At 35.4% G+C, this 57,671-nt stretch carries 50 protein-coding genes, 1 other RNA gene and 2 pseudogenes (2 of these 53 running past the window's edge); 34 read left to right on the top strand and 19 right to left on the bottom strand.

Annotated elements, in window-relative coordinates; all coding sequences use genetic code 11:
* Nucleotides 1-172, bottom strand: the 5' end (the start) of a protein-coding gene (locus K1I41_RS12075; RefSeq protein WP_220640590.1) for an FAD/NAD(P)-binding protein. The gene continues 1,607 nt to the left of window position 1, outside the view; only the first 172 of its 1,779 coding nucleotides appear in the window; the start codon lies at nucleotides 170-172; its stop codon lies off the left edge, out of view.
* 759 nt (nucleotides 173-931) lie between these two features.
* Between K1I41_RS12075 and K1I41_RS12070 the strand changes: the two genes are divergently transcribed.
* From K1I41_RS12070 to K1I41_RS12000, 16 genes and pseudogenes are all read left to right on the top strand, one after another.
* Complete coding sequence (locus tag K1I41_RS12070) at nucleotides 932-3,286, top strand: T9SS type A sorting domain-containing protein (protein ID WP_220640589.1); 2,355 nt, start codon at nucleotides 932-934, stop codon at nucleotides 3,284-3,286.
* A gap of 2 nt (nucleotides 3,287-3,288) precedes the next feature.
* On the top strand, nucleotides 3,289-13,935 hold the full coding sequence (locus K1I41_RS12065; protein WP_220640588.1) for a toxin TcdB middle/N-terminal domain-containing protein: 10,647 nt from the start codon (nucleotides 3,289-3,291) through the stop codon (nucleotides 13,933-13,935).
* Nucleotides 13,936-13,940: 5 nt separating this feature from the next.
* Entirely contained in the window at nucleotides 13,941-14,510 is a 570-nt protein-coding gene (locus tag K1I41_RS12060; protein WP_220640587.1) for a hypothetical protein, read from the top strand.
* A 308-nt stretch (nucleotides 14,511-14,818) separates the two neighbouring features.
* Nucleotides 14,819-15,742: an RHS repeat domain-containing protein gene (locus K1I41_RS12055; RefSeq protein ID WP_220640586.1), complete on the top strand. Its 924-nt coding sequence runs from the start codon at nucleotides 14,819-14,821 to the stop codon at nucleotides 15,740-15,742.
* Between the two features lie 13 nt (nucleotides 15,743-15,755).
* Nucleotides 15,756-16,262, top strand: a complete 507-nt coding sequence (locus K1I41_RS12050) for a hypothetical protein (RefSeq protein ID WP_220640585.1) — start codon at nucleotides 15,756-15,758, stop codon at nucleotides 16,260-16,262.
* A gap of 145 nt (nucleotides 16,263-16,407) precedes the next feature.
* Complete coding sequence (locus K1I41_RS12045) at nucleotides 16,408-17,352, top strand: RHS repeat-associated core domain-containing protein (RefSeq protein ID WP_220640584.1); 945 nt, start codon at nucleotides 16,408-16,410, stop codon at nucleotides 17,350-17,352.
* 11 nt (nucleotides 17,353-17,363) lie between these two features.
* Nucleotides 17,364-17,840: a hypothetical protein gene (locus tag K1I41_RS12040; RefSeq protein ID WP_220640583.1), complete on the top strand. Its 477-nt coding sequence runs from the start codon at nucleotides 17,364-17,366 to the stop codon at nucleotides 17,838-17,840.
* 479 nt (nucleotides 17,841-18,319) lie between these two features.
* A pseudogene (locus tag K1I41_RS12525) lies at nucleotides 18,320-18,486 on the top strand (IS1/IS1595 family N-terminal zinc-binding domain-containing protein); the annotation flags it as partial.
* Complete coding sequence (locus tag K1I41_RS12035; protein WP_508349116.1) at nucleotides 18,475-19,509, top strand: RHS repeat domain-containing protein; 1,035 nt, start codon at nucleotides 18,475-18,477, stop codon at nucleotides 19,507-19,509. The pseudogene K1I41_RS12525 and the gene K1I41_RS12035, both read left to right, overlap by 12 nt.
* 2 nt (nucleotides 19,510-19,511) lie before the next feature.
* Nucleotides 19,512-20,066, top strand: coding sequence for a hypothetical protein (locus K1I41_RS12030; RefSeq protein ID WP_220640581.1), 555 nt, complete (start codon nucleotides 19,512-19,514; stop codon nucleotides 20,064-20,066).
* Nucleotides 20,067-20,257: 191 nt separating this feature from the next.
* Nucleotides 20,258-21,211 carry an RHS repeat domain-containing protein gene (locus tag K1I41_RS12025; protein ID WP_508349115.1) on the top strand — a complete coding sequence of 318 codons (954 nt, stop codon included), beginning with the start codon at nucleotides 20,258-20,260 and terminating at the stop codon, nucleotides 21,209-21,211.
* A 1-nt stretch (nucleotide 21,212) separates the two neighbouring features.
* A complete protein-coding gene (locus K1I41_RS12020) occupies nucleotides 21,213-21,743 on the top strand; it encodes a hypothetical protein (RefSeq protein WP_220640579.1) in 531 nt (176 codons plus the stop codon).
* A gap of 173 nt (nucleotides 21,744-21,916) precedes the next feature.
* Nucleotides 21,917-22,834 carry an RHS repeat domain-containing protein gene (locus K1I41_RS12015; protein WP_220640578.1) on the top strand — a complete coding sequence of 306 codons (918 nt, stop codon included), beginning with the start codon at nucleotides 21,917-21,919 and terminating at the stop codon, nucleotides 22,832-22,834.
* A 12-nt stretch (nucleotides 22,835-22,846) separates the two neighbouring features.
* Nucleotides 22,847-23,296, top strand: coding sequence for a hypothetical protein (locus K1I41_RS12010; RefSeq protein WP_220640577.1), 450 nt, complete (start codon nucleotides 22,847-22,849; stop codon nucleotides 23,294-23,296).
* A gap of 183 nt (nucleotides 23,297-23,479) precedes the next feature.
* Nucleotides 23,480-23,647, top strand: a pseudogene (locus K1I41_RS12520) (IS1 family transposase); the annotation flags it as partial.
* 132 nt (nucleotides 23,648-23,779) lie between these two features.
* On the top strand, nucleotides 23,780-24,013 hold the full coding sequence (locus tag K1I41_RS12000) for an RHS repeat domain-containing protein (protein ID WP_220640575.1): 234 nt from the start codon (nucleotides 23,780-23,782) through the stop codon (nucleotides 24,011-24,013).
* Nucleotides 24,014-24,129: 116 nt separating this feature from the next.
* Here the strand turns inward: K1I41_RS12000 and K1I41_RS11995 are convergent, their stop codons facing one another.
* The 3 genes from K1I41_RS11995 to K1I41_RS11985 form a co-directional block, all read right to left on the bottom strand.
* The gene (locus tag K1I41_RS11995) at nucleotides 24,130-24,684 is read right to left on the bottom strand and encodes a thioredoxin family protein (protein WP_220640574.1); all 555 of its coding nucleotides are present in this window, start codon (nucleotides 24,682-24,684) and stop codon (nucleotides 24,130-24,132) included.
* A 15-nt stretch (nucleotides 24,685-24,699) separates the two neighbouring features.
* The gene (locus K1I41_RS11990) at nucleotides 24,700-25,209 is read right to left on the bottom strand and encodes a ClbS/DfsB family four-helix bundle protein (protein ID WP_220640573.1); all 510 of its coding nucleotides are present in this window, start codon (nucleotides 25,207-25,209) and stop codon (nucleotides 24,700-24,702) included.
* Between the two features lie 93 nt (nucleotides 25,210-25,302).
* Nucleotides 25,303-25,872, bottom strand: a complete 570-nt coding sequence (locus K1I41_RS11985) for a porin family protein (protein ID WP_220640572.1) — start codon at nucleotides 25,870-25,872, stop codon at nucleotides 25,303-25,305.
* Between the two features lie 245 nt (nucleotides 25,873-26,117).
* Between K1I41_RS11985 and K1I41_RS11980 the strand changes: the two genes are divergently transcribed.
* The 7 genes from K1I41_RS11980 to K1I41_RS11950 all read left to right on the top strand — a co-directional run bounded on the left by K1I41_RS11980 (nucleotide 26,118) and on the right by K1I41_RS11950 (nucleotide 31,757).
* Nucleotides 26,118-26,645, top strand: coding sequence for a porin family protein (locus tag K1I41_RS11980; RefSeq protein WP_220640571.1), 528 nt, complete (start codon nucleotides 26,118-26,120; stop codon nucleotides 26,643-26,645).
* A gap of 21 nt (nucleotides 26,646-26,666) precedes the next feature.
* Nucleotides 26,667-27,200 carry a porin family protein gene (locus K1I41_RS11975; RefSeq protein ID WP_220640570.1) on the top strand — a complete coding sequence of 178 codons (534 nt, stop codon included), beginning with the start codon at nucleotides 26,667-26,669 and terminating at the stop codon, nucleotides 27,198-27,200.
* Between the two features lie 126 nt (nucleotides 27,201-27,326).
* Entirely contained in the window at nucleotides 27,327-27,743 is a 417-nt protein-coding gene (gene aroQ / locus K1I41_RS11970) for a type II 3-dehydroquinate dehydratase (protein ID WP_220640569.1), read from the top strand.
* A 178-nt stretch (nucleotides 27,744-27,921) separates the two neighbouring features.
* A complete protein-coding gene (locus tag K1I41_RS11965; protein ID WP_220640568.1) occupies nucleotides 27,922-28,854 on the top strand; it encodes a 1-phosphofructokinase family hexose kinase in 933 nt (310 codons plus the stop codon).
* A gap of 11 nt (nucleotides 28,855-28,865) precedes the next feature.
* Nucleotides 28,866-29,771, top strand: coding sequence for a site-specific tyrosine recombinase/integron integrase (xerA, locus tag K1I41_RS11960; RefSeq protein ID WP_220640567.1), 906 nt, complete (start codon nucleotides 28,866-28,868; stop codon nucleotides 29,769-29,771).
* Between the two features lie 80 nt (nucleotides 29,772-29,851).
* On the top strand, nucleotides 29,852-31,366 hold the full coding sequence (locus tag K1I41_RS11955) for a sensor histidine kinase (RefSeq protein WP_220640566.1): 1,515 nt from the start codon (nucleotides 29,852-29,854) through the stop codon (nucleotides 31,364-31,366).
* A complete protein-coding gene (locus K1I41_RS11950) occupies nucleotides 31,353-31,757 on the top strand; it encodes a response regulator (RefSeq protein ID WP_220640565.1) in 405 nt (134 codons plus the stop codon). Before K1I41_RS11955 ends, K1I41_RS11950 begins: the two co-directional genes overlap by 14 nt.
* Before the next feature lie 50 nt (nucleotides 31,758-31,807).
* On the opposite strand, the gene rny is transcribed toward K1I41_RS11950, so the two are convergent.
* The 4 genes from rny to K1I41_RS11930 form a co-directional block, all read right to left on the bottom strand.
* On the bottom strand, nucleotides 31,808-33,373 hold the full coding sequence (rny, locus tag K1I41_RS11945) for a ribonuclease Y (protein WP_220640564.1): 1,566 nt from the start codon (nucleotides 33,371-33,373) through the stop codon (nucleotides 31,808-31,810).
* A 62-nt stretch (nucleotides 33,374-33,435) separates the two neighbouring features.
* Nucleotides 33,436-33,543: non-coding RNA, 6S RNA (gene ssrS, locus K1I41_RS11940), on the bottom strand.
* 66 nt (nucleotides 33,544-33,609) lie between these two features.
* The gene (locus tag K1I41_RS11935) at nucleotides 33,610-33,903 is read right to left on the bottom strand and encodes a cell division protein ZapA (protein WP_220640563.1); all 294 of its coding nucleotides are present in this window, start codon (nucleotides 33,901-33,903) and stop codon (nucleotides 33,610-33,612) included.
* A 6-nt stretch (nucleotides 33,904-33,909) separates the two neighbouring features.
* Nucleotides 33,910-34,200, bottom strand: a complete 291-nt coding sequence (locus tag K1I41_RS11930; protein ID WP_220640562.1) for a hypothetical protein — start codon at nucleotides 34,198-34,200, stop codon at nucleotides 33,910-33,912.
* 179 nt (nucleotides 34,201-34,379) lie between these two features.
* Between K1I41_RS11930 and K1I41_RS11925 the strand changes: the two genes are divergently transcribed.
* The 3 genes from K1I41_RS11925 to K1I41_RS11915 are packed head-to-tail and all read left to right on the top strand — an operon-like array spanning nucleotide 34,380 to nucleotide 39,387.
* Entirely contained in the window at nucleotides 34,380-36,101 is a 1,722-nt protein-coding gene (locus K1I41_RS11925; RefSeq protein WP_220640561.1) for a M23 family metallopeptidase, read from the top strand.
* Nucleotides 36,094-38,574: a TonB-dependent receptor plug domain-containing protein gene (locus tag K1I41_RS11920; protein WP_374106919.1), complete on the top strand. Its 2,481-nt coding sequence runs from the start codon at nucleotides 36,094-36,096 to the stop codon at nucleotides 38,572-38,574. The genes K1I41_RS11925 and K1I41_RS11920 overlap by 8 nt, the downstream gene beginning before the upstream one ends.
* Nucleotides 38,575-38,619: 45 nt before the next feature.
* Nucleotides 38,620-39,387, top strand: a complete 768-nt coding sequence (locus K1I41_RS11915; RefSeq protein ID WP_220640559.1) for a hypothetical protein — start codon at nucleotides 38,620-38,622, stop codon at nucleotides 39,385-39,387.
* 4 nt (nucleotides 39,388-39,391) lie between these two features.
* Here K1I41_RS11915 and K1I41_RS11910 read toward each other — a convergent pair whose 3' ends face one another.
* From K1I41_RS11910 to K1I41_RS11890, 5 genes are all read right to left on the bottom strand, one after another.
* Nucleotides 39,392-40,090 carry a hypothetical protein gene (locus K1I41_RS11910; protein WP_220640558.1) on the bottom strand — a complete coding sequence of 233 codons (699 nt, stop codon included), beginning with the start codon at nucleotides 40,088-40,090 and terminating at the stop codon, nucleotides 39,392-39,394.
* 145 nt (nucleotides 40,091-40,235) lie between these two features.
* The gene (locus tag K1I41_RS11905) at nucleotides 40,236-42,062 is read right to left on the bottom strand and encodes an ABC transporter ATP-binding protein (protein WP_220640557.1); all 1,827 of its coding nucleotides are present in this window, start codon (nucleotides 42,060-42,062) and stop codon (nucleotides 40,236-40,238) included.
* A complete protein-coding gene (locus K1I41_RS11900; protein ID WP_220640556.1) occupies nucleotides 42,062-43,786 on the bottom strand; it encodes a phospho-sugar mutase in 1,725 nt (574 codons plus the stop codon). The genes K1I41_RS11905 and K1I41_RS11900 overlap by 1 nt, the downstream gene beginning before the upstream one ends.
* A 64-nt stretch (nucleotides 43,787-43,850) precedes the next feature.
* Complete coding sequence (locus K1I41_RS11895) at nucleotides 43,851-44,801, bottom strand: glycosyltransferase family 2 protein (protein ID WP_220640555.1); 951 nt, start codon at nucleotides 44,799-44,801, stop codon at nucleotides 43,851-43,853.
* Nucleotides 44,802-45,335, bottom strand: a complete 534-nt coding sequence (locus tag K1I41_RS11890) for a DUF4199 domain-containing protein (RefSeq protein ID WP_220640554.1) — start codon at nucleotides 45,333-45,335, stop codon at nucleotides 44,802-44,804. It lies immediately after the preceding gene.
* Between the two features lie 244 nt (nucleotides 45,336-45,579).
* On the opposite strand from K1I41_RS11890, the gene K1I41_RS11885 reads away from it, so the two are divergent.
* The 3 genes from K1I41_RS11885 to K1I41_RS11875 all read left to right on the top strand — a co-directional run bounded on the left by K1I41_RS11885 (nucleotide 45,580) and on the right by K1I41_RS11875 (nucleotide 47,773).
* On the top strand, nucleotides 45,580-45,831 hold the full coding sequence (locus tag K1I41_RS11885; RefSeq protein WP_220640553.1) for a type B 50S ribosomal protein L31: 252 nt from the start codon (nucleotides 45,580-45,582) through the stop codon (nucleotides 45,829-45,831).
* A 147-nt stretch (nucleotides 45,832-45,978) separates the two neighbouring features.
* The gene (locus tag K1I41_RS11880; RefSeq protein WP_220640552.1) at nucleotides 45,979-47,154 is read left to right on the top strand and encodes a GlmU family protein; all 1,176 of its coding nucleotides are present in this window, start codon (nucleotides 45,979-45,981) and stop codon (nucleotides 47,152-47,154) included.
* A gap of 13 nt (nucleotides 47,155-47,167) precedes the next feature.
* A complete protein-coding gene (locus K1I41_RS11875; RefSeq protein WP_220640551.1) occupies nucleotides 47,168-47,773 on the top strand; it encodes a thermonuclease family protein in 606 nt (201 codons plus the stop codon).
* A gap of 3 nt (nucleotides 47,774-47,776) precedes the next feature.
* Here K1I41_RS11875 and K1I41_RS11870 read toward each other — a convergent pair whose 3' ends face one another.
* The 3 genes from K1I41_RS11870 to K1I41_RS11860 are packed head-to-tail and all read right to left on the bottom strand — an operon-like array spanning nucleotide 47,777 to nucleotide 49,926.
* A complete protein-coding gene (locus K1I41_RS11870) occupies nucleotides 47,777-49,378 on the bottom strand; it encodes an ABC transporter substrate-binding protein (RefSeq protein WP_220641884.1) in 1,602 nt (533 codons plus the stop codon).
* Nucleotides 49,379-49,382: 4 nt separating this feature from the next.
* Nucleotides 49,383-49,679, bottom strand: a complete 297-nt coding sequence (locus tag K1I41_RS11865; RefSeq protein ID WP_220640550.1) for a type II toxin-antitoxin system RelE/ParE family toxin — start codon at nucleotides 49,677-49,679, stop codon at nucleotides 49,383-49,385.
* Nucleotides 49,663-49,926 carry a hypothetical protein gene (locus tag K1I41_RS11860; protein ID WP_220640549.1) on the bottom strand — a complete coding sequence of 88 codons (264 nt, stop codon included), beginning with the start codon at nucleotides 49,924-49,926 and terminating at the stop codon, nucleotides 49,663-49,665. The genes K1I41_RS11865 and K1I41_RS11860 overlap by 17 nt, the downstream gene beginning before the upstream one ends.
* Nucleotides 49,927-50,032: 106 nt before the next feature.
* Between K1I41_RS11860 and mtaB the strand changes: the two genes are divergently transcribed.
* Complete coding sequence (gene mtaB, locus K1I41_RS11855; protein WP_220640548.1) at nucleotides 50,033-51,370, top strand: tRNA (N(6)-L-threonylcarbamoyladenosine(37)-C(2))-methylthiotransferase MtaB; 1,338 nt, start codon at nucleotides 50,033-50,035, stop codon at nucleotides 51,368-51,370.
* A 130-nt stretch (nucleotides 51,371-51,500) separates the two neighbouring features.
* Here the strand turns inward: mtaB and K1I41_RS11850 are convergent, their stop codons facing one another.
* A complete protein-coding gene (locus K1I41_RS11850; RefSeq protein WP_220640547.1) occupies nucleotides 51,501-51,788 on the bottom strand; it encodes a GNAT family N-acetyltransferase in 288 nt (95 codons plus the stop codon).
* Between the two features lie 154 nt (nucleotides 51,789-51,942).
* Between K1I41_RS11850 and K1I41_RS11845 the strand changes: the two genes are divergently transcribed.
* Together K1I41_RS11845 and K1I41_RS11840 are read left to right on the top strand one after the other, a co-directional pair.
* The gene (locus tag K1I41_RS11845) at nucleotides 51,943-52,611 is read left to right on the top strand and encodes an alpha/beta hydrolase (RefSeq protein WP_220640546.1); all 669 of its coding nucleotides are present in this window, start codon (nucleotides 51,943-51,945) and stop codon (nucleotides 52,609-52,611) included.
* 96 nt (nucleotides 52,612-52,707) lie between these two features.
* Nucleotides 52,708-53,616, top strand: a complete 909-nt coding sequence (locus K1I41_RS11840) for a lytic transglycosylase domain-containing protein (RefSeq protein WP_220640545.1) — start codon at nucleotides 52,708-52,710, stop codon at nucleotides 53,614-53,616.
* A 34-nt stretch (nucleotides 53,617-53,650) separates the two neighbouring features.
* Here K1I41_RS11840 and K1I41_RS11835 read toward each other — a convergent pair whose 3' ends face one another.
* Both K1I41_RS11835 and K1I41_RS11830 read right to left on the bottom strand, forming a co-directional pair.
* Nucleotides 53,651-54,730 (bottom strand): hypothetical protein, encoded by a 1,080-nt coding sequence (locus K1I41_RS11835; protein WP_220640544.1) that lies wholly within the window; start codon nucleotides 54,728-54,730, stop codon nucleotides 53,651-53,653.
* Between the two features lie 84 nt (nucleotides 54,731-54,814).
* Nucleotides 54,815-55,354 (bottom strand): tetratricopeptide repeat protein, encoded by a 540-nt coding sequence (locus tag K1I41_RS11830; protein ID WP_220640543.1) that lies wholly within the window; start codon nucleotides 55,352-55,354, stop codon nucleotides 54,815-54,817.
* Between the two features lie 172 nt (nucleotides 55,355-55,526).
* Between K1I41_RS11830 and rpmH the strand changes: the two genes are divergently transcribed.
* Together rpmH and carB are read left to right on the top strand one after the other, a co-directional pair.
* Nucleotides 55,527-55,688, top strand: coding sequence for a 50S ribosomal protein L34 (gene rpmH, locus K1I41_RS11825; RefSeq protein WP_091315350.1), 162 nt, complete (start codon nucleotides 55,527-55,529; stop codon nucleotides 55,686-55,688).
* Between the two features lie 164 nt (nucleotides 55,689-55,852).
* Nucleotides 55,853-57,671 carry the 5' portion of a carbamoyl-phosphate synthase large subunit gene (gene carB / locus K1I41_RS11820; RefSeq protein WP_220640542.1) on the top strand. The gene runs 1,034 nt beyond the window's last position, so 1,819 of the gene's 2,853 nt are visible here — the first part of the coding sequence; it begins with the start codon at nucleotides 55,853-55,855; its stop codon lies off the right edge, out of view.

The following is a 57,671-nucleotide window of genomic DNA, read 5'->3' as shown; positions in this document are numbered from 1 at the left end:
TTTGGTCGTAAACCTGACCATTCCCAAAGTTACCTGTCCTTTCAAAAACTATGATTTTTAGTTTGTAATTGGTACCGTTACTCACATAAAATTTATATAAACTTTCTAGAGCAGAGAGCCCTCTTGGACCACATCCAATAATGGCTACTTTTTTGACTAGCGTACGATTCAAGGTTTTGTTTTTTGGTTTAATACTTCAATAATAACAAATTCTGTTTGGCTTAGCTACAAATTGTGAATTTAATATATACAATTTTTGTACTTTTTCCTTAACAAGGTGTAATTATATTTACTTAGATAAATTCAGGTATATATCTAAATCCCATAATTAAATAGTATTTTACAAAAATGTCATTCATCGATTAGTTTTATTATTATATCGTTAAATATTGATATTTTGAATTTTGCAAGAAATATCTTTATAGTTTTGTAGCTATTCATTAACAAGATAATTTATCATAAATATATGTTAATTTGCAATACCATGAGACCAAAAATATACGCTACTATTTTACTTCTTTTTTTTATTTCATTTAATGCTAACGCACAAACCCCTCCTAAATTTCCTGGAGGAGTATCGGGAGCTGAAGTTTGGTATATTGCAGATCATGCAGATCTTGATTTGGAACAGTTTAAAAATGATGGAACTGAACCCATCGAGATTAGTGCTTGCAATACTAGTAATTTAAATAATGGATTGTTTAATTTTAATCATTCTATTGATGTAGGTGGTTCAGATGCAGGTAATCAACTTTGTTTAAAATATAATGCTACCTTAGAGAACACGACATCACGTAATGTGTTTTTTGTCGCAGAGCTTTATAAAAAACAAGATATACATTACTCATACCTTACAACAGATTGGAATCAGATTTTATCAGGTTTACCTCAAGTAACCTCTGAAACGATACACAATCGTTTTGATATTTCTATGAATACACTTTATGTAGATGAACATTTAGGAGTATATATATCTGATAATAATGCTAGTGTTAATTTTTACCATTGGAATATTTACAATACTGACAGAAAATATAAAAGTTATGGTTACGAAGGAGAAACTACCTTTTATATAGGTAAAGACTTTGTTAATACAACAGAAAGTATAGATGCACAGGGTTTTGAAGGGAACTTTCCCGAGTTTGTTTCTTACCCATTTGAATTGTCTGCTAACCAACGTAATAGAGTGGAATCTTATTTAGCACTTAAGTATGGTCTTACGTTAGTAGATGAAGTTTATAAAAGTGCAGAAAATATTGTTTTTTGGAATACTACTACTGATGATGGGCAATTGAGTAATCAAAATTTTAGGACTAATATTTTTGGTATAGGTCGTGATGATATTTCAGGACTTAACCAATTACAGAGCGAGAGCTACCACAATCAAGATTATTTGATAGCATCAGTAAAAAAGCTGGTAAATACAAACCCTGAAAAACAACAACTAGTTAGTATAGACAATGAAAATTTTGTTGTTTTCGGGGATAATAACCAAGCGGATGGGTTACAACCAGAGAATGATTTTAATGTTCGTGCCTTAAACAGAAAATGGCTTTCTCAAAATACTGGAGATGATTCATCTACTATTCCCATTTTCTTTAAGCTTAATATAAATGGTGCAATAGCACAAGAGTTGGCGAATGATCCTGAATTGAAACTTTGGATGTTGCATGATAAGGATGTCACAGATCAGGCAGAATCAAATTTCAATAGTCAATACGTTGATTATTACGAACCAGTGAATATGGACGGACTGCAATATGGCTTTTTTGAGAATGTGTTTTTTGATACTGATGATAATATTTACGACCAATTTACTTTTGGTGTAGGACCTGAGATGATTGTGCAAGTGCGCCTGCGTGATGAATGTGAGCAGCAAACACTACGACCTGAAGTAGTAATAACGGGAGGTACTCCACCTTATAATATTAACATCACAAGTACATCGGGTGCTAATGATGATTATCCTGATCAAGGAAATATCATGGAGTTTGTTGCTACAAACGGTGAAACTTACACTATAACAGTAACTGATTCAGACTCACCGGTTGCTAATCAGGAGCAAACAGAGATAACTATAAACATATTACCTATTTCGGTGGATTTAGGAAATGATATAGTGTTGGATGAATCGCTACAAGAAGTGACACTAGACGCTGGAGCACCAGGGGGTGTAACTGTTACAGACCCTAACGCTACATATAATTGGTTGTTTAAAGGCGAACCTTTACAACATTATGATTATACATTACTTGCTGGCGAACCAGGAGAGTATACTGTGGTAATAACTAGTGCTGATGGTTCTTGTGAAATTGAAGACTCTGTTGTGCTTAGTTATAATTTTGGAGGTAACATAGTAGAGGACATTAGTTGCGACGATACTGCCGCTGCATTCATTTTAAATACTAGTGGAGGCGTACCACCATTCACTACAACTCTTGTTAATACGTCAAGTTCAGATCCATCAGAATTTATAACAATTTATCATAACACACCTACATTTCATACTGATAACCAAGATATTAATAGCGCCACTATTCCTTTTGGAGAATACAATATAACTACTATAGACGCAAACTTAGGCGTTGTATTTACCCAAAATAACTTAGAATTTAAAGACCCTCTTGAAGGGATGGACTTAGATGTAATATCGCAGTTAGAACAAAATTGTATTGATACTGGTACCAGTCTACTTTATCCGGTTTTTAGTAGTTGCAATGTTCCGTCAAATGTTTATGCATTATCAGCGTTGGTCAATAACCCTAATGTTTATTACGAATGGGAGGTTAATCATAATGGTACGACTCAATACATATATGATCCAGTAGTTGAATTATATTTGGATACTCCAGACAATAACGTATCTGAAATTATAATTACAGTTACTAACTCGTTAAGTGGATGCCAAGTAATAGAAAATTTTGGTCTAGAAAGAGGATGGAGAATACGCGAGATTCCTAGCCAAACTACATCTTTAAGACCAGGCAACAATACATCAGTTCCAGAAGAGGTTTCTGATATCCAACCAACAGCAAGCCTAAAAACAACTTTATACCCTAATCCTAGCGAATCGGGTACAACATTTCATTATGAAATTTCTTCAACAGAAATACTAGAGGGAACTGTAGAGATATATAGCCCTACGGGGGCGCTAGTACACCAAGTTACTATAACAGGAAAAACAAATTACAATTTACCATTTGACCTTGCTTTATCTTCAGGAGTTTATTTAATAGCTACTAAAGTAAACGGAAAAGTACTAACTGAAAAACTAATTATTGACTAGTCATGGCAGTAAACAATTTTAACAAAATCAGAAAGTCGTACGCAGTAAAAGTATTGTTTACTTCTATTTTAAGCAACTTAGTTTTATTTGGTCAACCAATACAACAAATAATCTCAAACCATTATATCAACGATGCCAAACGAAGTAGTATAATAAATTACAGTTCTTCTAGTGGCACTGAGGAGGTTAGTAATTCAGAGCGTTCCAATAAAGGTGGGAGTGATACTTTAAAAGTTCCTGCAACACCTAAAAAGACTACACTTGCTCAGCCGAATGCTACTTTCAAATCATACAATGTATTTTATGCCCAACAACCACAAGGCGTTATAGGTAAATTATCAAGCTCTGAAGGTGAAAACCCTAGAGATAACTTTTTTACAATTAACTTGCCAGACAATATCCACTCAAACAATTATAAAGCTACTCTAGTTTATGATGTTTACGGTGTAGCAAGTGCAGCACATACTACAAAAAGTATAAACAGTAACCCATCATACGGAGGTAAAGTTATCTTAAAAAGTCAGCAGTGGAATGCAGTTAGCGAAGACGTATCATTAACGCAACTAAAGTCAGGAATAAATGAAATTTTCTTTAACCGTAGAGTAGAGGAGAATTATCAATATGAGATTAAAAATCTCAGAATCAAATTAGAGAATGGAGATAACAATACGATCTCAACAAAACAGCAGCAGCTTATAAATTTTAACGGAAATGTTTACCTATTGGGCAGCGTTATAGCTACTGATATTAAACACGTTGAAGCCTTTGGGCAAACCATTCCTGTTCAAAATGGTGTTTTTGAACATGTATTGCAAAATGTACCAGAAACTACAACCAAAATAGATGTTATTTACAATGGTAACAATGAAAGTAAAAGAATTGTTAGCTATCCTTTAACCTATCAAAATAGCGATAGTGATTATCAATTTTCAGATTCAAAATTAAGCACTAACGAAATTGGGTACAATTTAACCGATTGCGCCATTTACGATGCATTAACTATTACTGTTGAAGAAGAAGCAATAGTTAGTAGCCCTAAAAGAAGCGTTAGTGTTAAAGGGCTACAATTTAAAGATGTAAAAACACTAAGTAACGACATGAAAAATGTAACTGCAGGTAAATTTCTGGGTTATAAAGTAAAAAAATACAATGTAACAGACAGTACAGCAATACAACTTAGATTAAAATACGATTTTGATAAAATACCAGATGGCTACACCCCGAAAGACGTAAAAACTTTTTATTTTGATAAAAAGCAGCGTAACTGGAAAATGCTACCGGTTGATAGTCTAGATTATGGTAATGAAGAAATTGTAACAACTATTGCAGGAGGTGAAGGCGAAACAGATTACATAAACGGTGTAATTCAAGTACCCCAGTCTCCAGAAGTAGGAAGTTTTGCGCCCACTACTATTACGGATATGAAGTATGCCGACCCTAGTGCAGGTATAGTAGGTATACAACCACCCAGCCCAAATAGTACAGGGGTAGCTACCACTAGCTTTCCTATAAAACTACCACCTGGCAGAAACGGTTTACAGCCATCATTACAAGTTACTTATAATAGCGAAGGCGGTAATGGCTGGATGGGTTTAGGTTGGAATTTAGCTACGCAAGCCATTACCCTAAATACTAAATGGGGTGCACCCTTGTTTGATGGTGATAACGAAACAGAGTTATATTCATTAAGTGGCTCAGATTTGGTTTTAAATGCAGCAGGTACTGAGCAAACACCCAACTATACAAACCCGCATAGGGAAACAAATGCTATCGCTAGAGTTGATGACAGACAATTTTATACCCGTAAAGAAGGAGGTTACCAAGAAATTATTCGTCATGGTACCAATCCGACAGATTATTGGTGGGAAGTAACAGATAAACAGGGTAATAAATCGTTTTATGGGGGAACCCCAGATGACAATGCTGCTGATAACTCTATTGTGTTAAGAACTCCAGATATTAACGGTGTAGCCAATAGTGGTAATATTGGTTACTGGCCATTAAAACGTATCCAAGACCCTTTTGGTAATTATATAGAGTATAACTACGATAAAACTAATTCTAATGTAAGTATAGGAGAATCATCCATAGAAGCTCAAGAACTTTATATTTCGAGTATTACCTATACAATGCATGCCAATATACCAAACTACTACAAAATTGATTTTATAAGAAACGAATACTCTTTACCGTTAGGTAACCCTTCAACTTTTACACCCAGAAATGACGTAACTTTTAATGCACGTAACGGGTACTTTCAGGTATTTGACGACTTACTTACTGAAATTCACGTATCGTTTCATCAGCAAGGACAGCCAAATACACGTATTCGATCTTACAAGTTTGACTATGAAGAAAAAAGCTTTCTAAAGCAACAGCTTATAAAAATATCTGAATTTGATGCTGGTAATGAGCTATTTTATTCTAATACGTTAGAGTATTATGATGATGATTTTAATCCTGATAGCGATGTCATTATCTCAACATCTACTCCTGATTCGTGGGAGAATATTGCATCTAATGATGGTGTATCTGGAAAATTAGACGATATACAAGGAGGGTTGAATATAGTTCCTAATGGCTCTCCATTAGGAACTTCTACAGCTTCAGGCTTTTCGTTTGGGCTTCGTGGTGGTGTTGGTATAGGGTTTGTACCAATAAACATTGGAGGTACGTTGGGTGTATCTTATAATAGCAGTAAAAATAATCAAAAAACAAAAATTAGTTTTCTGGATGTTAATGGTGATGGATTGCCTGATAAAGTGTATCAGGCTCCTTCAGGGCTGTTTTACAGACCGAATATTTTAAATGAAGAAGGTACTAAGTATAGTTTTGGAGATTTTGTTCCTATATCTGGAGTAAATAAATTAAGTACTACAACCTCAAGAACCTCTGGTTTTGGAATTGATGGCGGTGTTGGCTTTGCAGGTTTTGGAGTAAGTGCTGGTAAGAGTTGGAGTACAACCAGATCAAGAACGGATAATTATTTTACTGATTTTAATGGTGATGGTTTACCCGATATGGTAGCTAGTGGTAGAGTTAATTTTAATACTACCATTACTGGCAGTGTAAATAATACACTTACTAGACATTTTGACCAAAATGTTAATAATTCCGAAAACCCAATAGTTTCTGGAATCATAAATGCAGAGCTTTTAAATGATCTCGAATTGGAATCGTTAGATGAATTGAGAGCCGAATATCCCCAATTTGACCATGTTAAAGTATGGAGTGCACCTTATACTGGTAAAGTAAGTGTAAGTGCCGATGAATTTATCGAACTTAAAAATATAAACTATTACACTAATCATCCTTTAGATGGATCCAACCAGATAAAACTTTCAATAGAACACTTCAAATCTGGGTCTGCAAACAGCGATGCAGAAATAATTGAGAGTTTAACCCATAATTTACCTAATAATAGCACTCAAGTGTCCAGTGTTGGTCTTGGTTCTCATCCTATTGATGTTGAAAAAGGCGATCTAATATTTTTCAGGGCGCACAATGTAGGTTATGGATATGGTGCTGAGGTAAAGTGGAATCCTAGAGTAGATTACCAAGGATTTGATACTGCTGGTAATCAGTTCCAATTCAACATCGATGACGAAACAGGTAAGTTTGGAAATGAGTATCGTTCTACAAATGACTATATTAATAATAATGCAGGCTTACTAGAACTTGATAATAATAATACGTACCAGATCAATTTCAATCTAGATACTAACCCGTACACTCAAGATCAATTTTCTGATGCGATAAGCTTCGTTATTAAAAAAACGAAGATAAGTTTACAAGATGGGAGTGAAGTTGTTGAAAATATTTGGAGAAAAACCTATAATCCAGTAACAGGGGGCATTACATCATCTAGTAATGCAAGTACAGACCAAGTATCTATTCCTTCTAATAGTAACACCAATTACTATTATATTTTACAATTTTACGTAGAGAGTGACTCTAATGTAAATTGGGAATCGATAAATTGGGAACCATATTATATTGTAAATAACGTTACAGATGATCCGTTAAATGCACCTGTAAAATATAAAATTTATAACGATAATATAAACGAAAGCATTTATTGGATTTTAGGTGGAGAATTACCTGACCCCAATATACAATCTGCTGCAGATGAGGATGACCCATTCCTTAGAATTAGTCATAATTTTACACTCCCAAGTAATGAAGCTTTAGGTTATATTGATGATGCGCTATATCCTTTAAAAGTAAACTGGGTTGTCAAACAAAAAGTTGGAACACAATCGTTAAATGCTGTTAATGTTGTTGTTAAGAAAACGTTTTATATCTTAAATACACAATCACAAGGTTATGTTTTAAGTAAAACAACAAGTACTGTTGGCGAAATAGATCCTTTACTTGATGAATATTATTTCGAACATACTTTCTCCAAGGAAGACATAAATCAGATAAAAAGTGGTAATGCAGGTAAAATATATGCTGCATTTTATATAGACAATCCTAACCTTATAAATAATAACGCCGATATTAATTTTGTATTAAGCCCTGATGTACCTAACTTAAATGATTATAGTTTTAGTGAGGTAACATTACAAAGTCCATTTATAGCAAAAACAGAAGACTTTTATGGGATACCTTATCGGGGTTGGGGGCAGTTTTTATATAACGGTGGTCTCGATGTTTCTTTTATTGAAGAAGGAGAGAATGCAGGAGAATTACAAATAGGTCCTGCATCAGTAGCCTATGGAATAAACCCAATTGATGTTAGTGCTCTGTATGAGGGTGATGTTGAGCCTACAGACCCTAACGATGAAAACTCAACCAATACCTTCTCATTGCGTTATGTAAACTACACACAGGCTAATAGTGGAGCTAGGATGTATAGTAACGATGCTATACCAAGCGCAGAACATGGTATTAATAATAATATATTGGTTACAAAATTAGGTCGTTTTGCTGAAAATGATATTTTTGATATATATATTGATCCTGATACAGTATTGCAGCTACAAAATACTCCTAATCAAAATAGTGTTTTTATTGGTTTAACACAACGTTCAAAATCAAAAGGTAGCGCAGAGTCTGGAGGTGTCGGATTCACTAATGGCACTAAAAGTGAAGCGAATTCACAAGTATTGAATCAATATATTGATATTAATGGCGATCGTTACCCCGATATTGTTTCCAGAAGTAAAATTCAATATACCAATATGCTTGGTGCATTAACCGATTTCACTGTATCCAATGCAGATGATCCCAATACTGATTTAGGTACACCTTTTGTTTCTGGAGATCAGAGCGATGACGAAACAATTGGAATTAATGTACCTGCTATGTTTCCAAATTCTTCAGAGTCGTCCAACGCGCAATCTACAGGTAATAAAACCAAAACGAACGTAAATTCTGGTATAAATACCAGTAGTGGCGAATCATACAATTCAAAGCAATGGATAGATATTAATGGCGACGGATTAGTGGATAAAGTTTTAATTAAGGAAAACGAAATAAAAGTACGATTAAATAGAGGGTATAGTTTTACTAATGAAGTAATATGGTACACTGCAAGCGGAAACTCTCTTGTAGCGAATAAAAGAGAAAATAGTAGCCTTGGAGGAGGGGTATCTTTAGGTAATTCGTTTGCTGCTGGTTTAGGTGTCGCAATTAGTGAGGCACACACAGGAGCAGGGTTTGTAGATGTAAATGGCGATGGTTTACCCGATTTGGTAATAAACAGTTCAAGCAGTTCCAACTACTATTTAAATACTGGTAGAGGTTTTGAAGGTACTCCTAAAACGTTTTATAATGATGGAGATGGTAGAATACAGAAAAACGAATCAGTATCAGGTAATATTTATGGTTCTTTTACAAAAGGCTTTATAATTCCACTTGTATTTTTACCGCCTATAAAAATTACTGCTTCTATTTCTGCTGGTACCAATGCCAGCCATAACGAAACTATTGCAGCTGTACAGGACATAAATGGAGATGGCTATACAGATGTACTTAAAAAAGGTAGTAATATAAACAATAGTAATATTTCTGTACATTTAAATAAACTAGCAAAAACCCATTTACTTAAAAAAGTAAATCTTCCGTTAGGAGGTAGTTGGACTATTGATTATAAAAGAGACGGTAACACTTATGATATGCCTAATAATAAATGGGTGTTAACCACGATACGAACTAATGATGGTTTTACTGGAGATAATAACCTTAAACCTGATGAAACATTAACAAGTGCAACGTACGAAAACCCAAAATACGACAGAAGAGAGCGAGAATTTTTTGGATATGAAAAACTAATCATAGAAGAAAAATATCCAGATACAGAGGAAACATACAGAAAAGCTGAAAAATCATACCACAACAACAACTATTATTTGAGCGGAGCTGAAAAATCAAGTATCCTATATAACGCATCTGATGAAATACTCTCTAAGCAAGAAACATTATATAACATACTAGATCCAGATAACCCTATAGTTAACTTAAATGCAACTGAGGAGGATAACTTTTTACAAACGGGCTTAGCAACGACCTTGTTCGATAAATCAAGACTATTTATAGCTCCCGTACGTGTTACCGCCACATCCTACGAAAATGGTGAAGGGCTTACTGCAGTGAAAGAGTTTAAAGAATACGACAAGTACGGTAACCTCCTTACTTACGTTGACTATGGCGAGGGTAATAATGATGTTTACAGAACTGAGATAGTATACTATGACGAAGGAGCTATAGCAAATCTCGATAATGCTACAGGTTTTCCAACTAGGGTAAGGGTTTTTAATAATGCCACCAATGAACTATTACGCCAAAGAACTGTATACCGTGTGAGTACAAAAGGTAAGGTAAACAGACTTATTACTAAACTCAATGAAAATCAAATAAATGTTACAAAATTTGTTTATGATGATTATGGGAATTTAATAGTTGTACTTCAAACAGACAATACCAATGACTTAGGAGAAATTTATAATACGGGTATCTATTACGATACAGTTTTGTCTACTTATCCTATTACATATGGTAATTCATTTGAAGAAAACTCCTATACTACATACAATTATTTATTCGGAATCCCTGTATTTACTACCGATAGTAACGGTCAGTCCATGCGAACTCGTATCGATAATAGGGGTAGGGTAGTAGAAGTAACAGGACCTAACGAACTAGCACTCGAAAATCAAAATGGTAACGGTAATGCTTGGACCATTCGCATGAATTACAAAGGGCAAATGGATGCAATGAGTACAACATTAGCCTCAGATGAATATATGATTCCTGCAACAGGAAGTTTTGAGTACGATGATATAACACAAGAAGGTACAGCACAACATTATGCCGTTACCCGACATTTTGACCCTGAGTTTGCAAATGGTACCACCACTACAACCAACGAGCTACTAACCATAAGTATAGCAGATGGCTTTGGGCAACCTTTACAAGTTAAAAAAACGCATCAAACAGGCACAACTACAAAATGGATTATAAATGGCTTTGAGAAAAAAGATGCATTTGGTAGAACTACAGAAAACTATTTACCAATTACCCAAACACCATACCCTACAGATGTTTATAATATTGACAATGCCTCATTACAATACGTACAACTGCCAGCACAAGAAACCCCTATTACGGTAACAACTTATGATGCTCGCAATCGTGTAAAAACAGTACAACAAATAGATGAAACAGCAAATGCAGTAATCGAATACAGTATTGAGGATAATATGTTTGTACAAAAACTTACCAACGAAAACGGGCAAACCAACAAAACCTATACCGATATTAGAGGGCGTCAGCGTAAAACAATACAAAACGAAGGCGTAACAGGCGGAAACGGAAACCCAGTAACCCCCAATACCACAACGTTTGGTTACAATGCCATTAACGAGTTACTTACGGTAACCAACACACAAGGGCAAACCACCCGATATACCTACGATTTGGCGGGCAGAAAAACAGAAGTAAAACACCCCGACCGTGGTGTGGTAACGTTTACATACGATACAGCTAACAGAATGACAGTGCAAACCAACTCCAATTTATTATTGGATGATGCAGGGGAGAGCATAGAATACACCTATGATTTTGGGAGGTTAATAGGCATAACTTACCCCCAAAACCCAGAAAATAATGTAACGTACACTTATGGTGCTTACGATGACCCGTTAGCACTATCAGAAAACGCTGTAGGACGTTTATTACAACAAGAAGATGCCTCAGGCGTACAAGTGTTTGGCTACGGGCGCATGGGCGAGTTAACCAAAAACCTACGCTCAGTAGCGGTAGCAGGGTACCAATCGTATTGGTTTTTTACCCAATGGCAATACGATAGCTGGAACAGGGTACAAAAAATTATATATCCTGATGAAGAAGAAGTAGATTACGAGTACAACACAGCAGGAGCCCTTAAAAAAATAACGAGTATTATACCCAACCGTACAGTACAAGACATAGTAGAGAATATAAAGTACAACGATTATGGCGAACGCCATAGCATAAAATATGGTAACGGTGCCACAACAACCTATAATTACGACTCCAGACGCAGGATGAACCAAATAAATCATAATTTTAGTGCCAATTTTGCCATTACTAAAGATTATGCGTACGACCCGCTCTCTAACATAACGAGTGTAACAACGGGTAATCCAACAAGTAGCTTACCCGATGCTGGCGAAATAGGAGGCCCCATAAACCATACCTACCAGTACGATGCTTATAATAGGCTAACCCATGCCGAAGGGAACTATGTAGGAGCTAACGATATTGATGGTGACTATTTGCGCCAAGAATACAGTTTGGATATGGAATACAACGTAAACCACACCATAAGGAAAAAAAGACAAGTACAATACCAAGGTGCCGTATCCAACCATACGGATGTCCTTACAGGCGGAACCCCAGTGTATAAAAACAGTTATGAGTTGGATTATAATTACGATGCCACCCAAGGCTCTAACCGTAATATAACCACCAATAATACCGATTATACCTACGGGCAACCCCATGCCGTACGCAAGCTAACCGAAACCCCAAGTTGGGTAACCAACCCTGCGGCAGACGACCCGCGTATAAAACACAAAGAAATTACGTACGATGCCAACGGAAACCAAACAGAAATAGCCGAAATATTGGGCGATGAAAAAACCGTACTACGCAGAAACGTATGGGACGAAGAAAACCGCCTATTAGCGGTTGACCTAAAACCAGACGAGAAAACAGTACACCCCGTAGCCGTATACACCTACGATGCAGGTGGCGAGCGTACCATAAAATACAATTACGACCGTATAGATACCCACTCCAACGCTACAGAGGCAGGCGAAAGCAGCGTAGATAACATAATGATATACCCTAGCGGTTTACTGGTAGGAAAAGCTATCTATAATACAGAAAAAGGAGCCAACCGCCTTAGCTATACCAAGCATTATTACGTAGGAGCAGAGCGTGTAAGCACCAAAACAGGTACTGCAATAGGTATGGGATACTTTCCCGAAGGTGCATTGGATAACCAAATGGTTAACCTAAATCAAGAAACCATAGCAAGTACCAGTGATGTTTATGTTGATCAAGCCCGTACAGCTATAGTAGCAATCCATAATGAACTCAATGTAGCCCCACCTGTATTATTACCCGATATGGATGAAGATGGTTATACAGGAGCCGACCATCAAGAAAGTCACGGATTAGAATTACATACGCACTACTTCCATCCTGACCATTTGGGTAGTAGTAGTTACATCACCAATGGGGCAGCAGAAGTAACTCAACACATGGAATACTTGCCTTTTGGTGAGACTTTGGTAGATGAACATAATAACTCCCATAACACGCCATTCAAATTCAACGGTAAAGAATTTGATGAGGAAACAGGAAATTATTATTACAGTGCTAGATACTACGACCCTAAATTGAGTATCTTTATATCTGTTGACCCCCTTGTAGAGCAAACGGGCGATACTTATGGATATTGTTATCAAAATCCAATTAATTTGACTGACCCTACAGGTATGAGTGCTGATTTGCCACCTACTGATTATTACAATCTTTATGGTAAACACGTCAAACATGTTGACGATGGTAGTGATGCAAAAAAAATGGTTTTGACATTTTCAAAGAAGAGTAAAGAAGTTGATGAAACTATCGCTAAAGGATATTATGTTAATCAATTTACGGATTCTGAAGTCGAAAAAATGGATGAAATTTATTCATATGGTAAAAAAGACGAAACCGAACTTGAAAAAGGTTTTCTGAGAGGACAGAATGGAACCAGTTCTGAAATAGTCACTGGTGTGGAGAAAAGAGAAATAGGATCCGAAGAATGGCAACATGCAATTGATGACCTATCATCAAAAGGAGATACTCCTGCTTCAAGTGTCCATTTACATAACCTAATCTTCGATAAAAATAAAAAAGTAAAACAATTTGGGGCTCCTAGGGGCTCTGATGGTGATATACTTGAAAAAAATATCTTAGGTATACAGCCTTCAATCGCTTTGGGCTGGAAAAGAATTGAGATTGTGGATTTTAATAGTGTATCAACTGAGAAAAACTATAAGTACCTACCAAAAGTAGGTTTCTTTACCTTGGGTGTCCGAGAAATAATTTCAGTAGATTATTCTACACTAAAGAACGCAATAAAAAAGATGAACAAACATAAACCTTAGAGAAAATGATTAAATTTAAACATACATTATTGTTACTATTTGGCTCAATAGTCATAATTTCATGTAAACCGATGTATTTTGATATTAACGGGTATAGTTACATTACAGATAATTATAGTTTTAACTTCGGATCTAATTTTAACGAGTTTTATTACAATTCAACGATTCACGGTGTAGCGGAAGAAACAGTTTACTATAAGCAGCACTTTAGAATCAACTTACCAAAAAAAATAATCACTTTCGCAATATCTGACAATGACTTTTTCTTTGAATTTCCTGATAAACAAATTATTTACATAAAATCAGATTACGAAACCCTTGGTGTAAAAGATGATTGGATAATTTCGGATTATTATGGAGATATATCCAGTGAATATCCATTTATTTGGTATTGGAAAGAAAGAGGTTATAATATTAGATATCTACAAGGCGAACGAGAAAATAGAATAAATAAATTATATTCTAATGGCAAAATTGATATTATTTTGTACAATATAAAACCTGAAAATGTTGAAAAATATCTTACTCTCATTAAGAGTTTTAAAATAGTTGATTACGATAAAATAGAGGAATGATATGTATAGGTCAAAATTAGTCTTAGTAAAAAATATTTAGCTTAAATTTTTATAAATCAAAATTCTAATTTAGAGTAAGTTGATTTAAAAAGGTGTGCAATTATGCACACCTTTTATATTTTAAACACAAGTAAAAATTTCAAATTGTGTTTTTTAATCTTTATGGTATAAATTGGCAGAAATGTTATGGAATGTATAACAGTAACCATAATACATATAGTTTAGAATTACATACCCACTACTTCCACCCCGACCATTTGGGTAGTAGTAGTTATATTACTAACGGGTCAGCAGAAATAACCCAACATATGGAATATTTACCTTTTGGTGAGACTTTGGTAGATGAACATAATAATTCCCACAATACGCCATTCAAGTTCAACGGTAAGGAGTTTGATGAGGAAACGGGAAATTATTACTACTCCGCTCGTTACTACGACCCGAAATTGAGTATATTTATATCGGTAGATCCACTGACTGAGAAATATCCTAGTTGGAGTTCTTATGCTTATTGTTTTAATAATCCAATTAACTTTGTTGACCCTACAGGTATGGAGGGAGAACATATTGATCCCTCAGAATTAATGAAAAAAAGTAAAGATCATGCTGAAGCGTTTATAGAATTTGCCAAAAGTAAAGAGGGTAAGGAGTTTTTGGATAAATATGCATCTAAAGGGCAAAAACTTGAGTACAAAGGGGAAGTATACTATCAAGCTGATGAAGCTGGAGAGTTACATAATGAAGGAATTGATTTGAATTATACTTTATCTAATTCAGAGAAAGGAAGTACTACTCGTGGAGAGTTTATTATGAGGAAAAGAAAAGGAAGTAAATATGATGTAAATGTTCACATAGCTGATAAGGGATTTGGGAGTAGTAGCACTAAGTTTAATTTGCTTGAGGCTATAGTCCATGAAAGTTTTCTCCATGTAGATGCAGATGCTTATGATTTTATTGATGATGGTCGAGCTAATTATTCAAGTGTTCCAAAGAAGTTTAGGTATGCTAAAAACCATTCTGATCACTATCACATTAGTCATGGTGCAATTTATAACAATACTGATGATAAAGTTCAACAATTTACTGTAAAGGGATTTAACATCTTACATAGGGCATCGAAAAAATGGAACTTAAATTTTACAAAAGCACAAATTAGGACTCAAATGTGGGATTTTAGTGGATCTCTAATAAACGTAAATCCTAAAACTGGAGAATTGGAATACAAACCCTAATTAATTACAAGGCATGAACAATTTTAAAGCGTTAAAACTGATAACCATAATATTTTTATTAGGTTGCAGTAATAGTTATGAAAATGATAGTAAAATAATTTTTACTACTGGTATTGCCATGGATCCAAGTGAGCCTAGAATAGGAATTGAAATAAAACCAGACACTTTATTTTATTGTTTGGAGAAGCACGAAAAAGCAGAATATGATTATTATTACTGTTTACAAAGAACCAATGTTGAAGAGTATATTAGAAAATTAAAACCTCTCTTTAACTATTACCCTAAATATTCTGACATTCCAGATGCAACTCCATGTCAGTTGGATATTGTTGAGAAACAAGATACTTTAAGATTTGTATTCTATTTAGAATTAATTAATGATAAACAGCGTGAAATCATTCATGATTTAATCACTTTGAAAGATTGTGATACTATCAAAATAGAACATCGTGATTTCCCAGTAGAATTATTACTGGATAAGTTACCTGAGCCACCTTTAGTAGGTAATGATACAGATTAGTTGATCTAAATTTTATGAAGTCTGTAATAATCATACAAGATTTGATTATAATACATACGGTTTAGAATCGCATACCCACTATTTCCACCCTGATCATTTGGGTAGTAGTTACATAACCAATGGGTCAGCCGAGATAACCCAACATATGGAGTACTTACCGTTTGGAGAAACGTTGGTAGATGAACATAATAACTCCCACAACACACCCTTTAAATTCAACGGTAAAGAATTTGATGAAGAGACAGGAAATTATTATTATTCGGCTCGTTATTATGATCCTAAAATGAGTATTTTTATATCGGTGGATCCACTCGCAGAGCAAACTGGCGATACTTACGGGTATGTTTATAATAATCCAATTAATTTGGTTGACCCTACGGGGATGAAAGGTGATGATTGGTATATAGATGCACAAACAGGAAAAGTACTGGGACAAGATGGAGCTGCCACAAATGAATTTAGAGTAGTGTTTAAAAGTGATTGGGATGAAAAAGTCTCAGTTAATGGTGGAAGTAAATCCGAGCAAGCTACAAAGGATTTACAAAGTGTAAGTGGAAAAATAACAGTCAATTCTACAAAAATTGCAAAAGATATTAATACTATTAATAATCAAACTATTGCAGATCAAACAAAAGAAAGACAGGTTTACATTGGATTATTAGTTGATACTTCTACCGATTACCCTACTGCTGAAGTTACTTCTGCAATAGGTCCAGCTGGTGTCAGTGGGCTCACAGAGCCAGAAATACATGAGACAACTGATGGAGAAGGTAATTTGACATCTAGAAGATTCGCTGGTACTCGTCTACGTCCTCTAGCTCAAATTCATAGTCACAATACAGCACCCAAAGGGAAAAAAAATGTCGCACAAACATCTGATAGCGCAACAACTTTTGGTCCTTTTAATGATAAGTCTACAGCTGCTGGTTTTGGAATTACTATATATGCTATTGATTCTTGGACAAAGATTACGCCTGGAGGAAATGCTATCCATAGAGTCAACGCTCGTGGGAAAGCTTCAACAAATGTAGGAACAACTGAAGCCCATGATATTGGTAACGACGCATTGAGAGAATATGTAGGTAATTAAAAATTAAAGTCATGATAAAAGTATTGAAACTAATGTTATTATTATTGTTGTTATTTGGGTGTTCTAGCATTAAAAGAAACAGTTCTGATAGAAATTATTCAAATGGTATAGTTTACATTATTCCAAATCCAGTTGTAAAACTAGCTTCTACTCATCTGAACGAGATTAGTACCGAAAAGGAATATATGCCATATTTTGTATTATATTCTGACTCTGGATCTAATGAATATATATTATATATTATTAATTATTATTATCAGAAAGATAAATGGGTACAAAATACTAACAGATATGTTTCCATTAACGGAACTTTATATCCTCTGATTTTTTATACTGATTATACTTTTGCAAATACTGAAAATGCCCAAGAATATCTAGATAATTATAAGAATAACATATACTTGAGAAGTATGAAGAGGGCAATCTTTGATAGGGTTTATCATATAGCTTTCAAAGAAAACGGGGAAGTATTATCTAAAGGTTATTAATAGTAATATTTAAGTCTGATAAGGTGTAAAACTAAAACGTGATAATAGTAATATTCAAATTAGTTGATTGCAAGTCGTCTATGGAGTCTTAACAAGGTTTATCCCTTAGCTATACCAAGCACTATTATGTAGGTACTGAGCGAGTAAGTACCAAAACAGGCACAACAGGAGGTTTGGGTCAATTTCCTAGCGAACTACTGTACGGAGCAGTGAGCACACCAAATGAAGCTCAGATGCCTGATTTAAACCAGACTGCAATAGAACAAATTGGCACTGCTTACCTCCAACAAGCCCGTAGTGCTATTCTGGCAATACATAATGAGCTTAATGTAGCTCCACGGTAATGTATCAGATGTGTTGATGGTTAATAATTCCATCTAACATATACAGATAATCAATTACTTATAGTAATATTGTAACTAAACTAAAAACAACCTTCGGGTTGTTTTTTTATTTTATAATGTCTTAAATTGGAAAAAATGGCTTCAAACCAGACTTGGTGTTACAGATGTGTTGGTAAAATTAGTAACATGATAAAATATGGAAAAACAAGGTCAGGTAACCAGAGATATATCTGTAAGTTTTGCAGGAAAACAAGAGTTGAAAATTATGCTTATCAACATACAAACCTGATATTGATAAAAGTAACCCTGTTGCGCCAGACTACCACGATATATATAGTTTAGAATTACATACGCATTACTTCCACCCCGACCATTTGGGTAGTAGTAGCTACATCACCAATGGGGCAGCAGAGATAACCCAACATATGGAATACTTGCCTTTTGGAGAAACGTTGGTAGACGAACATAATAACTCCCATAACACCCCGTTTAAATTTAATGGTAAAGAATTTGATGAAGAAACAGGAAATTATTATTACTCGGCTCGTTATTATGATCCTAAAATGAGTATTTTTATATCGGTTGATCCTTTAGTAGAAAAGACTATGGATTCGTATGGATATACTTATAACAACCCTATTAATTTGGTTGACCCTACGGGGATGAGTGCTGATTTACTACCTACTGATTATTATAATATTTATGGGAAACACGTGAAGCATGTAGATGATGGTAGTAATGCGAAAAAAATGGTTCTGACATCTGAAAAGGGAGGTCAGAAAGTAGACGAGGCTATAAGTAAGGGGCATGTTATGAATCAGTTTAGTGATAGTAACATTGAAAATATGGATGAAATATATAAATTTGGTAAAAAAGATAAAACTGGAGCTGAGAAAGGTTTTATTATGGGGCAAGAAGGAGAGTCCTCCGTTGTAGTTACAAGCGAGGAAGCTGGAAAACTAGATGACGAATGGAAAATAGCTATAAAGGATTTACAGGATAGGGGAATAGTTCCATCATCAGATGTACACCTACACCCATTAGAGTATGAAAATGGTCAAGTAAAAAGATTTGGTAAGCCTATAGGTTCTCCTGAAGATATAAAACCTAAAAACAATAAAGGTTTCACTCAACCATCAATAGTTTTAGGTTGGAAGGAGATACAAACGCCTTTACCTTTTGGAGAAAAGGGAGGCGTACTTAAAAATGATCATGTTCCAAAAATTGGATTTTTTACTTCTAACCTTGATGAAATAATTACTGTAGATTATAGAACTTTTAAGAAAGGAGTTAAAAAAATGAACAAACATAAGCCAAAAAAGTAAATATGAAAAAAGCTATCATACTAACAGTCTGTTTGAGTTTTCTATCTTGTAATACATACATTGACATTAATCGATATAGTCATCATACAGAGAGGTATAAATTTCATTTTTACCATGATTTCAATGAATACATCTATTATTCAAAAATTTATGGTAAAGCTGGTGATAAATTATACTATCCATATCACTTTAATATTAAGTTACCTAAAAAGATTGCTAATTGGGGAAGTTCAGATACTAATTTCTTTTTTGAATATAATTCTAAACAAATAATTTACATAAAATCAGATTACCAAAACCCTGGCATAGAAGATAAATGGGTTATTTCGGATTATTATGGAGATATATCTAGAGAGTATTCATTCATTTGGTATTGGAAAGAAAGAGGTTATAATATTAGATATCTACAAGGCGAACAGGAAAATAGAATAAATAAATTATACTCTAATGGCAAAATTGATATTATTTTGTACAATATAAAACCTGAAAATGTTGAAAAATATCTTACTCTCATTAAGAGTTTTAAAATAGTTGATTACGATAAAAGAGAGGAATGATATGTATAGGTCAAAATTAGTCTTAGTAAAAAATATTTAGCTTAAATTTTTATAAATCAAAACTCTAATTTAGAGTAAGTTGATTTAAAAAGGTGTGCATAATTGCACACCTTTTATATTTTAAAGACAAGTAAAAATTTTAAAGTGTGTTTTTTAATCTTTATGATATAAATTGGCAGAAATGTTATGGAATGTATAACAGTAACCATAATACATATGGTTTAGAATTGCATACCCACTATTTCCACCCCGACCATTTGGGTAGTAGCAGTTATATAACTAACGGCTCTGCAGAAATAACCCAACATATGGAATATTTGCCTTTTGGAGAAACGTTGGTTGATGAACATAATAACTCCCACAACACCCCATTTAAGTTCAACGGAAAAGAATTTGACGAAGAGACGGGTAATTATTATTACTCCGCTCGTTACTACGACCCGAAAATGAGTATCTTTATATCGGTGGATCGCTTAGCGGAGGAGTATCCCAGCATTTCATCATATGCGTATGTAGCTAATAATCCTATCAATGCTATTGATCCTGATGGCAATAGAATAATATTTGTTGTTTACCATAAGAAAGGACGTCCCTCTACATATACTTATCAAAATGGAAACTTTTATGATAACAAAGGAAAAATATATAATCCTGAAAAGGGAGGGACTATGTATAAAGTATTAGATTCCTATAGAAAAATAGAAGCATCAGATGATTCAACATTAAAGGGGATGTTGAAGACCCTAGAGACGAGTGAACAAAATCATTGGGTTAGTGATGGTCCCAAAAATCAAGTTACTCCAGATCCTAATACGATGTCAGTTAAAGAAACCAGAGAGAAAGTTACAAATGGTAATCCTGTTGATACTAGAACAACTCATAACTTTTCTGATGAAGAAATGAGTAGGCTTGAAGAAAGTATTGGTGTTCCAGAAACTCCTCTTTCTATAGTGTCTCATGAATTAAAACATGTATATGATTATGATCAGGGCTGTATGGCTGATAGTGTGGATATTGATTCTTCTGCAAAAGACCCAGCTGAAATTAGAGCAGTAAATATAGAAAATAGAGCCCGTAAAATAGAAGATTTATCAAAACGTACAAAGTACGGTGGAGAAGAAATAGACCCTAATAAGTTAGAATAAGATGAAAAAAATAAGTGTTTTAATTGTTTTTAGTTTACTTTTTTGCTTCTGTAAAAGCAAAAAAGGTGGAAAGTTTGATGAAAAATTAATTCATAGAATTGCCACAGAAAATTCTAGCCTTCCCTCTCAATATGATATGTACTTCTTCTATGTGCAATGTGAGAAAGAGCAAATTTCAGAAATTAATGTTAAACAGTTGCAATATATGTATAATGATAGTAATACAGTCGATGAAAGTTTCGAAGACTTTTTAAAACGTGCTTTACATCAAAAACAAAACTTTATTAATGTAAATGATATTATAGATTGCTTTTACATTGATAAAGAAGTGATGATATACTATCAAAAAGTAAATTTTTCAAATTTTATTGAAAAATATTTTGAAAGAGATAATAAGTCATACAGATTGAAAAGAGAATTTAATAAAAAAAGGAGGTCTATATTTTACTACTGTTTTTTAAATAATTATCTAGGTGTGTTTGATGGTTATGGAGGCTTTTACTATATAATGAAAACATCTGATATTTATTGAATTAATATTTGCTTTATAACTTTTTTATTTTGAGATTTTTGAAAAAAAAATAGTTCAAATTAGTTAATAACAAAATATTTGGTTTAAATTTTTGAAAATTAAAATACTAAAAATTGAATAGTATTTTAGAAAGGTGTACAGTTATGTACACCTTTCTCGTTTTTACCCAACACATGAACTACTTACCGTTTGGAGAACCGCTGGTTGACGAACATAATAACTCCCACAATACGCCATTCAAGTTCAACGGAAAAGAATTTGACGAAGAGACGGGTAATTATTATTATTATTATTATTATTATTCCGCTCGTTATTATGATCCTAAAATGAGTATCTTTATATCCGTTGACCCGCTTGTTGAAGAAACATTTGATACTTACGGATATACTTATAACAACCCCATCAATTTGGTTGACCCTACAGGAATGAATGCAGAGGATCCCCAACCTCCTACGGATATATTTATGGTCTTTAAAAATCATGATGGTACTTACAGAGCCCAGTTATGGAAAAGAATTAAGGACGGCAAGAATGAGCAGATGTATATGATCATGGATGAAGGGGGTAAGTATGCGACTGAAATATTTCAAGGTAAAGAAGCTGGTTTGGATATGCATAAAGCTGGTATAAAGCTTGACGATATAAATTACGGTTATAATACGTTAGATGTTGTTGAAAATGCTGCAGTAGATTTTTGGACTTCTGATGAATACCGTACCAAGAGCGCTAGAGAAACGGCGGTCAGTTACGTGACCTCTTTAATTCCTTTTGAAGGAATGGTTGTTGGAATGTTGGCTCAGACTGGTAAATTAGCTAGAGGTCTTAGTGTAATTGGACCAAGAGCTAATTATCGAGAATTTGCCAAGAAAATTGGAGCGAACTTTTTGGATGTTACGGATGATGCTTGGACAATGCGGAAAAATATCGAGTTTTTACAAGGTGTAGTCAAAAGAGGTGATGACGTTATATTTTCTGGAAAATATAATCCTGCAAGACTTGACCCAAGCTCCGTTCTTGCACAAGAAATTAGATATTTGCAGCGACACGGGTATTCTTGGGACAAAAATTTTACTAAATTAGTTAAGCAATGATTTTTTAATATTATGAATACGATTATCAAAAAATATACTGATGCTTTTTTTGGGGCACTTATAACCAAGTTTAATTTTAATGTAAAAAATGAAATGATAAGTGATGAATCATATTTGGTAGAATATGCATCTGAAAACTATGTAATTAGGATAGAGAAATATAACCGTGAATTTTATCCTACTGTATATTCTATTAATGACCTAGATAATAAAATTAATTTTTTCAATTTAGCAGGCTTCCTAAATCAAAGTGATTCTAATACACCTAAATCAGAGTTTTTTCGGAAAGAAAAAGAAATTGAAGAATGTTATAAAAAGCAATTAAATCATATTTCAAATGCCATTTACAGTCATTTACATTTATTGGATTATTTTTTTTCGGAAGATAAGTACAATAAGAATGTTCTTAAATTCCATCGTTATTGGAAAAATAAGCATCCAGAACTATATAAAACATTATAATTTAGAAGGATAATGATTCGAATTATTTAATAACATAAGTATTAGGTAATGTATCAGACGTGTTGATGGTTAATAATTCTATCTAACATATACAGATAATCAGGTATTTACAGTAATATTACAACTAAGCTAAAACAACCTTCGGGTTGTTTTTTTATTTTATCATGTCTTAAATCGAAAAAAATGGCTTTAAACCAGACTTGGTGTTACAGATGTGTTGGTAAAATTAGTAACATGATAAAATATGGAAAAACAAGATCAGGTAACCAGATATATATTTGTAAGTTGTACAGGAAAACAAGAGTTGAAAATTATGCTTATCAAGCATACAAACCTGATATTGATAAAAGTAACCTTGTTGCGCCAGACGACCACGATACATATGGTTTAGAATTACATACCCACTACTTTCACCCCGACCATTTAGGTAGCAGTAGTTATATTACTAATGGTTCAGCAGAAATAACCCAACACATGGAATAATTGCCGTCTGGCGAAACCTTAATAGATGAACATAGTAACTCACACAACAGCCCTTTTAAGTTTAACGGTAAAGAGTTTGGCGAAGAAACAGGAAATTATTACTACTCCGCTCGTTACTACGACCCGAAATTGAGTATATTTGTAAGTGTCGATTCATTAGTAGAAAAAACCAGAGATGCCTATGGGTATTGTTACCAAAATCCTATAAATTTAGTTGACCCAACACTAATTTAAAAACGCTTTTGCTAAGGAGACCCTATAAGTGATGTGGAGAAAAAACGCATCAAAAAAGCACTACCCAATTATTAAGGTATTTTTTTGGTTTCGTTAAAATGTAAAATAAAATATCTTTATTTTTTCCATTTAATGTTACAACCCATACTAGGTTTTTGGTCTGTGCTTACTGGTTTTCCTGCAATAATGGCATCCAAAGCATTCGATAAATCATTACCTGTAGGTTGCCCCATATTTGGTCGAGTTTCATCAAAACGACCTCTGTATGCACATTTTAAATCGCCATCAAAAACAAAAAAGTCAGGTGTACATGCTGCTTGGTAGGCTTTAGCTACGTTTTGTGTTTCATCGTATAAATAAGGGAACGGATAGTCTTCTTCTTTTGCTACACGCGCCATGTGTTCTGGTGCATCTTGCGGATGGGTTGAACTATCGTTACTACTTATGGCAATAAACTGAATGCCTTTGGCTTGGTAAGTGGTGGCTACATCAACCAATTTTTTATTTATATGGTGTACAAAAGGGCAATGGTTGCATATAAAAACAACAACCGTTGCAATTTCCGAATGGAGTTGGTGTAACGAGAGTATTTTACCCGATATCGTATCGGGCAACGCAAAGTTAGGTGCCGTTGTTCCCAATGCCATCATGTTTGATTCTGTTAATGCCATATCATCTTCTTTATATTATTTCTTTCTGGTTTTTTTAGCCTTTTTAATTAGTTTTAAAGCCCAGTCGTAATGACTGGATGTTGCCGATACTAAATATGATCCAAGCGATGTACTCCCTGTCCATTTGTAGCGTTTTTTCTCAAAAAGCTCTTCATCAGTATGCTTTTCAATAATATGTTGTATTTGCTCAAAACTTTTGTTTAGGTACTTTTTAGCTTCTTTAAGGCTTGTGTTTTGGTACTGCTCCAAAATCCACCTATTCAAATCGGGAGTAGTTTTCCAAGTATATCCTTTTGCAGGCATATCAGGCTTGTTACCAGCCATACCTACTTTGTACCAATCTTGCACCATTAGGTGCCAATGGTGTAAATGCATTAAAATATCCCTAATATTCCTGTTCATGGTACCTTCAGGAAATTCTTTGTTCTGTTCTTCAATGCTTAACTGGTTAATAAAGTCGTTTAATTTATTAAAGTTTTCACTACTTAATTCCAGCAATGTAGTTTTAGATGTCGGTCTTGGCATAGTGTTATAGTTACAGTTGAATTAACATAATAATAGCGCATAAAAAAAGCCTGTATAAATATAATACAGGCTTTGGTAATAATAAAAGTTTATTTAGAATTTGTATCCTACAGAAAGCGAAATTACATTATTCATAGTATCAACAGTTTCTACACCTTCAATGTCTTCTGTAATGCTCGACATGCCTGCATAGTATCTTGCTTGGAAAAATACGCCCATTGGCAAATCATAAGCTACACCACCGCCTAAACCAAAGTCTATACTTTTGTAGTTGTCTTTTACATCGTTGCCATCAAATTCAGCACCCATCAAGAAACCAATTTGAGGTCCAGCTTCAATACTTAAACCTTCCATAACGTAGTACTTCGCCATAATTGGTACGTTAATATAATCCAAGTTAAGGTCAAATTCACCACCTACTCCGTTATCAGATTTTGCTCCTTGCATAGAGTATACTAATTCTGGCTGAACAGAGAATGTTTCGGTAAGTTTAAACTCAGCTAAACCACCAATGTGTAAACCAGTTCTAGAACCATTGGTTTCAGCATCGCCACCTAAATCAGCAATGTTTAAACCAGCTTTTACACCAAATTTAATTTCTTGTGCCTGTGCTGTAACACCTAAAGCTATTACAGCTACAGCAGATAATAAAATTTTTTTCATGTTTGTAAGTTATTTGTTGTTATGTTTTTACAAATGTAATTTATTTTTTCATTTATTAAATAATTAATATTAGCCTTGTTTTAATTCATTATCATTACAATGTTAACAATTATCCCCTCTAGTTTTAAAAAATGTGTATCGAATTATGACTCCGATTATTTTTTAGTTTAGCTTTTCTATAACAAAAAAGTGTTATAAAATATATTATTTTTGCCGAATATAATTATAACACAAACTTATACAGTATGAAAAAACTTTTACTTATTGTTTTTATTATTATGGGTAGTTATGCTACTACAAACGCACAGTCTTTTGGTATTAAAGCAGGACTAAATTTTGCTAATTTTAGTGGTAATGATGCTAACGATTTTAATGTGCTTACTAGTTTTCATGCAGGTATGGTTGCCGAAATAGGATTATTACAATCCTTAACCATACAGCCCGAATTACTATACTCTGTGCAAGGAGCGGAAGCCGATGACAATAATTACAAGCTTAATTATATAACGGTACCTGTAATGGCTAAAATTTATCTTACTGATAGTTTTAATCTGCACGGGGGGCCTCAGGCAAGTATATTAATAAGTGAGTCAGAAAGTTTTGATAGTTTTAATAGTAATACCTACGATTTTGGTTTTGCAGGAGGTGCAGAGTTTTTCTTTGCAGATAGTTTCTCTGTTCAAGCACGTTATATTTCTGGAGTAAGCGAAATATCAGACGATTTTGACCTCAAGAATTCGGTATTACAATTATCTCTTTGTTACATGTTTTAGTAAATAACCAAATTTTTAGATATGAAAAAACTATTATTTTTAGCAGTTGCATTAGCAGGTACATTTGCAGTACAGGCGCAAGGAATAAACTTTGGTGTAAAGGCCGGAGCTAACTTTTCTAACTTTAGTGGCGATGTTGACTCTGAGGGAATCACGAGCTTTCATGCAGGAGCTGTTTTAGAGCTTAATGTTCTCCCAGTATTATCAATACAAGGGGAAGGGCTTTTCTCTTCTCAAGGTGCTAAATTTGAAAATGAATTGGGAACAACTGATGTTGATTTAAGTTATATATCAGTACCTGTAATGGCAAAATATTATATAATACCCAGTAAACTAAGTTTAATGGCAGGACCTCAATTCTCGTTTTTAGTAGACGAAGCCGAAGAATCATTAGAGGCCAATAGTTTTGATATGGCAGCCGCAGGTGGTGTGGAGCTTAAAATAATGGGTGGGCTTTTTGCACAAGCGCGTTACACTATTGGTGTTACGGATATTGCTGATGATGTTGATGCCCAAAATGCAGTATTTCAGCTATCAGTAGGTTACTTCTTTTAATTAATACCTATTTCAAATGTATATATGCCGACCTACTAGCTAGGTCGGTTTTTTTATACCAATAAAAAACCTAAAATTATTGTAATAACGCTATAAAATAATTTACGATTACCTAATTTTACATGTATGAAAATCATCATCATTAACGGTCCAAATCTCAACTTATTGGGACAAAGAGAGCCAGAAATATATGGTAATAAATCGTTTAACGATTACTTTGAGCTTTTACAAGAAAAGCATCCCAGCGTTGAACTTTCGTACTATCAAAGCAATATTGAAGGCGAAATTATAGATAAAATTCACCAAGTAGGTTTTAGTTACGATGGTATAGTACTTAATGCAGGAGCCTACACACACACATCCGTAGCAATTGCCGATGCCATTAAAGCAATAACCACACCAGTAGTAGAGGTACATATATCCAACACCTTCTCACGCGAAACGTTTAGGCATCAATCATATATTTCACCAGTTTCTGTAGGTGTCGTTATTGGTTTCGGTCTTAACGGATACAATCTCGCAATACAGTCTTATAAATCATAATGTAAGAATTTTTATACTACTTTTAAGCTATCAGATTACCAGTTAGTTACATTTTATAATTTTTATTTATTTTTTAGATATAATTACAACATGTACCATTGTTGAATGCGATAGATTCCTTAATATTACACAAAATTAATAATCATTCTAAATTAGTATATTTCAAAAAATACTATAAATGTCCACCATACTTACTATCACCCTAAACCCAACTGTTGATAAAAGCAGTAGCGTAGCCAATATAAAACCCGAAAAAAAGCTAAGATGCGCTCCACCTAAGTACGAACCAGGTGGTGGCGGTATTAACGTATCTCGTGGTTTGGTACGTTTAGGAGTAAATACTAAAGCTTTATTTACAACAGGTGGACGTACAGGTAGTTTGTTAGAGGAGCTTTTGGAGCAAGAAAACATAAAAACACTCCCAATACCTATAGTTGCCGAAACCAGAGAAAATTTTGTGGTAGTAGATACTTTTACCAATGAGCAGTATCGTTTTGGTATGCCAGGTAAAACAGTAACTCCTGATGACAGGGTTGCTATAAAAAATGCAATAGCAGTAATACACCCTTTTCCAGAAATTGTGGTAATAAGCGGTAGTTTGCCTCCAGGTATACCCTCTGCATTTATTACAACTATAGTACAATTGGTAAAAAGTAAAGGCAGTAAGGTAGTTATGGATACCTCTGGTAATGCATTACAGGCAGCGCTTAACGAAGGGGTTTATTTACTTAAACCTAATATTGGCGAACTTAGCCGTTTGGCAGGTATTGAGTATTTGGATAACGATACGGCAACCCATGCAGCATTACAACTCATTAACAAAGGTATGGCAGAGGTTATTGTAATATCTATGGGAGCGCAGGGAGCTTATTTAGTAACTAAAAACAAACAGGTGCATGTACCTGCGCCATCAGTACACAAAAAAAGCACAGTGGGTGCTGGCGATAGTATGGTAGCAGGCATGATGGCTGTATTATCTAAAAAAGGGACTTTGGTCGATATGGTTCGTATGGGAGTAGCCTGCGGCTCTGCAGCAACAATGAATCCTGGTACAGGGTTATTTAAAACTGCCGATGCCGAGCAATTGTATCAATGGTTGTCTAAACAATAAAATGACAATTCATGAAAAGCTGGACAAAGTACATAAACGATTATCAATCGTATCTTAAAATCGAAAGAGGCTTATCAGATAACTCCGTAACCAATTATCTTTTCGATGTAAAGCGACTGGTTGCCTATATAGAGGAAAATGAAATTGATGTATCTCCTAAAAAAATAACCGAAGAGACAATACAACAATTTATATATCATATTGCAGAAACATTAAACCCGCGTTCGCGTGCACGGCTCATATCAGGGCTTAAAAGTTTTTTTAGTTACATTGTTTTTGAAGGATACAGAGAAGATAACCCGTTGGCATTAATAGAAGTACCTAAAATAGGGCGTAAACTGCCCGATACGCTATCTACTGATGAAATTGATATGCTTATAGGATCTATTGATTTATCTGCAAAAAATAAGCAAGGTCACCGAAATAAAGCTATACTCGAAACATTATACAGTTGCGGGCTTCGCGTATCCGAACTTACAGAACTTAAAATATCTGATTTGTTTTTTGATGAAGGTTTTATAAAAGTTACAGGAAAAGGAAATAAGCAACGTTTTGTACCCATAGATAATTTAACGCAAAAATATATAACAATATATAAAGATGAGGTTAGGGTTTTACAACCCATACAAAAAGGTTACGAGGATACGTTATTTTTAAACCGACGTGGTAAAAGCTTAACGCGTGCGATGATATTTACAATAATTAAAAATTTGGCAAAACAAGCAGAACTCAATAAAACAATAAGTCCGCACACATTTCGGCATTCCTTCGCTACACATTTATTAGAGAATGGTGCCGATTTACGCTCTATTCAGCTAATGTTAGGGCATGAATCTATTACAACAACCGAAATTTACATGCATATGGATAGAAAATTTCTCAAAAATATTATAGATAATTACCATCCTAGACGATAATTTAGAAACCAAATCTGAAAGAATGACGGAAAAAAACCTTATTTTTAGTACCACACATTTTTTTTCGAAAGATGAATAATATGAGATTCTTCGGAATGCCCGATATACACGATGAGGAAAGTTTAAACGCTTTTTACAAAAAACTTCTTGACCAAGTACCAGATATTATATTTAAAATGGTTTGGAAGACAGATAACCTATACTCCTTAGTGTACGTTAGTGAATCGGTAAATGACGTTTACGAAATTAGTGTTGAAACGGCTATGTACAATAGTGCGTTTTTCTTTGAAGAGCGTTTGTTCCCAGAAGATGCAGAGCAGTTTATTGCTACAATGGAACACTCCAAAGATACCCTTACGGATTGGAAATACGAATACAGAGTAGAGCTACCTAAAAAAGGGTTACGCTGGATGCGTGTTGCAGCACACCCAGAGTTGGAAAAAGATGGTACAATAAGCTTTTACGGCAGGGTTAGCGATATTACTGAGCAAAAAGAGCACGAGAGAAGGTTAAAGATATCTGAAGAACGGTTTAAGTACGCCCTACGCGCAGCATCTGAGGGGATATGGGACTGGGACATGACAAATAATACGGTTTATTTTTCTGGACAATCTATGGGGATTATAGGCACCGAAGAGGAGGCAATAGTACCTCTTGATTTTTGGAGAGAACGCATGCACCCTGACGATATTAAGCAACACGAACTTTCCAGAAAAGCACACCTAAGTGGCGAAGCACCCTATTTTGAGAGCATATACCGCGTTAAAAATAACAAAGGTAAGTATCGGTGGGTTTTAAGTAGGGGTAAAGTAGTAGCTTACGATAATGATAAACCCATACGAGCTATAGGTACCCATAAAGATATTACTTTACTAAAAGAGAAAGAAATAGAGCTAGCCAATACCATAAATATAATAGGTAGCCAAAACAATAGGCTTAGCAATTTTGCCCATATTGTTTCACACAATTTAAGATCGCATGCGGGTAATCTTAAAATGCTTATCGACATATTTAAACAAGCTAAGGAAGAAGAAAAGGAAGAAATGTTTAAGCAGCTTGAGGCTATATCTGATGGACTTTATGTTACAATTATTCACCTTAAGGAATTAGTAGACATACAGTTTGAGGTTAAAATTGTGAAAGAAAAGCTCAATTTAAGACATTATCTTAAAAATATATTGAATATCTTGCACAATGAAATAAGAAAACATGGTGTAGATATAGAAATAAACATTCCCCTTGACTTAACAGTAAATTATAACCCCGCTTATCTAGAAAGTGTTTTGCTTAACTTTACTACAAATGCCATTAAATATTCGAGCTCCGAAAGAAAGCCGATGCTATCATACGATTTTGAGATGATAGATGGGCAAAAAGTATTATCCATATCAGATAATGGTTTGGGTATCGACTTAAAGAAGCACGGAAATTCTCTCTTTGGTATGTATAAAACATTTCACAAAAACCAAAATGCTCGTGGTATAGGTTTATTTATAACCAAAAACCAAGTAGAAGCTATGGGAGGACGTATAGAAGTGTTTAGCGAAGTTAATAAAGGGACTACTTTTAAAATATATTTTAATGAGGACAATTAAAAGCCTTTATGTTATAGATGATGATAAAATTTACCACTTTTTGCTTAAAAATTTACTCAAGCAAAACGGTATAGACGCTTCCGTAAGGTTTTTTTGCGATGGTGCAGAGGCTATAGATTATATTAAAGATAATAATAATGAAGAATTGCCAGACCTTATATTATTGGATGTAAATATGCCTATTATGAACGGTTGGCAGTTTTTAGAAGAATATTCGGCTTTGGTACCAAAACTTGTAAAGCAATCTGTTATTTACATGATAAGCTCGTCCAACAACGAGGTTGATATTAATAAAGCTAAGGATTTTAATGAAATTGTTAGGGACTATTACTTAAAACCCATTTGCAAAGACGATTTAAACAAAATATTCCTACCACAAGATGTACAATAATAAAAAAAGCTGCCATTCGGCAGCTTTTTTTATTTAAAACATAGTTAATATTACTTAGCAATATTAACAGCTCTAGTTTCCCTAACAACAGTAATTTTAACCTGTCCGGGGTACGTCATTTCAGTTTGTATTTTATGCGATATCTCAAACGATAAGTTTGCAGCCATCTCATCACTTACTTTCTCACTCTCTACAATTACACGTAGTTCGCGTCCTGCTTGTATGGCATAAGCACTTTTTACACCACCAAAGCCATAAGCAATATCCTCAAGATCCTTTAATCGCTGTATATACGAGTCAAGCACCTGTCGTCTTGCACCTGGTCTTGCCCCCGATATGGCATCACACACCTGTACTACTGGCGATAGCAATGATTTCATTTCTATTTCATCGTGGTGCGCACCAATGGCATTACAAACCTCTTCTTTTTCGCCATACTTTTCAGCCCATTGCATACCCAATAATGCGTGTGGTAAATCGCTCTCTGCATCAGGCACTTTACCAATATCGTGTAATAAACCAGCCCTTTTGGCCAATTTAACGTTAAGCCCAAGCTCGGCAGCCATAATACCACAAAGTTTTGCTACTTCGCGCGAGTGCTGTAGTAAGTTCTGACCGTAAGACGAACGGTACTTCATTCTACCAATTACCTTAATAAGCTCAGGATGCAATCCGTGTATACCTAAATCAATAACGGTACGTTTACCCACCTCTATAATTTCATCTTCAATCTGTTTGGCTGTTTTAGCAACAACCTCCTCAATACGTGCTGGGTGAATTCGTCCGTCTGTTACCAGTTTATGTAACGATAGGCGTGCAACCTCTCTACGCACAGGATCAAAGCACGAAAGTATAATAGCTTCGGGCGTATCATCTACAATAATCTCTACACCCGTAGCACTTTCCAGTGCACGAATGTTACGTCCTTCACGACCAATAATTCTACCCTTTACGTCGTCTGATTCGATGTTGAATACTGATACGCAGTTTTCAACAGCTTCCTCAGTACCTACACGTTGTATAGTACTTATAATTATTTTTTTCGCTTCCTGTTGTGCTGTAAGTTTTGCCTCTTCAATGGTATCTTGAATGTGCGACATGGCATTGCTTTTCGCTTCCGCTTTTAAGCTCTCTACCAATTGTGCTTTTGCATCATCAGCAGATAATCCTGATATAACCTCAAGTTGCTCCACTTGGCTTTTATGCAGTCGGTCTATCTCTTGTTGTTTTTTATCAAGATGATCTAAACGGTTGTTGTAATCTTTAATTTTAGATTCCGACTCGTCGTTTAATTTTTTAGCTTTTGCCAATTCGCTAGAAACTTGCGACTCTTTATCACGCGTTCTTTTTTCAGCCTCAGCTATTTTTTTATCGCGCCCAAGTATTACTTGCTCATGCTCTGCTTTAAGCTCTAAAAACTTTTCTTTAGCTTGTAGTATCTTATCTTTTTTAACGGTGTCTGCCTTGCTGTTTGCTTCTTTAAGAATAGATGCAGCCTCTTTTTTGGCATTGCCTAAAATTCCAGAAGCACTCTTTTTTTCCAAAAATTTTGCTATTCCAAAACCAATGGCTAAGCCTATAATGCAACCGATAATTATCATTAATGTTGAATCCATAAAGTTGTATAAATGTTGGTGTTTTATATATAAAAAAAGCCTACATCAGAAATGGATTGTATAAACTCGTAAATGACAAGTTTTGGGCTAACTCGTTGTTCAAGGATCTGCTCGGAGGCAGCTTGCTTTAGTAACGATGATTTACCCATTTTAATTTGTTAGTGTTGAGTTTATCAAAATATGTACTAATGTAGGCAGTATTTTTGACGTATGTAAAGAACGTATTTTTTATAATTTTATTTGGAAAGCACTTCGCTCAACTTCTCATCCATTTCTTTAAGTCGTGCCATCGCTTCATCTAGCGATTCTGCATTATCTATTTGTTTTTGCTCTGTTTTTGCTGCAAATTGCAAAGCGCACATTGCTAAAACATCCTGTTTATCTCGTACCGCATAGTTTTCTTCGAACTGCTTAATCATAGCATCAATTTTTTTCGAAGCACTACGTAGCCCTTCTTCCTGCGAGGGATCTACCGTTAACGGATACACCCTGTCTGCAATTGATATCTTTATTTTAAGCTTTTCATCCATTGCTTCCTAATCAGAAAGTTGTGCTATGCAGTAATCTATTTCACGGATTAATGAATTTATTTTGAGTTTTGTCGCTCTCTTGTTTTCGTCACTGCCTAGTAATGAGTTTGCTATTTTTAAAGTCTCATGCTGCTCTTTCAGCAAATTAATTTCTTCAGACTGTGTGCTGATAACCTTAGCTGATGCTGAAACTTTGTTTTCGAGCTCCTGGTTTTTTTTGTCAAGCAATTCCATTTTTTGGTACAGCTTTTCAATTTTATTTTCCAGAGAATCAACTATTTCGGGTAATCCGCTCATAGCATTCAATATTCATTACAATGTTTTACAAAGTTAGTATTACTTTGTTTACAAACAAGAATTCTCTTAAAATTATTATAACTTTTTTTTGTTTATCTGTAATAAATTGCAATGTAAACAGTTATAAGTTTAAAGCCCGCTATTGCTCATTTTTAGTTGCTTTTTTATATTTTAGCTTCATGGTATCACGATTATTTTTTTTACTTTTTACCCTTATATCTTTTGCACAACAACAGTATCCAGAGGATTATTTTAAGCCACCACTGGATTTACCCGTATGCCCGTCGGGTACTTTTGGCGAGGTAAGGAGCAATCATTTTCATGCAGGACTGGATTACAGAACCCAGAAAAGAACAGGTTTTCCAGTGCATGCCGCCGCAGATGGCTATGTTTCGCGCATTAAAGTATCTACCTACGGCTACGGTACAGCACTATACATAACGCACCCTAACGGTTATACTACCGTATATGCCCACCTAGAAAGCTATGCCCCTAAAATAGACGATGTGGTACGTGCCGAGCAGTACAGAAGGAAATTGTTTCAGGTAGAAATGTTTTTTAAACCCAACGAAATACCTGTACAACAAGGCGAAACAGTAGCTATTTCGGGCAATACAGGGAGCTCTGGCGGACCCCATTTGCATTTTGAATATCGTGATACTGAAACACAAAAAATAATTAATCCATTACATTTTGGGCTTAAAAAACTTATGACGGATACCCAAGCCCCTCGCATAAAAGGGCTTATGGTATATCCGCTTAACGACGATGCTGTGGTTAATGGTAGTAATGTTCCCGTTACAATTCCCGTTGTTTTACAAAAAGATGGTACGTACCGTGCCAACGCTGTTATGGCAAAAGGCACAGTAGGACTTTCTATTAATGCATCCGATAGGTCTACAGGGAGTACTAACAATAACGGTGTGTATAAAGTGCAACTGTTCCGTAACGATACGCTCGATTTTAATTATACGTTTGATACATTTGCTTTTAGCGAAACACGTTACGCCAATAATTTTATAGATTATGCCTATTATCATAAAAAAAGGCAACGTTTTCATAAATTATTTACACAAACCCCTTATCCGTTATCAGTAGTATCAGGCAATACATCCAATGGGCAGTTTGAGGTACTTCCTAACAATACCCCCCATAATTTTACCATAGAAGTTGCCGATTTTCATGGGAACAAAACAACAGTTCACGGTACTATAGTACATACTGCTACCGATGCTAAAACGAATAAAAAAGAAAAAAACACACCTTACTTTGTAGCAGCAGCTAAAGATAATACGTACAGTAAAGATGGTGTTACAGTACATATACCAAGTGGTACGTTTTATGAAGATTTTTATATGGATTTTGAGGTTAACGATTCTGTATTGTATTTACACAACCCTACAGTACCAGTACATAAAAACATTACACTATCGTTTGACGTAAGCCACCTTTCACCCGAAGTACTCCAAAAAACGTTTATTTCAGGCTTTAGCGAAAAACGACGTTCGTACCATACTAGTCATTTAGAAAATGGAAAACTAACAGCAAAAGTAAAAGCGTTAGGCAACTACAAACTAGACCAAGATACTATTGCACCCAAAATATACACGCCTAGTTTTAAAGAAGGTAGCTGGATTAGCAAGCAACAAACTTTTAGCCTTAAGATAAGTGACAATTTTGCGGGAATTGCTACATTTGACGCTTGGTTAAACAACAAGTGGGTATTACTGCATTACGAGCATAAAACCAATACTGTTTTCCATAATTTTAGTGATGGTATTGTAGCAAATGGGCGTAACGATTTAAAAGTTGTAGTTACTGATAATGTTGGTAATAGCACAACCTACAATACACATTTTTTTAGAACACAAAATACAAACGCTGTTGAAAACGATAAATAAAGTAATAACCCTTGCACTTTTTTTGTGTACTACCGTACTGTTTGCACAAAAAAGCCCTGTTTTATACGGAGTATTACTAGACGAACGCAATGTACCCATTGAAGGTGTAAATGTGTATTATGACCTCCCTTCGGGACGTGTAAATGCAACAACCGATCGGACAGGGTTTTACCAAATAACCATTCCTGTAGATACTCCTGTAGATGTTTATTTTGAGCATATTAGCTTTAAAATTTCATCCATCCAGAATGTACAAATGGGTTATAACGATACGTTTGAGTTCAATTCCTTTATGCTCACAGGCTCCGAAACCTTAAAAGGCGTAGTAATAACCTCTAACACAGGTAGGCGGCGCGTAGAGGGTATAACCAGCATATCGCCCGAAACAATTAGGAAAATACCTGGAGCCAACGCAGGGGTAGAAAATATTATTAAACTATTGGGTGGTAATAGTAATAACGAGTTAAGTACCCAATATGCTGTGCGCGGTGGTAACTACGATGAAAATTTGGTATATGTAGAAGATATCGAAATATACCGCCCATTCCTTATACGCTCGGGGCAACAGGAAGGTTTGAGCTTTACCAATACCGCAATGGTAGAGAATGTAGAGTTCTCGGCAGGAGGGTTTCAGGCACGGTATGGCGATAAATTATCGTCGGTACTGGATATTACCTACCGCCGCCCAAAAGAGTTTGGTGCAGAGCTAGAAGCTAGTTTTTTAGGAGGTAGCTTAACGCTGGAATCAATATCAAAAAATAAAAAATGGAGTGGTATTGTAGGTGCACGGTATCGCGATAATAGTTTGCTGGTGAATAGCCGTGAAACAGAAACCAATTTTAGACCTACGTTTGCCGACATCCAAACCATGGTTAATTTTAAACCATCGGATAAATGGGAGTTGAGTTTTTTAGGAAACATATCGCAAAATAAATACTACTTTGAGCCTTTAACACGGCAGACCAATTTTGGTACTATTGACGAACCTATTGCATTACAAATATTTTACGAAGGGGAGGAGCGTGATGAATACGAAACCTATTTTGGTGCGTTTAAATCGACTTACGAAGTATCGGAAAACTTTACTTTTAAGGTAATTGGCTCCATATACCATACGCAAGAACAAGAACATTTTGATATATTGGCACAGTACGCACTGGGCGAGGTAGATACGAATATAGGTTCGGATACCTTTGGCGATATCCAATCGGCACGCGGAGTAGGATCACAACTTAATCATGGGCGTAACGACTTGGATGCCCTTATTATTAATGCAGAAGTAAAAGGTTTTCATGATATTGAGAAACATCGTATAGAGTGGGGTGTTAAATACACCCGCGAAGATATTCGTGACCGTTTGGTAGAATGGGAGGTAATTGATTCGGCAGGGTTCTCTTTACCAGCTCCCGTTATAGATCGTCCTATAAACGACCAACCCTACAACCCTTATACAGGACCGTTAACGCCTTACCAGAATGTAAGAGCTACTAATTTTGCCGAAGTTAACCGTTTTTCGGGCTACGCACAGTGGAGCAAACGAGCAAAACTGGGTAATAGCGATATTTGGATGAATGCAGGTGTACGAGCCCACCAGTGGCAAGTAAATGTTGAGGGTGGCAGCTCAGGTAAAAGCCAAGTAACCATTAGCCCGCGTGCACAATTTACCATTAAACCCAATTGGAATAAGGATATGCTTTTTCGCCTTTCGGGCGGATTGTACCACCAGCCCCCTTTTTACAGGGAGTTGCGCGACTCGCTTGGTGTAGTACGCCCCAACGTAAAAGCACAGCAATCCATACACATTGTATTGGCTAACGATTATAGTTTTAAACTCTGGGAACGTCCGTTTAAACTAGTATCAGAAGCCTATTATAAAAAGCTCGATAACGTAAATACATATACGTTGGAGAATGTACGTATTCGTTATCGTGCCAATAACGATGCTGTTGCGTATGCCTATGGCTTGGACGTACGTATGAATGGTGAGTTTGTGCCTGGTACTGAATCGTGGGTAACGTTTGGTTACCTAAAAACAGAAGAAAATTATAGGGATAGAGGCTACATTGCACGCCCTACTGACCAAAGGTTGAAGTTTGGAATACTATTTCAAGATTACGTACCAAACATACCGAGTTTAAAAATGTACCTAAATTTGGTATATAATACGGGTTTACCAGGAGGTTCGCCATCTTATGCCGACCCTTATGAGTTCCAATCGCGCCTTAACGATTACCGTCGTGCCGATGCTGGCTTTGCCTACGTGTTTACAGATGGCTCTAAGGTGTACGATAAGGGGCATTGGCTAGCTTTGTTTAAAGAATTATCTGTTGGTTTAGAGATTTTTAATTTGTTCGATAACCAAAATGCCATTACCAATACTTGGGTGCGCGATGTATATACTAAAACACAATATGGTATACCTAATTTTTTAACTACACGCGTTTTCAGTATAAAGCTTAATGCTGCGATATAATAATTCAAACATTTTCGCTATTTTTGGTGTATATCTTATTCAGAAATGAAAAACAAAGCACTATTAGCATTAGTATTTCTTGTACTCTTAACTGTAGGTTGTCGTGAAGAGGCAGAACCTAAACCTAAGGTAACGTATGAAGATGCGGAGGAAGTGAAAAAAACAGTTCCTAAGATTGACTCTACGCAGATAAAAATTGCCGATTTACCAGTGCATATGGATGGTACGGAATATTTAATACATCCTATTGGCGATATCCGTATATACGACGATAAAAAGAAGATTTACGGTACTAGCCGAACCAATAATATTAGTTATGCGATATCCAACTACAATCGTTTTGAAATAACGGGCTATTTCGAGAATTTAAAATTCCAGCATATCGATTCTACAGCACTCCATTCGCTTAGCAATAAAAAACTCCAAATACAAACCGTTACATATCTTAATACTATAACCAGAAAAGCAGTATTGGTGTATACATTGGTAGATAGCGATACCAACCACGATAGTAAAATAGATAGTAACGATATAAAATCGCTTTATATTAGTGATATTAGCGGGCGTAACTTTTACAAGTTATCACACAATATGGAGGAGCTTATTGACTGGAATACTGTAGAGGTACAAAACAGGTTATACTTCCGTACGATAGAGGATATTAATAAAAATGGTGCTTTTGATAAGAATGATAAACTCCATTATTATTACACCGAGCTATTATCGCCAACTTGGGAGGTAACCAGTTACGAGCCTGTACTAACAGTACCTATTACTGTAACCGATACTATAACTAACGTGCCAATAAACTGATAGTTTAAATTAGTATATCGCTCTCCAAATCTGATTTTTCAATAGTAAAGTTAAACCCTAGTTGTTCCATAAGCTGGAAAACAAGGTTTTTATACCAATTTTCCGATTTTGGGTGTATATATATCCTCTCGATAAGGCAATTAATATCAACATTAATTTTTACCCCATCCCTAATACTTTTACCATATTTAGTATGGTCAGATATAATGCGTACCTCTCCCTCGTACTGAAAACTCTTTCTTTTGTATAAAAACGGGAAGAAAATATCATCAAAGGGTATAAACTCTTTTTTATAGTCAATATAATTTACGGCACCAATATGCTGCTCATAATCAGTATCCGATTTTAGTGCTTGTTGTAACCGCCCTATGGTAGATTGTATGGCTAGTCCTTCGGTATTTTGCGTAAATATCTGCCACATGGCATACGATTCGTGTTCGTTGAGGTGCCAACTGCTAATAACCACTTTTTCACGGTGCTTTTTATACCGCTCTAAAAACTCAGGATTGTTTTGCGCAATTTTTTTCATTTCGCCATATGTAGGCTCACTAAACGTACCTTCGTATTGGTCTTTAAACTTATCGGCACGCGCCATAAAGAGCTTTTTACAAAGCAATAAATCTAAAAACTTAGAAAGATCTAAGTACTTCCATACCACAGTATCAGGGTCTGGCAGGCTTATATTTTTTTGAGGTATAAACATAGTTATATCTAAACTTTTACAAGTATCAAATGTACAAATGTTACATTATATATTTGGTTACTATACTGTTATTAGTTGTCCGTATAAAAATATACAAAAATAGCTGCAAATTTGCAGCTATTAGTAGTTATGGTATTAATACAGTTTACTCAAAACTTTGCATCATTACTAGCTTTTTGTAGTTACCATTAAAGGCAATAAGCTCGTCGTGTGTGCCTTGCTCAACAATACGCCCTTTTTGCATTACAATAATTCTGTCTGCTTTCTGTATGGTAGATAGTCGGTGTGCTATTACTACCGATGTACGATTTTGCATCATGTTTTCCAATGCTTGTTGTACCAGCCTTTCGCTTTCGGTATCTAGTGCCGATGTTGCTTCGTCCAACACCATAATAGGTGGATTTTTAAGTACGGCACGCGCTATACTTAAACGTTGCCGTTGCCCACCACTTAATTTGTTACCGCTATCGCCTATGTTGGTGTGTATGCCTTCGGGTAAATCTTTTACAAACTCGTAGGCATTTGCAATTTTAAGGGCATCAATAACTTCCTGCTCAGAGGCATCCTCCTTACCCAAACCAACGTTATTGTATATAGTGTCGTTAAAAAGTATGCTATCTTGCGTTACAAGCCCCATGAGCTTTCTTAAGGCATTAAGTTTGTACTCTTTTATATCAATACCGTCTATTTTTATACTACCTTCTTGTACATCGTAAAAACGAGTAAGTAGGTTGGCAATAGTACTTTTTCCACTCCCCGATTGTCCTACCAATGCAACAGTTTGCCCTTTAGGTACGGTTAACGAGAAGTTGTGTAGTACATTCTCCTCTTCGTATTTAAAGTTAATGTTTTCGATAACAATACTACTTCCAAACTCAGCTTTTTCGAGCGCACCTTTTTTATCTTCTATAGGGTTTTCCTGCTCCAATATTTCCATAAGCCTATCTGCGGCAGCATTTCCTTTTTTAATGTTATACGACGCTTTAGATATTGCTTTTGCAGGGGTAAGTATGTTATAGGCAAGCCCCATATAGCCGATAAATGCTCCACCTGCCAAGCTTTCCTCTACTAAAACCATATGCCCACCATACCATAAAATTACAGCAATTACAGCAATACCCATAAACTCACTCATTGGGGAGGCTAGGTATTGTTTGTTGAGTATTTTATTGGATAGTTTATAGTGTCTTTCTGATGAGGTATTGAACTTGTCGGTAAAGTATTTTTCCGAAGTAAAACTCTTAATCACTTTAAGTCCGCCAAGCGTTTCTTCAATTATCGATAAAAATGTACCTTGTTCTTGTTGTGCTTTACCTGAGTTTTTCTTGAGCGATTTACCTATACGAGATATAATAAATCCTGATATTGGTATAAAAATGAATACAAATATTGTGAGTTTAACGCTTATAAAAAGCATCATCCCTATTGAAAATAATATGGTAAGTGGTTCTTTTACAATAAGTTCTAATATAGAAAGGTACGACTGCTGTACCTCGTTTACATCGGATGACATACGGGCAATTACATCGCCCTTTCTTTTTTCAGAATAAAATGCGAGTGGTAATTCTATTATTTTTTGATACATGGCATTTCTCAAATCTCGTAATACACCATTGCGTAAAAAAGTAGAGAAAAATAGTGCCATGTAGTTGGCTAGGTTTTTTAATAAAAATATACTTATAATAACAATTACCATAGCCCCAAGTGTGTACTCTACACCTTTAGTAGCATTGGTTGTTGTTACAAAGTAATTGAGGTACTCGCTTAAATACACTTTAATATCTGTAATATCGGTATATACAGGTTCTGTTGTACGTTGTTTTGTATCGTCAAAAATTACTTCTATCATTGGTATAAGTGCAATGAACGATAGTGTACTGAATAGTGCATACAGAACATTAAAAAATATGTTTAAGTAGGCATACTTTTTATAAGGTATTGCAAAGCGAACAATTTTTTTGAAGTTACTCATTAAATAAGATTCATTGCTTTTATAATGTTTTCAACTCTTTTAGTAAGATTGGCTTCCACGCTTTTAAAATTGTCAACATTATCTAGTGTATCGTTTACACTAAAGTAAAATTTAATTTTAGGTTCGGTACCGCTTGGTCTAGCACATATTTTACTACCATCTTCTAGGTAGTAAATTAGTACGTTAGATTTTGGTAGGTATAGTTCCTCTTCCTCATTTGTAAGCAGGTTTTTTGCTGTACCTGCTTGATAATCTTCTACCATAACTACACGCTGCCCGTTAATTTCGCTCATCGGGTTCTCACGTAGGTCAACCATCATCTGTTTTATCTCTTGTGCACCTTCAATACCTTTTTTGGTTAACGAAATAAGCGTTTCTTTATAGTACCCAAACTCGGTATATAATTTTAATAACTCTTTATACAAAGAGCTTCCGTTTGCTTTTGCCTGTGCTGCTATTTCGCATACCAGTAGTGTAGAGGTAACTGCATCTTTATCGCGCACTGCATCGCCTACCATATAGCCAAAACTTTCTTCGCCACCACCAATAAACTGTTGGTCTGGGAAATCTTTTATCATTTTGGCAATCCATTTAAAGCCTGTTAAGCCCACTTTGCATTCTATACCGTAGGCAGTAGCCAATTCCATCATCATTGGGGTAGATACAATTGTTGAGCCAATAAACTCATTACCCGTTAATTTGTCGTTCTTTTTCCATTGCTCCAATAAAAAGTGCGTCATCAGTACCATGGTTTGGTTACCATTAAGGAGCACCATTTCATTATTGTTGTTGCGTACTGCTACACCCAGCCTGTCGCTATCGGGGTCGGTACCAATAACAATATCAGCATTTACTTTATCGGCCAGTTCAGTAGCCATTTTTAGTGCTTCAGGTTCTTCTGGATTTGGCGATTTTACGGTTGGGAAATCACCATTGGGTACCGCTTGTTCTGCAACAATGTGTACATTATTATAGCCTGCTGCTTCCAATAAATCAGGAACCAGTTTGATAGAAGTACCGTGTAGCGAAGTAAATACAATGTTTAACTCGTTTTTAGCTTCCTTACTCGTAAACGTTGCATTTTCCAATGATGATTTTATAAAAGCCTCATCAATGGTTTTATCAATATATTCAATTAAATCTTCGTTAGCGTTAAAGTTAATCTGATTGTACGCTAATGCTTCTATAGTGTTTATAATTTCGCCATCCTGTGGTGGTACTAGCTGCCCACCATCTTGCCAATATACTTTATAACCATTATACTCTGGTGGGTTGTGCGATGCTGTAAGTACAATACCTGCATGGCAATCTAAATGTTTTAATGCGAATGAAAGCTCTGGTGTTGGGCGCATATCGGAAAACAGGAATACTTTTATTCCGTTTGCCGAAAAGACATCGGCAACCACTTTAGCAAGCGTATCACTATTATGGCGGCAATCGTAAGCTATAGCTACTTTAGCCTGCTCGTTAGGGAATGATTTTTTTATATAATCAGATAATCCTTGTGTAGCTTTACCTAACGTATATTTATTAATACGGTTGGTACCAGGTCCCATAATACCACGCATACCACCTGTACCAAATTCAAGGTTTTTATAAAAACTTTCCTCTAGTTCTTTGGGCGATGCTGTCATCATCTCCCGAATTGTATTTTGTGTATCGGTATCAAAATCTGGCGTTAGCCATACGTTTACTTTTTCTAGTATTGATTTATCAATATCCATAATAGTTTTGTTATGTAAAATTATTGGTTGGTTTTTATAAAATGAAGATACAAATTATTTTCAGTTACAGTGTTTCACTTACCTTATATCGTTCCTCGTTGTTTTTAGTACGCAAAATTATTTCGCCCAGAAAGCCTGCCAAAAATAATTGTGTACCTATAATCATGGTAGTAAGAGCAATATAAAACCAAGGGTTACTGGTTACTAATATTGCAGGTTCGTTATTGTATAGTTTATAAAGTTTGGTAATACCAATATATACAGCCGATAGTAATCCTATAACAAACATAAGTACCCCCAAGGCACCAAAAAGATGCATAGGGCGTTTGCCAAAGCGCGATATAAACCAAATAGTGATAAGATCCAAGAAGCCATTTATAAAGCGTTCCATACCAAATTTGGTGGTACCATATTTTCGGGCTTGGTGTACTACTACTTTTTCGCCAATATTGCTAAAACCTGCATTTTTGGCTAATACAGGTATATAACGATGCATTTCTCCCGATACCTCTATGTTTTTTACTACGGTATTTTTGTAGGCTTTTAATCCGCAATTAAAATCGTGTAGTTTTACCCCCGATGTTTTGCGTGCCGCCCAGTTAAAAAGTTTTGAGGGCATATTTTTAGTTAATACCGAATCGTACCGCTTTTTTTTCCAACCCGATACCAAGTCAAATTCTTTATGCATTACCATATCATATAATGCTGGAATTTCTTCTGGGCTATCCTGTAAATCGGCATCCATAGTAATAATAACTTCCCCTTGTGCCTTAGCAAAACCAGCGTGCAATGCCTGCGATTTGCCATAATTATGCAAAAAGCGTATGGCTTTTACATTTTTATTGGTTTTGGAAAGGTGTGTTATTTTTTGCCACGAACTATCGGTGCTACCATCATCTATAAAAATAATTTCGTAGCTATAGTTATTAGCCGTCATTACGGTAACAATCCACTGATGTAGTTCGCTGAGTGATTCCTCTTCGTTGAGTAAGGGTATAACTATGGATAGATTCATCTAGTTTTCGAACTCAGGCTTATTTTTTTTCATTGCAGCAGCTACAATAAGCCCGATAATGATATGAAAAACAAGACCACCTACATACGATTTAAGTAATGAAAGCGGACTAAAGTTATCTGTTTCTTTCAGTTGTTTGGCTGTTTCCTTAATACTGTCAGAAGGAGCACCCATATCTTGCATCATAGTAACCGTTTTTTTAATTACCAACTCCGATAATTCTGCTTTAGCATCAGGGTCTACAAAATTAAAAAGTCCGTACATAAATAAATTACTAATAGCAGCACTAATAGCCATACTTATAAAAAATACAGTAAAGGCTTCTTTAAAGCTAATAAATCCGCCAAGTTCTTTTTTAGATTTTGCTACTGCAAATATGCCAATACCCAAGCTTACAAGGAAAATAATAATACCTACCCAAATGCTAACCATAAGCTCTAGGTCAATAATATATAGTAGGGTACTTATTAAAATAGATACAACACCGATTATAATACCGAAATTAATTCCATTCTTTTTAATTGCTTCTTTCATAATAATGGTTAGTTTTAAGGTTACAAATATACTAATTACAATATAATGTGTCGCGGAAAACAAACGTATGTTACACGCTAAAAAATCAATTATAAGTATTTGATATTAAAAAAATAGTTGTACTTTTGCACTCTGAAATTTAAATAATTTAAAATAAAAAGTTGTATGCTTATTTACACCTTCCTTAAAAGAAGGAAGCCGCAAAATAAAACTACAACCATAACAGAATAAAATTTACGTAAAGATGAAAAAAGGTATTCACCCAGAAAATTACAGATTAGTAGCATTCAAAGATATGTCAAACGATGACGTATTTATTACTAAATCTACAGCAGACACGAAAGACACAATTGAAGTAGACGGAGTTGAATATCCGGTAGTGAAAATGGAAATTTCCAGAACATCACACCCATTTTATACAGGTAAATCTAAACTTATCGATACCGCAGGACGTATTGACAAGTTCAAAAACAAATACGCAAAATTCAAAAAGTAATTTCTGGATTTTAAATCATATCAAAAGCCTTCCTAATTTTAGGGAGGCTTTTTTATTTGCAGTTTATTGTTGCCAAATCATTAGTATAACTATTCTTTATAATTTTAAAACTTTATTACCTATTTTTGAGCCACAAACACTACAACCATGAACTATATACTTTTTGACGGAACTGTACGCAACGCGTTATTACCTTTTACGTTTACACGCCCTGTAGCCGATATTAGAATGGGGATATTAACCATTAGAGAAAAATGGGAAAAGCATTTGGGTTATACTACCACAACGCTTACTGAGGAATATTTAATGCAAAAGTACCCTATGGTAGAGATGGAGGAAAATATTATGATAAATGCCTCTTTTTTACCTACGGTAGATATGGTAGCCATGATACAGGGGCTTAAGGAAAACCAAGCTATATTTCATGGTGAAGAAGTGATTGCCTTTTATACGAAAGACACACAGGAGGAAGTAGATTTTGATACTTACGAAAGTATAGAGTACACCGAAAATTGTTTACGATTGGAAAATACTTGGGATATATTCCAGAAAAATGATGCTGCCATTCGTGAAGATTTTGCATTGCTTACAGAGGGCAGAACTTCGCAGCCTATACCTACCAGTATAAATACAATAGCTCCTGAAAATATTTTTATAGAAAAGGGCGCAAAGTTAGAGTTTGTAACCTTAAATGCCTCTGGAGGACCAATATACATTGGTAAAGATACCGAGATTATGGAAAACTCGGTTATACGAGGTCCTTTTGCATTATGCGAGGGTGCACAAGTAAAACTAGCTACTAAAGTGTACGGTGCTACTACGGTAGGACCCCACTCGCGCATTGGAGGAGAGGTAAATAATTCGGTATTATTTGGGTACTCTAACAAAGGGCACGATGGCTTTTTAGGAAACTCAGTATTAGGCGAATGGTGTAACCTTGGTGCCGATACGAATAACTCCAACCTTAAAAACAACTACGACGAAGTTAAACTTTGGAGCTACGAGAAAGAAGGTTTTGCCAAAACAGGAACACAGTTTTGTGGGCTTATGATGGGCGACCATAGTAAATGTGGCATTAACACCATGTTTAATACAGGTACAGTAGTAGGAGTAAGCACCAATATATTTGGTAGCGGATTCCCGCGCAACTTTGTGCCAAGTTTCTCATGGGGTGGCGCATCAGGTTTTACAACATACATTACCAAAAAAGCGTTTATTACTGCCGAAATAGTAATGGCACGACGCAAGGTTGCTTTTACTCCAGAAGATGCTGCTATAATGGAACATATTTTTGAAGAGACGAAAAAATGGCGTAAAGAATAGTAAGTAATACACTATGGCAAAGCGGCAGCACCGAGGCGGGCGTAGCAGAAAATATCCTATTTGGGTTATAATAGTATTATTAATTGTTTCCATTTATTCTGTAGTTAGAAACAATGATAATAAAAGCAATACAGGTAGGGATGGTTATGTAGAAAAGAACTATAAAAAAGCCAAGAAACCATTTCGGAGTTTAAAAACCTTTACTGGAAAGGTGGTAGGTATTAGCGATGGTGATACATTTGATGTACTATATGAAGGCTATGCTGAACGGGTACGCCTTGCCGAAATTGATTGCCCTGAAAAGAAACAAGCTTTTGGCAAAGCAGCTAAAAAATATGCATCCGATTTATGCTTCGGAAAAATAGTAACTGTGGCATCGGGTGGTAAGCGCGACCGTTATGGTAGGGTAGTAGGTACAGTAATTACCAAAGAAGGTATTAATGTAAACGAAGCACTTATACAAGCAGGTTTGGCATGGCATTACAAAGATTACTCGGATAGTGACGCCTTAGCCGAAATGGAAAATAAGGCTAGAGTCGAAAAAGTAGGGTTATGGTCGGCTAAAAACCCTGTAGCCCCTTGGCAGTACCGAAAAAATAGGCGTAATAGGAGCAGGTAATAATCAATTCTTTTTTACCTTTTTCAGTACCAATAAATTTAACGGGTTAATACCTAGCCCTGCTACATCTTTAGTAGTAAATCGTGCTGCTTTATCGTAAAACAAAGGCACAACAGGAGCTTCTTCCATTACAATAGCATCCATTTTTTTATATAAAGCATACCGTTCCTTATCGTTAATAACCGTAAAAGCTTTTTCGTACAACCTGTCAAAATCCTCATTCTTAAAATGAGTATAGTTAGGACCACCTGGCGAAAAATTCTTGCTGTAAAATAATGAAAGGTAATTTTCGGCATCAGGATAATCAGCTATCCAACTCGCTTTAAAAAACGACACTTTCCCGTTAGATATGGATTGCGTTAATGTAGAAGGCGGGTTTACATCTACAGCAACCGTAAGCCCTATTTTTTGCCATTCGCGCTGTAAATACTCAGCAATATCAAGGTACGAGGCACTTGTACTCATTTGTATATCCAAATTGGCATTTCCATTCTCACTTTTATATTCAGCTATTAATTTACGTGCCTTTTCAGGATTATAATTATAACCTGTCGTGCCATATCCGCCAAGCCCCGTAGGTATCATACCATATATTGCGGGCGTACCCATACCATTACGGAGGTACATTACCATTTTTTCGCGGTCAAAACCATAATTCATAGCCTGTCTAATCCGCTTGTCCTTTACGGCATCGTTAGCACCATCCAACCTAAAACCAATATACTCGGTGTTTAAATAAGGTCCTGTAATCATGTCTACCTCATCATTGTATTTGGCTTGCAATTTACCTTTAGGAGTTACAATTTCATCTTTATACGATGGGTCTAATCCCGAAACTAAATCCTGTCTACCCTGTACAAACTGTAAAAAGCCACTTTGCTTATCGGGTAAAAAGGTAATCGCTACAGCTTCAAGGTAGGGGAGCTGTACACCTTCTTCATCCTTTTCGTAATACAATGGGTTTTTTCGGAGGACTAATTTTACGTTCTCCTCCCAGATTTTAAATTGGAATGCACCTGTACCAATAGGGTTGGCTCTAAAATCGTACCCTGCTGCTTCAAAAGCTTCATGTGGTACTACCGATGCGTATTTCATGGTAAGCAAGCCTAAAAAGGCAGGAAATGTTTTATTAAGTTGTATCTGGAATATGGTATCATTTACAGCTTTAAAATCAGCTACATTTTGTAATATCCATCTGCCTGGTGCCGCAACGTTTTCGTCTAATAAACGATTAAGACTATACTCGAAATCTTGTGCTATTACCGTACGTGTACTATCCGTGCCAAACACTCCATTTCTATGGAAATACACATCATCTCTTAGTGTAAAAGTATATGTTTTACCGTTGGGCGAAATCTCCCAGCGTTTGGCAATATCGGGTTGTATGTTGAGCTTATCATCAAGTTGTACTAATCCGCTAAATAACTGGTTACAAACCCATATTGAAGGGCGTGTACGCGAAAAAGCAGGATCTAACGAGTTAACGGCTGCATTTTCATTGTACCTAAAAACCAGATGGTCACGCTTTTTATTTTGTTCTCCACCACAGGAAAAAAATATAATGGTGAGTAATAAAGTTAGTAAAGTGGCAATGCTATTTTTTATCAATTTAGATTATTTTCTTTATTGGATTTTGATAGGTATTAAAAACAGTGAGTATGAGTATTTCTTTACCTCTACACTCAAATACTATTACATACGGAAAACGTTTTATTTTTGCTTGCTGAAACGATTTATAAACAAACTTATAAATATCAGGGCTGTTTTTGATAGAAATAAAACTGTTTTCCAACGAATCAAGAAAATAATTTCCTAAGTCTTTTTGTGCAGATTCGTAGTAATTAAAAGCATCAAGTATATCATTATTAGCACGTGATGTAAATACCATCTTATGCTTTCTTTTCATTAATATTTTTTTTTAATTCAGCAGCATTAGCTTTAATTTCCTGCCAAGTATAAGTGCGTTCTTCTCCCGAATGATATTTTTTGGCAGTCTCTTTTAAAATTAGTTGCTGCTCCTCAGATAATAAGAAATTACTATTTTCATCTTCAGTCATTATAGCCTTTAGTTTATTGAGTACAACAACATCTTCTATTTGTGTTATCCATTCAATAAGTGAAAGTTTATCCTTTTGTATTTGAAGCGATTGCATTAGCCGTGTGTTTATTGTATGATACAAATATAATCAATTGACGATTTTATTTACTGCCAAATTGTATGTAAATTTGCACCCTTATTTGAGACGCTGGCTTATAATTATGGAAAACAGGAAAAAAGTTGCCTTTTATACACTAGGATGTAAACTGAATTTTTCAGAAACATCTACTATTGCCCGTAATTTTCAGGATGAAGGTTTTGACCGTGTTGATTTTGAAGATGCTGCGGATATTTATGTTATAAACACGTGTTCGGTTACCGAAAATGCCGATAAACAGTTTAAACAGGTAGTTAAAAAAGCACTGAAGAAGAACGATAAAGCCTTTGTAGCAGCCGTAGGATGCTATGCCCAGTTAAAACCCGAACAATTGGCTGCTGTAGATGGTGTTGACCTTGTTTTGGGTGCTACCGAAAAATTTAAGATTACAGACTACATCAACGACCTGTCTAAAAACGATATGGGCGAGGTACATTCGTGCGAAATATCAGAAGCTGATTTTTATGTAGGGAGTTACTCCATTGGCGATCGTACCCGTGCTTTTTTAAAAGTGCAAGATGGCTGCGATTATAAGTGTACCTACTGTACCATACCTTTGGCACGCGGTATTTCGCGTAGCGATACACTACAAAATGTACTGCATAATGCTGCCGAAATTTCTGCTAAAGGCATTAAAGAAATTGTACTTACAGGGGTAAATATAGGGGACTATGGTAAAGGTGAGTTTGGTAATAAAAAACACGAGCATACTTTTTATGAGTTGGTACAAGCACTAGATGAAGTGGAGGGTATAGAGCGTTTGCGCATATCCTCTATTGAACCGAACTTATTAAAAAACGAAACGATTGATTTTGTGGCGCAAAGCCGAACTTTTGTACCGCATTTTCATATACCCTTACAAAGTGGTAGTAATGATATACTAAAATTAATGCGCCGACGCTACATGCGCGAAGTATATACCGACCGTGTTGCACAAACACGCCGAGTTATGCCTCATGCCTGTATTGGTGTAGATGTTATAGTAGGTTTTCCGGGAGAAACAGATGAACATTTTTTAGAAACCTACAATTACCTCAATAGCCTAGATATATCGTACCTACACGTATTTACGTATAGTGAGCGCGATAATACACCTGCCGCCGAAATGGAGGGTGTAGTACCCAACAATGTACGTAGCAAGCGTAGTAAAATGTTACGTGGACTATCGGTTAAAAAGCGTAGGGCTTTTTACGAGAGCCAATTAGGCACCACACGTACGGTATTGTTTGAAAGCGAAAATAAAGAAGGATACATACACGGTTTTACCGAGAATTACGTAAAAGTAAAAACACCTTGGAATCCTGAGTTGGTAAATACACTACACAAAATACAACTTACCAAAATTGACGACGATGGTATTGTACGTATGGAGTTTGTTAATCAGCCAGTATACATAAATTAAGCATTATGTTTCTAATACAACATCTCTTTTGGCTATTGTAACCTTGCTTAATTCAAATTTCTATTTTATCCATTCAAACGTTTTGTGTGGTAAAAAAACACATGCATAATAAGCACGGGTAGCCACTCATTTAAATACGAATTCCCGGAGGGAGTAACTCCTTATATCCTGGGTTTTTCTTGAAAAAAGCAGCCGTTTTGGGGTGCACAGGTACTACACGTAAACGTCTTTCTTCAGCAGTATCTAATATTGCTTTAATAAATTCGCTAACACTATCGTCATCTTCAAAGCCCTCTGGAGTATTAATGCGGGTAAGAAAAATTTTTCGTTCCTGTAAAGAATATTCTACTGATAACGTTGTCCCATCATCCAATGTAGTTTCGAACTGTCTCTGAAATTCGTTGTCTTTAATTTCCATAGCTTATAATTCTGCTTCAGTGGTACTTTTGTAATTTATTAATAAATTAAAATTATATGAATGCGCTGGATGGAATAAAAATTTTAATTTTATACAAATTTCGTAATAAAAATCGACAAATACGGTCGAAAAAGCGTTAAAACATACTCATTGTATGGAAAGAATCCCAGTTTATCTTATGCCGGGCTTAGCAGCAAGCCCTGTTATTTTTGAAAATATAAAGTTACCCGAAGCTACATTTGAGGTGTTTTTTTTAGAATGGGTACTCCCAGAACCCGAAGAATCCTTACGGCATTATGCGCAACGTATAGCGGCTACCATAACACATAATAACCCTGTTTTAATAGGTGTTTCGTTTGGTGGGGTACTTGTACAAGAAATAGCTGAGGTTATTGAGGCACGAAAAGTAATTATAGTATCGAGTGTAAAGTGTAATACCGAGTTTCCGCGCAGAATGCGCTTTGCTAAGATGGTTAGGGCTTATAAGGTTTTCCCAACTGCACTTATGGAGCGCGTACACTGGGTAGCCCGTTTTGCCAATGGCAATAGTTTTATAGCAAAACGATTACGATTGTATGAAAAGTATCTGTCGGTACGTGATAAGAAATACCTCGATTGGGCGTTTAAGACCATAATACTTTGGGACAGGGCAGAACCCAACCCCAATATAATACATATTCACGGTACTGCGGATGGTGTTTTCCCTCCGCAATACCTAAAAACAGATTATATTGCCATAGAAGGAGGTACACATATTATGATTATTAATAAAGTAAAATGGTTTAACGAAAATCTTCCAGAAATTATACTCAGGGAGGAGTAATTGGCTTCATTTTTGTAACTTTACCTCAGTAGGTAACAACACTAAGGTTACCTTATGTATAGACTATTATTTTTAATTATAAAAAATTACAAAGCTATGAAATGGGTTAAAAAAACAGCCGTAATAACATCGGTAGTACTGGTTAGCGGATTTATGATACATGCTGTATCATCTAACAATTTGAATGATAAAGGAACGGATGCAGAGGTAACTAACGGTTATTATTTCCCTGCTACTATTGATTTTGCGGGTGAGGCTACTCCGCTTAATATTGCTGATGTTAGAGAACGTTTTGATAGGGAGTTACTTGTAAACTCTAACTTACATGCTACTACCCAAATTATTATAAAACGAGCTAACCGCGCCTTTGCTGTTATAGAACCCATTTTAAAGAAAAACGGCGTACCCGACGATTTTAAATACTTAGCTGTTGCCGAGAGTGGTTTGGTAAATGCAGTATCGCCAGCAGGTGCTAGAGGTGTTTGGCAATTTATGCCTGCAACGGGTAAGCAATACGGTTTAGAGATTAATGATATTGTGGATGAACGTTACCATTTGGAAAAATCGACAGAGGCAGCATGCGAGTACTTATTAAAAGCTAAGGAAAAGTTTGGCTCTTGGACTTTGGCGGCAGCATCGTACAATGCTGGATCGGCGGGAGTAGATAGACAGCTTACTTTTCAGGGTGTAGATAATTATTACGATTTGCTTTTAAATAGCGAAACATCTCGTTACGTTTTTAGGATATTAGCCTTAAAACAAGTAATGCAAAACCCAACTAAATATAATTTTCATATTCCAGAAGAAGAGATGTACCCTGTACTTCCTGTAAAAAAAGTAACCGTTGCTACATCAGTTCCAGATTTAGCTGTTTTTGCTAAAGAGCATAATGTAAATTATAAAATACTAAAAATACACAACCCTTGGTTACGTGACAGAGAATTAAATGTTACAAAGGGCAAAGAGAAAGAGTATGTACTTACTATACCGTTAAAAGGATATTAATGTAAGAGACCATCTCAAATAGTAAAAAAAGGGGCTAATCATCATTTTGTAAAGGTGTGTGCCCCTTTATTTTTATTCTTACGTAGTTGAAATTATAGTTTTTATTGCCTTTTGTTCCGTAACTATTATGGTATTCCTGTGCTATAACGTAAGGTAGTATTTCCGCATGAAAATAATCATCTTCACCCCAAAAAACTCTTCCAGTAGGTATCCAGTTACCAAACTCCTTATACGTAAATAATTCTTGGCTATTTTCCTCTTGCCATTTGCTAGCGTATAAAACAGTAGGAGAGTCGCTAAATAATTGTCCTAACGTTAACGCCCATTGGTTGTTTTTATTAAAATAAGGGAAGTCGCTAAACGTAAATAGTATTTCGCCTGTATTTTTATCTACCAAATAATATACATAATCTTCGCAGGCATGGCAGGCTAGTTGTATAACATACCCTAGCAATTTATATTCGCCTACGTATGTAAAAGTGTTCGGTAGGTTACCTTCTCCTAAAGTATCTACAAATTGTTTAGTTCCTATTGTAATAACGCCATCTGTTTTTTTAACAGCATTATTAGCACTAAAATTAGTTATAGCATTTTTCTCAAATTGTAAAAATTCATTTTTAGTAATAAGGTTTACTTCTACGTCAGTATAATTACTAGGAATAAATTCCTCAACCTCATCTTCAAAATATTCAATACAATGCGTTTGTGTTATGTACCCAGAATAATCTTCATAGTCGCTATACCGCTCATTTAAATCAAGGTTATTTATCGGAATATCCGATGCGTTACCTGTATCACTTTTTTTAATGTAGTATGTATCAGCTTTTTTTCTCCTGTAAATAGAAGTTACTCCTAACAAGTTACCTTTCTCAGTTACTACCAGTAATTTTGCTTTAAAAGCAAAGCACCAGTCTAGCTTATTACCATTTTCATTGTAAGCCTTGGCACCGTTACGAGTTATTACATATACATAGCTGTCATTATTAACTGAGGGATGAAAATTATGTTTGGTGCATATTTCAGCTTTATTAAGTTCATAGTTTTTATGGACTTGAGTAGTATTGGTAGCCAATAGTGCCGATGTAAAAAGTACGCTGTATAGTAGTAATTTCATGGTATATATTTATAGTAACGCTGTTTACTACAAACAACAACTGTTCCTAAAAATAATAAAAAAACCGCCTGTTGGCGGTTTTAATTAATATCTTCTCTGTTGTACTTGCGGACCTTTTTTCATTTGCTGCTTCATCATTGTAATCTGTTCTTTCAGCATATTTTGCTTGTCTAGCTTTTTGGCTTCGCCTAGCAGCTTAGTGGCTTCCATTTTACGCCCTTTACTCATGGCTATACCTGCAAGGTTTAGTTTTGCCATTGCCATATCCTGATCCATATTAAGACCGAGTGCTACGGCTTTTTTAAGGTATTTCTCTGCCTGCGTAAGGTTAGTCTGCGAAAGCATCAACCCATTAAGGTAATTATAATACCCTTGTTGTTTACGCACTAACGATGCTTCTGGGTTTTTAATTTTATCAAGTAATTTTTTAGCACCCTCAAAATCTTGTTTTCTTAGCTTTAAAAACGCTAGTAATATCATCTCGTTTTTAAAGTATAATAATATAAAAATACCCGAGAGCAATAGTAACGATATACCGTTACCAATGTTATTTTCTGTAAATTGCCATACAGCTGTTATAATTACTAGCGCGGCAAGTACAAGTTTAATGTTTTTATTGAACATAATTAGTGTATAATTTTGAGGTGCAAAGGTAATAAAATCAATTAAAAATATTTTTGTAAAACCACTTGTCTGTAAAAAAAAGCTTTGTATATTTGCACTCGGTTTTGGAATAAAGGTATTCCGCGTGCCCTGTACAAGATATTCAATAAAGATTTTTTAAAGATACAAAGTAATGAGTAAGAGAACATTTCAACCATCGAAAAGAAAAAGAAGAAACAAGCACGGTTTTATGGATAGGATGTCCTCTCCAAATGGTAGAAAGGTGCTTGCTCGTAGAAGAGCTAAAGGCAGACACAAACTTACTGTTTCATGTGAGCCAAGACATAAAAAATAATGTTTTTTTAAAACATAATAAAGGTGTTACTTATTTTAGTAACGCCTTTTTTTATACCCTATAAAAAAACGCATTTATTGATAGCGAATATAATAAAGCCGTTTTTTTAAAATAAATACTAAATTTGCACAACTACAATATATAACTACAACCATAACACAACAATGCCGAAAGACAACTCTATTAAATCTATTCTAATTATTGGTTCAGGACCAATTGTTATTGGTCAGGCATGCGAATTTGATTATGCAGGTTCGCAAGCAGCACGCTCCATACGCGAAGAGGGTATTGAGGTTATACTCATTAACTCTAACCCAGCTACTATTATGACCGACCCGTCTATGGCGGATCATGTGTACCTGAAACCACTTACTACAAAATCTATAATTGAGATATTAAAAGCACACCCTAATATCGATGCCGTGCTGCCTACTATGGGAGGACAAACAGCGCTTAACCTTTGCCTAGAGGCAGAAGATAAAGGGATTTGGGCAGATTTTGATGTAAGGCTTATTGGGGTGGATATTAATGCCATTAATATAACCGAAGATAGAGAGCAGTTTAAACAGCTACTCAAAAAAATAGACATACCTGCTGCACCAGCTAAAATAGCCAACTCTTTCCTTAAAGGAAAAGAGATAGCACAAGAATTTGGTTTCCCATTGGTAATACGCCCGTCGTTTACACTAGGAGGCTCTGGAGCGGCATTTGTGCACCACAAAGAAGAGTTTGATGAGCTGCTTACCAGAGGATTAGAAGCATCGCCTATACACGAAGTACTTATTGATAAAGCCCTGCTAGGCTGGAAAGAATATGAATTAGAGTTACTTCGCGATAAAAACGACAATGTTGTTATTATTTGTTCTATCGAAAATATGGATCCAATGGGTATCCATACGGGCGATAGTATCACGGTAGCACCTGCCATGACATTATCGGACACTACCTACCAGCGTATGCGCGATATGGCTATAAAAATGATGCGTAGCATTGGTAACTTTGCAGGAGGGTGTAACGTGCAGTTTGCCGTTAGCCCAGATGAGAAGGAGGACATTGTAGCTATCGAGATTAACCCAAGGGTATCACGCTCATCAGCCTTAGCATCCAAGGCAACAGGTTACCCTATTGCTAAAATAGCATCAAAGCTGGCTTTAGGCTATCATTTGGATGAACTGATGAATCAGATAACCCAATCTACATCAGCATTATTTGAGCCAACACTCGACTATGTAATTGTAAAAATACCACGTTGGAACTTTGATAAATTTGAGGGTGCCGATAGAACGCTGGGGCTACAAATGAAATCGGTAGGCGAGGTAATGGGTATTGGGCGTTCTTTCCAAGAGGCACTACACAAAGCCACACAATCATTAGAAATTAAGCGTAATGGCTTAGGAGCCGATGGTAAAGGATATACCAATTATGAGCAAATTATAGATAAACTTACCCACGCCAGTTGGGATAGGGTTTTTGTAATTTACGATGCCATACAAATGGGAATACCATTAAGCCGTATTCATGAGATTACAAAAATAGATATGTGGTTTTTACGCCAATATGAAGAACTTTATTTACTTGAAAAAGAAATATCCAACTTTAAGGTAGATACGCTACCGAAAGAGTTGTTGCTAGAAGCGAAACAAAAAGGTTTTGCCGACAGGCAAATAGCCCACATGATGGGTTGCCTAGAAAGCCAAGTGTACAACAAGCGCGAGGAGATGGGAGTGAAACGTGTATATAAATTGGTTGATACTTGTGCTGCTGAGTTTGAAGCAAAAACACCCTACTATTACTCTACTTTTGAAGCAGAGATTGAAAGACCAGATGGTACGCGCTACGTGCATAACGAAAGTATAGTTTCGGATAAGAAAAAGGTTATTGTGTTGGGTTCTGGTCCTAATAGGATAGGGCAGGGCATCGAGTTTGATTATTCGTGTGTGCATGGTGTACTTGCAGCATCAGAATGTGGGTATGAAACCATTA

Origin of the sequence: Flavobacterium litorale (assembly GCF_019613795.1) — a bacterium.
GTDB classification, from domain to species: domain Bacteria; phylum Bacteroidota; class Bacteroidia; order Flavobacteriales; family Flavobacteriaceae; genus Flavobacterium; species Flavobacterium litorale.
This window is presented reverse-complemented; position numbering and strand designations above follow the sequence as displayed.

Bases quoted from the DNA above. Each gene is read 5' to 3' on its own strand.
- K1I41_RS12070 (WP_220640589.1), top strand. From the start codon at position 932: ATGAATACACTTTATGTAGATGAACATTTAGGAGTATATATATCTGAT.
- K1I41_RS12065 (WP_220640588.1), top strand. From the start codon at position 3,289: ATGGCAGTAAACAATTTTAACAAAATCAGAAAGTCGTACGCAGTAAAA.
- K1I41_RS12060 (WP_220640587.1), top strand. From the start codon at position 13,941: ATGATTAAATTTAAACATACATTATTGTTACTATTTGGCTCAATAGTC.
- K1I41_RS12055 (WP_220640586.1), top strand. From the start codon at position 14,819: ATGGAATATTTACCTTTTGGTGAGACTTTGGTAGATGAACATAATAAT.
- K1I41_RS12050 (WP_220640585.1), top strand. From the start codon at position 15,756: ATGAACAATTTTAAAGCGTTAAAACTGATAACCATAATATTTTTATTA.
- K1I41_RS12045 (WP_220640584.1), top strand. From the start codon at position 16,408: ATGGAGTACTTACCGTTTGGAGAAACGTTGGTAGATGAACATAATAAC.
- K1I41_RS12040 (WP_220640583.1), top strand. From the start codon at position 17,364: ATGATAAAAGTATTGAAACTAATGTTATTATTATTGTTGTTATTTGGG.
- K1I41_RS12030 (WP_220640581.1), top strand. From the start codon at position 19,512: ATGAAAAAAGCTATCATACTAACAGTCTGTTTGAGTTTTCTATCTTGT.
- K1I41_RS12025 (WP_508349115.1), top strand. From the start codon at position 20,258: ATGTATAACAGTAACCATAATACATATGGTTTAGAATTGCATACCCAC.
- K1I41_RS12020 (WP_220640579.1), top strand. From the start codon at position 21,213: ATGAAAAAAATAAGTGTTTTAATTGTTTTTAGTTTACTTTTTTGCTTC.
- K1I41_RS12015 (WP_220640578.1), top strand. From the start codon at position 21,917: ATGAACTACTTACCGTTTGGAGAACCGCTGGTTGACGAACATAATAAC.
- K1I41_RS12010 (WP_220640577.1), top strand. From the start codon at position 22,847: ATGAATACGATTATCAAAAAATATACTGATGCTTTTTTTGGGGCACTT.
- K1I41_RS11995 (WP_220640574.1), bottom strand. From the start codon at position 24,684: ATGGCATTAACAGAATCAAACATGATGGCATTGGGAACAACGGCACCT.
- K1I41_RS11990 (WP_220640573.1), bottom strand. From the start codon at position 25,209: ATGCCAAGACCGACATCTAAAACTACATTGCTGGAATTAAGTAGTGAA.
- K1I41_RS11985 (WP_220640572.1), bottom strand. From the start codon at position 25,872: ATGAAAAAAATTTTATTATCTGCTGTAGCTGTAATAGCTTTAGGTGTT.
- K1I41_RS11980 (WP_220640571.1), top strand. From the start codon at position 26,118: ATGAAAAAACTTTTACTTATTGTTTTTATTATTATGGGTAGTTATGCT.
- K1I41_RS11975 (WP_220640570.1), top strand. From the start codon at position 26,667: ATGAAAAAACTATTATTTTTAGCAGTTGCATTAGCAGGTACATTTGCA.
- aroQ (WP_220640569.1), top strand. From the start codon at position 27,327: ATGAAAATCATCATCATTAACGGTCCAAATCTCAACTTATTGGGACAA.
- K1I41_RS11965 (WP_220640568.1), top strand. From the start codon at position 27,922: ATGTCCACCATACTTACTATCACCCTAAACCCAACTGTTGATAAAAGC.
- xerA (WP_220640567.1), top strand. From the start codon at position 28,866: ATGAAAAGCTGGACAAAGTACATAAACGATTATCAATCGTATCTTAAA.
- K1I41_RS11955 (WP_220640566.1), top strand. From the start codon at position 29,852: ATGAGATTCTTCGGAATGCCCGATATACACGATGAGGAAAGTTTAAAC.
- K1I41_RS11950 (WP_220640565.1), top strand. From the start codon at position 31,353: ATGAGGACAATTAAAAGCCTTTATGTTATAGATGATGATAAAATTTAC.
- rny (WP_220640564.1), bottom strand. From the start codon at position 33,373: ATGGATTCAACATTAATGATAATTATCGGTTGCATTATAGGCTTAGCC.
- K1I41_RS11935 (WP_220640563.1), bottom strand. From the start codon at position 33,903: ATGGATGAAAAGCTTAAAATAAAGATATCAATTGCAGACAGGGTGTAT.
- K1I41_RS11930 (WP_220640562.1), bottom strand. From the start codon at position 34,200: ATGAGCGGATTACCCGAAATAGTTGATTCTCTGGAAAATAAAATTGAA.
- K1I41_RS11925 (WP_220640561.1), top strand. From the start codon at position 34,380: ATGGTATCACGATTATTTTTTTTACTTTTTACCCTTATATCTTTTGCA.
- K1I41_RS11915 (WP_220640559.1), top strand. From the start codon at position 38,620: ATGAAAAACAAAGCACTATTAGCATTAGTATTTCTTGTACTCTTAACT.
- K1I41_RS11910 (WP_220640558.1), bottom strand. From the start codon at position 40,090: ATGTTTATACCTCAAAAAAATATAAGCCTGCCAGACCCTGATACTGTG.
- K1I41_RS11905 (WP_220640557.1), bottom strand. From the start codon at position 42,062: ATGAGTAACTTCAAAAAAATTGTTCGCTTTGCAATACCTTATAAAAAG.
- K1I41_RS11900 (WP_220640556.1), bottom strand. From the start codon at position 43,786: ATGGATATTGATAAATCAATACTAGAAAAAGTAAACGTATGGCTAACG.
- K1I41_RS11895 (WP_220640555.1), bottom strand. From the start codon at position 44,801: ATGAATCTATCCATAGTTATACCCTTACTCAACGAAGAGGAATCACTC.
- K1I41_RS11890 (WP_220640554.1), bottom strand. From the start codon at position 45,335: ATGAAAGAAGCAATTAAAAAGAATGGAATTAATTTCGGTATTATAATC.
- K1I41_RS11885 (WP_220640553.1), top strand. From the start codon at position 45,580: ATGAAAAAAGGTATTCACCCAGAAAATTACAGATTAGTAGCATTCAAA.
- K1I41_RS11880 (WP_220640552.1), top strand. From the start codon at position 45,979: ATGAACTATATACTTTTTGACGGAACTGTACGCAACGCGTTATTACCT.
- K1I41_RS11875 (WP_220640551.1), top strand. From the start codon at position 47,168: ATGGCAAAGCGGCAGCACCGAGGCGGGCGTAGCAGAAAATATCCTATT.
- K1I41_RS11865 (WP_220640550.1), bottom strand. From the start codon at position 49,679: ATGAAAAGAAAGCATAAGATGGTATTTACATCACGTGCTAATAATGAT.
- K1I41_RS11860 (WP_220640549.1), bottom strand. From the start codon at position 49,926: ATGCAATCGCTTCAAATACAAAAGGATAAACTTTCACTTATTGAATGG.
- mtaB (WP_220640548.1), top strand. From the start codon at position 50,033: ATGGAAAACAGGAAAAAAGTTGCCTTTTATACACTAGGATGTAAACTG.
- K1I41_RS11850 (WP_220640547.1), bottom strand. From the start codon at position 51,788: ATGGAAATTAAAGACAACGAATTTCAGAGACAGTTCGAAACTACATTG.
- K1I41_RS11845 (WP_220640546.1), top strand. From the start codon at position 51,943: ATGGAAAGAATCCCAGTTTATCTTATGCCGGGCTTAGCAGCAAGCCCT.
- K1I41_RS11840 (WP_220640545.1), top strand. From the start codon at position 52,708: ATGAAATGGGTTAAAAAAACAGCCGTAATAACATCGGTAGTACTGGTT.
- K1I41_RS11835 (WP_220640544.1), bottom strand. From the start codon at position 54,730: ATGAAATTACTACTATACAGCGTACTTTTTACATCGGCACTATTGGCT.
- K1I41_RS11830 (WP_220640543.1), bottom strand. From the start codon at position 55,354: ATGTTCAATAAAAACATTAAACTTGTACTTGCCGCGCTAGTAATTATA.
- rpmH (WP_091315350.1), top strand. From the start codon at position 55,527: ATGAGTAAGAGAACATTTCAACCATCGAAAAGAAAAAGAAGAAACAAG.